At 47.8% G+C, this 57,671-nt stretch carries 48 protein-coding genes (1 of these 48 cut by a window edge); 24 read left to right on the top strand and 24 right to left on the bottom strand.

Annotated features, from left to right (window positions below; translation table 11 throughout):
- The 5 genes from QVP94_RS07580 to QVP94_RS07600 all read right to left on the bottom strand — a co-directional run.
- Positions 1-818: 2-oxoacid:ferredoxin oxidoreductase subunit beta (locus QVP94_RS07580; protein ID WP_288213204.1), on the bottom strand; the 818-nt coding region annotated here is incomplete at its 3' end.
- Between the two features lie 3 nt (positions 819-821).
- The gene (locus tag QVP94_RS07585; protein ID WP_005860728.1) at positions 822-2,675 is read right to left on the bottom strand and encodes a 2-oxoacid:acceptor oxidoreductase subunit alpha; all 1,854 of its coding nucleotides are present in this window, start codon (positions 2,673-2,675) and stop codon (positions 822-824) included.
- 88 nt (positions 2,676-2,763) lie between these two features.
- On the bottom strand, positions 2,764-3,975 hold the full coding sequence (locus tag QVP94_RS07590; RefSeq protein ID WP_005860726.1) for an alanine dehydrogenase: 1,212 nt from the start codon (positions 3,973-3,975) through the stop codon (positions 2,764-2,766).
- A 3-nt stretch (positions 3,976-3,978) separates the two neighbouring features.
- Complete coding sequence (locus QVP94_RS07595) at positions 3,979-4,500, bottom strand: shikimate kinase (RefSeq protein WP_005860724.1); 522 nt, start codon at positions 4,498-4,500, stop codon at positions 3,979-3,981.
- Positions 4,501-4,580: 80 nt separating this feature from the next.
- On the bottom strand, positions 4,581-6,632 hold the full coding sequence (locus tag QVP94_RS07600) for an NHL repeat-containing protein (RefSeq protein WP_288213205.1): 2,052 nt from the start codon (positions 6,630-6,632) through the stop codon (positions 4,581-4,583).
- A gap of 114 nt (positions 6,633-6,746) precedes the next feature.
- Here QVP94_RS07600 and QVP94_RS07605 point away from each other — a divergent pair, with 114 nt between their 5' ends.
- From QVP94_RS07605 to QVP94_RS07630, 6 genes are read left to right on the top strand one after another with little or no spacing between them, the layout of a single operon-like run.
- Positions 6,747-7,928, top strand: coding sequence for a glycosyltransferase family 87 protein (locus QVP94_RS07605; protein ID WP_130882477.1), 1,182 nt, complete (start codon positions 6,747-6,749; stop codon positions 7,926-7,928).
- 5 nt (positions 7,929-7,933) lie between these two features.
- Positions 7,934-8,650, top strand: coding sequence for a glycosyltransferase family 2 protein (locus QVP94_RS07610; protein ID WP_005864051.1), 717 nt, complete (start codon positions 7,934-7,936; stop codon positions 8,648-8,650).
- Between the two features lie 9 nt (positions 8,651-8,659).
- Complete coding sequence (locus QVP94_RS07615) at positions 8,660-9,457, top strand: polysaccharide deacetylase family protein (protein ID WP_009018725.1); 798 nt, start codon at positions 8,660-8,662, stop codon at positions 9,455-9,457.
- On the top strand, positions 9,444-10,079 hold the full coding sequence (locus QVP94_RS07620) for a ribonuclease H1 domain-containing protein (protein ID WP_022192297.1): 636 nt from the start codon (positions 9,444-9,446) through the stop codon (positions 10,077-10,079). Before QVP94_RS07615 ends, QVP94_RS07620 begins: the two co-directional genes overlap by 14 nt.
- A 56-nt stretch (positions 10,080-10,135) precedes the next feature.
- Positions 10,136-11,269: a glycosyltransferase family 4 protein gene (locus tag QVP94_RS07625; protein ID WP_022192298.1), complete on the top strand. Its 1,134-nt coding sequence runs from the start codon at positions 10,136-10,138 to the stop codon at positions 11,267-11,269.
- A 23-nt stretch (positions 11,270-11,292) separates the two neighbouring features.
- Positions 11,293-12,357: a glycosyltransferase gene (locus QVP94_RS07630; protein ID WP_005864043.1), complete on the top strand. Its 1,065-nt coding sequence runs from the start codon at positions 11,293-11,295 to the stop codon at positions 12,355-12,357.
- 13 nt (positions 12,358-12,370) lie between these two features.
- Here the strand turns inward: QVP94_RS07630 and QVP94_RS07635 are convergent, their stop codons facing one another.
- From QVP94_RS07635 to QVP94_RS07660, 6 genes are all read right to left on the bottom strand, one after another.
- Entirely contained in the window at positions 12,371-13,234 is an 864-nt protein-coding gene (locus QVP94_RS07635) for a hypothetical protein (protein ID WP_022192299.1), read from the bottom strand.
- A gap of 6 nt (positions 13,235-13,240) precedes the next feature.
- Entirely contained in the window at positions 13,241-13,975 is a 735-nt protein-coding gene (locus QVP94_RS07640; RefSeq protein ID WP_022192300.1) for a lipopolysaccharide kinase InaA family protein, read from the bottom strand.
- Positions 13,959-15,014: a glycosyltransferase family 9 protein gene (locus QVP94_RS07645; RefSeq protein ID WP_022192301.1), complete on the bottom strand. Its 1,056-nt coding sequence runs from the start codon at positions 15,012-15,014 to the stop codon at positions 13,959-13,961. Before QVP94_RS07645 ends, QVP94_RS07640 begins: the two co-directional genes overlap by 17 nt.
- Complete coding sequence (locus QVP94_RS07650) at positions 15,014-15,619, bottom strand: DUF4254 domain-containing protein (protein WP_005860709.1); 606 nt, start codon at positions 15,617-15,619, stop codon at positions 15,014-15,016. The genes QVP94_RS07645 and QVP94_RS07650 overlap by 1 nt, the downstream gene beginning before the upstream one ends.
- Before the next feature lie 84 nt (positions 15,620-15,703).
- Positions 15,704-16,387 carry a response regulator transcription factor gene (locus QVP94_RS07655; RefSeq protein WP_005860708.1) on the bottom strand — a complete coding sequence of 228 codons (684 nt, stop codon included), beginning with the start codon at positions 16,385-16,387 and terminating at the stop codon, positions 15,704-15,706.
- The gene (locus QVP94_RS07660; RefSeq protein WP_022192302.1) at positions 16,384-17,799 is read right to left on the bottom strand and encodes a sensor histidine kinase; all 1,416 of its coding nucleotides are present in this window, start codon (positions 17,797-17,799) and stop codon (positions 16,384-16,386) included. The genes QVP94_RS07655 and QVP94_RS07660 overlap by 4 nt, the downstream gene beginning before the upstream one ends.
- A 160-nt stretch (positions 17,800-17,959) precedes the next feature.
- Between QVP94_RS07660 and QVP94_RS07665 the strand changes: the two genes are divergently transcribed.
- The gene (locus QVP94_RS07665) at positions 17,960-18,838 is read left to right on the top strand and encodes a GLPGLI family protein (protein ID WP_022192303.1); all 879 of its coding nucleotides are present in this window, start codon (positions 17,960-17,962) and stop codon (positions 18,836-18,838) included.
- Positions 18,835-21,360, top strand: a complete 2,526-nt coding sequence (locus tag QVP94_RS07670; protein WP_022192304.1) for a carboxypeptidase-like regulatory domain-containing protein — start codon at positions 18,835-18,837, stop codon at positions 21,358-21,360. Before QVP94_RS07665 ends, QVP94_RS07670 begins: the two co-directional genes overlap by 4 nt.
- A gap of 20 nt (positions 21,361-21,380) precedes the next feature.
- Here QVP94_RS07670 and QVP94_RS07675 read toward each other — a convergent pair whose 3' ends face one another.
- Complete coding sequence (locus tag QVP94_RS07675) at positions 21,381-22,223, bottom strand: S8 family peptidase (protein WP_288213207.1); 843 nt, start codon at positions 22,221-22,223, stop codon at positions 21,381-21,383.
- Positions 22,136-23,554 carry a S8 family serine peptidase gene (locus QVP94_RS07680; protein ID WP_022192306.1) on the bottom strand — a complete coding sequence of 473 codons (1,419 nt, stop codon included), beginning with the start codon at positions 23,552-23,554 and terminating at the stop codon, positions 22,136-22,138. Before QVP94_RS07680 ends, QVP94_RS07675 begins: the two co-directional genes overlap by 88 nt.
- Positions 23,555-23,843: 289 nt before the next feature.
- Between QVP94_RS07680 and QVP94_RS07685 the strand changes: the two genes are divergently transcribed.
- From QVP94_RS07685 to pdxB, 3 genes are all read left to right on the top strand, one after another.
- Entirely contained in the window at positions 23,844-25,565 is a 1,722-nt protein-coding gene (locus QVP94_RS07685; RefSeq protein ID WP_022192307.1) for a helix-turn-helix domain-containing protein, read from the top strand.
- Between the two features lie 109 nt (positions 25,566-25,674).
- Positions 25,675-26,874 carry an MFS transporter gene (locus QVP94_RS07690; RefSeq protein ID WP_022192308.1) on the top strand — a complete coding sequence of 400 codons (1,200 nt, stop codon included), beginning with the start codon at positions 25,675-25,677 and terminating at the stop codon, positions 26,872-26,874.
- 316 nt (positions 26,875-27,190) lie between these two features.
- Positions 27,191-28,300 (top strand): 4-phosphoerythronate dehydrogenase PdxB, encoded by a 1,110-nt coding sequence (pdxB, locus tag QVP94_RS07695; RefSeq protein WP_008774318.1) that lies wholly within the window; start codon positions 27,191-27,193, stop codon positions 28,298-28,300.
- Between the two features lie 13 nt (positions 28,301-28,313).
- Here the strand turns inward: pdxB and purN are convergent, their stop codons facing one another.
- A complete protein-coding gene (gene purN / locus QVP94_RS07700; protein WP_005860699.1) occupies positions 28,314-28,874 on the bottom strand; it encodes a phosphoribosylglycinamide formyltransferase in 561 nt (186 codons plus the stop codon).
- 154 nt (positions 28,875-29,028) lie between these two features.
- On the opposite strand from purN, the gene QVP94_RS07705 reads away from it, so the two are divergent.
- The 4 genes from QVP94_RS07705 (at position 29,029) to QVP94_RS07720 (ending at position 34,072) form a co-directional block, all read left to right on the top strand.
- Positions 29,029-29,265 carry an acyl carrier protein gene (locus tag QVP94_RS07705; RefSeq protein ID WP_005639879.1) on the top strand — a complete coding sequence of 79 codons (237 nt, stop codon included), beginning with the start codon at positions 29,029-29,031 and terminating at the stop codon, positions 29,263-29,265.
- Positions 29,266-29,286: 21 nt separating this feature from the next.
- Positions 29,287-30,552, top strand: coding sequence for a beta-ketoacyl-ACP synthase II (gene fabF, locus QVP94_RS07710; protein ID WP_005860697.1), 1,266 nt, complete (start codon positions 29,287-29,289; stop codon positions 30,550-30,552).
- Position 30,553: 1 nt separating this feature from the next.
- Entirely contained in the window at positions 30,554-31,396 is an 843-nt protein-coding gene (gene rnc / locus QVP94_RS07715) for a ribonuclease III (protein ID WP_005860695.1), read from the top strand.
- A gap of 81 nt (positions 31,397-31,477) precedes the next feature.
- Positions 31,478-34,072: a T9SS type A sorting domain-containing protein gene (locus QVP94_RS07720; RefSeq protein WP_022192310.1), complete on the top strand. Its 2,595-nt coding sequence runs from the start codon at positions 31,478-31,480 to the stop codon at positions 34,070-34,072.
- A gap of 63 nt (positions 34,073-34,135) precedes the next feature.
- Here the strand turns inward: QVP94_RS07720 and QVP94_RS07725 are convergent, their stop codons facing one another.
- A complete protein-coding gene (locus tag QVP94_RS07725) occupies positions 34,136-35,149 on the bottom strand; it encodes an ATP-dependent 6-phosphofructokinase (protein WP_005864022.1) in 1,014 nt (337 codons plus the stop codon).
- Between the two features lie 80 nt (positions 35,150-35,229).
- On the opposite strand from QVP94_RS07725, the gene QVP94_RS07730 reads away from it, so the two are divergent.
- Entirely contained in the window at positions 35,230-36,747 is a 1,518-nt protein-coding gene (locus QVP94_RS07730) for a GH3 auxin-responsive promoter family protein (protein WP_022192311.1), read from the top strand.
- A gap of 29 nt (positions 36,748-36,776) precedes the next feature.
- On the opposite strand, the gene QVP94_RS07735 is transcribed toward QVP94_RS07730, so the two are convergent.
- The 4 genes from QVP94_RS07735 to QVP94_RS07750 form a co-directional block, all read right to left on the bottom strand.
- Positions 36,777-37,562: a phosphatase PAP2 family protein gene (locus tag QVP94_RS07735; RefSeq protein WP_022192312.1), complete on the bottom strand. Its 786-nt coding sequence runs from the start codon at positions 37,560-37,562 to the stop codon at positions 36,777-36,779.
- Positions 37,552-39,390, bottom strand: a complete 1,839-nt coding sequence (locus QVP94_RS07740) for a right-handed parallel beta-helix repeat-containing protein (protein WP_022192313.1) — start codon at positions 39,388-39,390, stop codon at positions 37,552-37,554. Before QVP94_RS07740 ends, QVP94_RS07735 begins: the two co-directional genes overlap by 11 nt.
- A 251-nt stretch (positions 39,391-39,641) precedes the next feature.
- A complete protein-coding gene (locus tag QVP94_RS07745; RefSeq protein WP_022192314.1) occupies positions 39,642-40,910 on the bottom strand; it encodes a sensor histidine kinase in 1,269 nt (422 codons plus the stop codon).
- Positions 40,907-42,274 carry a sigma-54-dependent transcriptional regulator gene (locus tag QVP94_RS07750; protein WP_057319900.1) on the bottom strand — a complete coding sequence of 456 codons (1,368 nt, stop codon included), beginning with the start codon at positions 42,272-42,274 and terminating at the stop codon, positions 40,907-40,909. The genes QVP94_RS07745 and QVP94_RS07750 overlap by 4 nt, the downstream gene beginning before the upstream one ends.
- Positions 42,275-42,469: 195 nt before the next feature.
- Here QVP94_RS07750 and QVP94_RS07755 point away from each other — a divergent pair, with 195 nt between their 5' ends.
- From QVP94_RS07755 to QVP94_RS07765, 3 genes are all read left to right on the top strand, one after another.
- Positions 42,470-44,836, top strand: a complete 2,367-nt coding sequence (locus QVP94_RS07755; RefSeq protein WP_022192316.1) for an ABC transporter permease — start codon at positions 42,470-42,472, stop codon at positions 44,834-44,836.
- Between the two features lie 90 nt (positions 44,837-44,926).
- The gene (cysS, locus tag QVP94_RS07760) at positions 44,927-46,402 is read left to right on the top strand and encodes a cysteine--tRNA ligase (RefSeq protein ID WP_022192317.1); all 1,476 of its coding nucleotides are present in this window, start codon (positions 44,927-44,929) and stop codon (positions 46,400-46,402) included.
- 25 nt (positions 46,403-46,427) lie between these two features.
- Positions 46,428-46,835 (top strand): PaaI family thioesterase, encoded by a 408-nt coding sequence (locus tag QVP94_RS07765; RefSeq protein WP_005860676.1) that lies wholly within the window; start codon positions 46,428-46,430, stop codon positions 46,833-46,835.
- A gap of 80 nt (positions 46,836-46,915) precedes the next feature.
- Here QVP94_RS07765 and QVP94_RS07770 read toward each other — a convergent pair whose 3' ends face one another.
- Together QVP94_RS07770 and QVP94_RS07775 are read right to left on the bottom strand one after the other, a co-directional pair.
- A complete protein-coding gene (locus QVP94_RS07770; protein ID WP_005860674.1) occupies positions 46,916-47,782 on the bottom strand; it encodes a DUF3108 domain-containing protein in 867 nt (288 codons plus the stop codon).
- Positions 47,724-49,637: an Ig-like domain-containing protein gene (locus QVP94_RS07775; protein ID WP_022192318.1), complete on the bottom strand. Its 1,914-nt coding sequence runs from the start codon at positions 49,635-49,637 to the stop codon at positions 47,724-47,726. Before QVP94_RS07775 ends, QVP94_RS07770 begins: the two co-directional genes overlap by 59 nt.
- Positions 49,638-50,481: 844 nt before the next feature.
- Between QVP94_RS07775 and QVP94_RS07780 the strand changes: the two genes are divergently transcribed.
- Positions 50,482-51,234, top strand: coding sequence for a M15 family metallopeptidase (locus QVP94_RS07780; protein WP_022192319.1), 753 nt, complete (start codon positions 50,482-50,484; stop codon positions 51,232-51,234).
- A gap of 139 nt (positions 51,235-51,373) precedes the next feature.
- Here the strand turns inward: QVP94_RS07780 and QVP94_RS07785 are convergent, their stop codons facing one another.
- Entirely contained in the window at positions 51,374-52,654 is a 1,281-nt protein-coding gene (locus tag QVP94_RS07785; protein WP_022192320.1) for a DUF2851 family protein, read from the bottom strand.
- A gap of 76 nt (positions 52,655-52,730) precedes the next feature.
- Here QVP94_RS07785 and dapB point away from each other — a divergent pair, with 76 nt between their 5' ends.
- From dapB to QVP94_RS07805, 4 genes are read left to right on the top strand one after another with little or no spacing between them, the layout of a single operon-like run.
- Positions 52,731-53,447: a 4-hydroxy-tetrahydrodipicolinate reductase gene (dapB, locus tag QVP94_RS07790; RefSeq protein ID WP_005863996.1), complete on the top strand. Its 717-nt coding sequence runs from the start codon at positions 52,731-52,733 to the stop codon at positions 53,445-53,447.
- A 16-nt stretch (positions 53,448-53,463) separates the two neighbouring features.
- Positions 53,464-54,861, top strand: a complete 1,398-nt coding sequence (locus tag QVP94_RS07795) for a S26 family signal peptidase (protein WP_022192321.1) — start codon at positions 53,464-53,466, stop codon at positions 54,859-54,861.
- Positions 54,862-54,880: 19 nt separating this feature from the next.
- Positions 54,881-55,741 (top strand): signal peptidase I, encoded by an 861-nt coding sequence (lepB, locus tag QVP94_RS07800; protein WP_022192322.1) that lies wholly within the window; start codon positions 54,881-54,883, stop codon positions 55,739-55,741.
- Positions 55,742-55,743: 2 nt separating this feature from the next.
- Complete coding sequence (locus tag QVP94_RS07805; protein ID WP_008774292.1) at positions 55,744-56,373, top strand: WbqC family protein; 630 nt, start codon at positions 55,744-55,746, stop codon at positions 56,371-56,373.
- Here QVP94_RS07805 and phnW read toward each other — a convergent pair.
- Both phnW and phnX read right to left on the bottom strand, forming a co-directional pair.
- Positions 56,357-57,442, bottom strand: a complete 1,086-nt coding sequence (gene phnW, locus QVP94_RS07810) for a 2-aminoethylphosphonate--pyruvate transaminase (protein ID WP_005860653.1) — start codon at positions 57,440-57,442, stop codon at positions 56,357-56,359. The genes QVP94_RS07805 and phnW overlap by 17 nt on opposite strands.
- Positions 57,443-57,473: 31 nt before the next feature.
- Positions 57,474-57,671, bottom strand: partial view of a phosphonoacetaldehyde hydrolase gene (gene phnX, locus QVP94_RS07815; protein WP_022192323.1) — the 3' end only. The gene runs 591 nt beyond the window's last position; 198 of the gene's 789 nt are visible here — the last part of the coding sequence; the start codon falls outside the window, past its right edge — the gene reads right to left on this strand; the stop codon is at positions 57,474-57,476.

A 57,671-nucleotide genomic window follows, 5' to 3' on the forward strand; every position in this document is an offset into this window, starting at 1 on the left:
TGGGCGTCGTGTACCAATACGTCATCCATCGTATAACCATCTTGTCCGATCGTTACGGATTTCAGTTTTAGGCCATCTAGCACAAGACCTTTATCCATGTTAGCGCCATAAACCATTTTCTCGCCATGGCGAAGGAAAATCGTACGATCCGCACGGTATTCCTTGTCTACGATACCTTTATGGATACCGTCATTAAAGATCACACAATTCACTAATACCTCCGTAACGGAAGCGCCTTTATGACGGGCGGAAGCCGTCAATACCTCGGTCGTATTCTTCAAATCCACGTCAATCGTACGGGCGAAGAAATTACCACGGGCACCCAACGCCAACTCGGCCGGGATAAACGGATCTTCCACCGTCCCATAAGGAGAGCTCTTGGATACGAAACCACGGTCAGATGTCGGGGAGTACTGTCCCTTCGTCAAACCATAGATCTTATTGTTGAAAAGAACGATATTCAAATCGATATTACGACGGACAGCGTGGATAAAATGATTACCGCCGATAGCCAAGCAGTCGCCATCACCCGTAATCAACCATACGCTCAAGTCCGGGCGAGCCGTCTTTACGCCGGTAGCGATAGCCGCTCCACGACCATGGATCGTATGGAAGCCATACGTATTCATATAATAAGGTAAGCGGGAAGAACAGCCGATACCTGAGATAACTGCCATATTGTGAGGAGCCACTCCTACCTCGGCCATAGCCTTATGCAGGCAATTCAGTACCGCATGGTCGCCACAACCCGGGCACCAACGTACGTACTGGTCGCTTTTATAATCTTTCGGTTGAAATTTAGTTTCTTCTGTTGTCATCTTTTAAGCCTCCAATATTTTAGTGAATTCCTCAACTAATCTCGCAACGACAAAAGGTTGTCCCTTTACACGATTGAAGCGATACGGGTTAAATCCGGGTACCTTTCCACGTAAATAGTTAGCGAACTGGCCGTTATTTTGCTCAGCCACCACCACTTTCTTATACTTAGAAAGAACCTCAGCCGTATTCTTAGGCAGCGGGTTGATAAACTTGAAGTGAGCGAAAGCCACCTTCTTGCCATTCTCTTGCATCGTCTCCATCGTCTCGTAAAGGTGTCCGTAGGTTCCACCCCAACCAACGATCAATAAATCAGCGTCCTCATCTCCGATCACTTCCAGTTCGGGGATATAGTCGGCGATCTTATCGATCTTAGCCTGACGGGTCGTCACCATCTTCTGGTGGTTAGCCGGATCGGTAGAGATCGCACTCGTCTCGTAGTCTTTCTCCAGACCGCCCAGACGATGAGCGAAACCTTCCGTTCCCGGAATCGCCCAGTAACGAACCAAGCTTTCCTTGTTACGACGATACGCCTTCCAGACTTTCTCGTCTTGATAATTAGCTACGTAATTCGGCTTAATCTCCGGATATTTATCCATTTCCGGAATTCTCCAAGCGGAAGAACCGTTAGCGATAAAGGCATCGGTCAACAAGATAACCGGAGTCATATGCTCCACGGCCAACTTACCCGCCCAAAATGCGGCATCAAAACAATCAGTCGGCGTAGAGGCCGCTATTACCACGGCAGGGCTCTCACCATTACGGCCATACAGAGCCTGCATCAAGTCCGTTTGCTCGCTCTTCGTCGGCAAGCCCGTAGAAGGACCGCCACGCTGAACATCGATAATCACCAAAGGCAACTCGGCGATTACAGCCAAACCGATCGCCTCGCTCTTCAAGGCAAGCCCCGGTCCGGAAGTAGATGTAGCCGCCAAGCAACCGGCGAAACTAGCTCCGATAGAAGTACAGATACCGGCGATCTCATCCTCGGCCTGAACCGTGATAACGCCTAAATCCTTACGTTTAGATAATTCATGTAAAATATCAGTAGCCGGAGTGATCGGGTAACTACCCAAGAACAACTGCAAACCAGCCTTCTCGGCAGCGGCTATCAAACCATAGGAAGTAGCCTTATTACCATTCACGTCCGTATAGAATCCAGGCTCGGCTTTCTTACTCTCGATACGATACGTAGAAACTGAGGCATGGATGTTATTACCATAATTATAACCGTCCGTCAAAGCCTTGATATTAGCTTGGGCGATAACCGGTTTCTTAGCGAACTTATTCTGCAACATGTGCATAGCCTCCTCCAGCGGACGCTCGAACAACCAGCAAACAAGTCCTAAGGCGAACATATTCTTACAGCGAAGAGCCGATTTATTGTCCAAGCCAAACTCAACCAATCCGTCTTTTACCATCGTAGAGATCGGAGCGGCAACAACCTGCACGCCAGTCAATCCCAGCTCAGTAAACGGATCATCGGTCGTAAACAAGGCCTTATCCAAATCACTTTTCTTGAAAGAGTCCGTGTCGATTAAAACAATCGCATTGGGTTTTAGGTGTTTTACGTTCACCTTTAGCGCGGCGGGATTCATGGCCACCAATACGTCGGCCTTATCACCGGGTGTGAAGATCTTGCGCGATCCCAAGTGCACTTGGAATCCAGATACACCACTTAGTGTTCCTTGTGGAGCACGTACTTCTGCCGGATAGTCTGGGAATGTAGAAATCTCGTTCCCGAAAACTGCGGACAGGTTTGAAAAGATTGTACCGGTTAACTGCATACCATCTCCCGAGTCTCCCGAGAAACGAATTACAACCTTCTCCAGCGTCTTAACTTTTGTCTGTTCTGCCATAATATACTTTATTAGCTTTATCGCTTATTGGTATTTAGATCGTCCGCAAAGTAAAGCATAAACTTTGCGAGTTCAAAACTTTTCCGCATCAAAAAGCAGAGAGGTATAGATCAAGATTATTAGATGATAGATTAAAATGATTAGACACATAACTATTCACTGTCTTCCCGTAATACATATATACTCCCGCCCTAAAGCCCTTATCCGATTTGATCATTCCTTGCACGGAACCGGCGTCGCCCAACGACAATAATAAAGGCACGAATATATTACTATAAGCCATCGAGGTAGTACGAGCCACCCGGTTGCTGATATTCAGTTTACAATAATGTAATACCCCATATTGCTCGAACACCGCAGGATCTTCCCTCGACAAGCAGCATGTCGTCTCAAAGCAACCGCCTTGGCTTACCCTCAGATCGATCACCAAAGCTCCCTTTTTCATCGTACGCACCAAGTCCGTAGCGATAATATAGCGATGTCTCGTATTAATATAACGCATCGCCCCGATCACCACGTCAGCGCTACGAAATGCGTTATGCAGCACATTCGGATGGAACGTGGAAGTAAAAAGCCCTTGCCCCAAGACCTGTTGTATTATACGCAATTTATTGATATCATCATCGAATACTTTCACGGATGCTCCCAAGGCCAACGCGGCACGCGCGGCCACGGTCCCGGCGTTTCCGGCCCCGATGATCACCACTTCCGTAGGGGATACGCCCGGGATACCGCCTAATAAGATCCCTTTACCTCCTTGGGTATTGCTCAACAGCTCGGAAGCGATCGTTATGGAAGCCGCCCCCTCGATCTCGGAAGTGACATTCAGCACCGGGAAACGATTATATTCATCCGCCATCAACTCATAAGAGATAGCGGTAATCCGTTTCGCCATCATCAACTCGAAAGCCTCTTGAGCGAATAAATTAAACTGCACCAATGAGAAAACGGTCGTGCGAGGTCTCATAAGCGCGATTTCCACCGGCAACGGAGGCAATATCTTCAAGATCAGATCCGCTTGGAAAACTTCCGCGGGCGTATCGACAATCTCCGCCCCCGCCTCCGAGAAATGATTATCGGAATAGTTGATGCCTAATCCGGCGCCACTTTCCACCAGCACCCGGTGACCGCAATCGGTCAGCATATCCACCGCCTCCGGAGTCAACGGCAAACGTTTTTCCGCCTCGCATCGTTCACGAGGAATACCGATAAGCAAACGATTATTCACCTTGCTGATCTCTTTCAATAATTCCTGCGGGATATAGGCCCCCTGTGCCTGCCGGCCGTCGTTCGCTTCCATATGCTATAGGATTTTCATTAACGCGTTCGATATGTCATGTACATCAGATTCTGTTAACATCTTCTCGGCATCAAACGTTATGGACGCCTTCGTATAAAACGGATTCCTTTTCTCCAGACTCTCGGCGATAAACGCCCTCAGTTCCTCCCCGGAACGTCCTTTCAACACCGGACGGGTATGTTTGCACAACTCCAGACGCTTCGCCAGCTCCTCGACTGACACCTTCAAGTAAACCGTCGTGCCAGAAGCGTTCATAAACTCCATGTTATCGAAAAAGCAAGGAGCGCCTCCTCCCGTGGAGATCAGCACGTCCTCAAACTCAGCGACCTCGTGAAGCATATTCCGTTCTATCTCTCGGAAAGCCTCCTCCCCTCTCTCGGCGAATATCTGCGAAACGGCCTTATGATAACGCCCTTCGATATAGTAATCAAGATCTATGAACGAAAGACCGGCGAGCTTGGCAAGCTCCTTTCCCACCGTTGTCTTGCCCGCTCCCATATATCCGACCAAAAAAACACGTTTCATACGTTATTATAATAGTTTTCGCAAATGTAAACTTTTTCCGGGAACTCTATCTTCTTTATTCCTAAGAATCAATAAAAAAATCATAGGCCAATGGCTTTTACGGTCTGGGTCGCACGATCCACTACCAATAAAGTATGACGAGCACCGGCTATTTTCTCGGGATAGACCATCGAATCTGTAAAGTCCTGCAATAATTTTCCGTTCTTAGGGCTGATCTCCCATAGCTCCGACCGTTTATCATCGACACGAAGCGTAACAAACAAACGATCCCCTACAAACGCTATCGCCTGGGGAGACTTTTCAAATCCCAATGTCACCAGATACGGCGCAAAGCCCGTGTCCCCTGCCCGAATGTCCGCAGGATCGAATAAATAGATCATATTTTTATTCTGGCCCGTCACATACAAAAAGCCATCATTTCGTGCCGCTACCGCATAAGTACCCATTGCCTCTTGTAAATTTACGCTACGGCTATATATAGGTACCCGAGCAGCGGAACCGGGCTGTACATCTTGCTCCAAGACAACTACCAGTTTCCGTTTATCCCGGATAAAGACAGCCCCTTGACTAGCCGTCACATCAAACGCATGAACGGTCTGATAACCACCCTCACCCCAAGTACCCGTACCGATACAAGTAATGAACTCATACGTTTCCGCATCGAACACATCCGTACGGCTTCCCGTATTCGTGACATATATTTTCCCATACGAGCGAGTCACGCCGTTTGGCTCCCCCGCAAAAGTCTCTTTCTTATCTCCATTCATCCACTCAACCATACTTTTCACATGATGTACATTACCGGAAGATACATCAAAAACCTCCAAACTATAATGTCCCGGAGCATCATTTACTACATATAGCGTATTCCCATAAAGATAGACCGCTTTCGGATGAAAAGTTTCCACAGTGGCACCGGGAATATCCAAGACAGAAAGTGTAAATGAGAGAGGAGAACCCTCATCACCAGCCCTATCCGTCTCCATCGGAGCAAGCCCAAGCCCGCCATCTATGGCATCCAATTCCGGATCATCGATAATGTATTTCGAGGAGGTATACACGTTTTTATTCTCTACCAGATTCTTATTCCTCCGGGTATGCAAGAAACGGCGGGAATAAACCGGTAATTTCTTGCTCACGGAAAGCTGTGAGTAAACCTTCATACAAATTGTAGGGAAACCGCCTTCCGCCGGATAGTACGTCATATTCCCACTATGCCCATACCCCAAGCAGTGCGCCAGCTCATGATACGGCGTGTCAGAGCCATTGGCATCGTCGGCATAATGGGTCAGATAGACATATTCACCTAGCCCAAAGGTATTTCCTCCACCCAGACCGACAACATTCACCACGCGTCCATAACACAACCCGCCATGATTTGTGATCTGTTTCTTCAACACATCTATATCCACGATTTGCTCGTTATTTATCAGCTTGCCGCTCCACTTCTCCAATTCCTCATCAAAAAGCGAGGAAGAAAACATCGCAGCCATATTCAAGGAAAGGGCAACCGCCTCACGAGCCAGATGTGGCCTGAAGTTACCCCAGTTTGAACCAGAATACTTACCAAACCAAATATTCCACTTTGGTTTCACGTTAATCATTCCTTGATATACCGGATCTCCACATTCAATCCGCAAACTTATATTCTCGGCCGCCATATCCGGATAGGCTTCTATGGTAACCTCCTCGCCGGAACGCGTATAATAAACCTTCGCCTGTTCCAGAAAAGGCAACTTCATTTTAAACTCCTGAAAAGGTAAAACCGTAGTAAACTCCGCAAACCGTACCTCGTCCTCATAGCCTTCAATCGTCGCCCATACGATCACGTTATGTATAGCCCTGGGTGAATAGAAACGAAGCATCAGCTCATTCTGCTCGGTAACCGACACCTGCAAAGGTTCATTCACCTTGAATTTTCGCTGCGACGAATCGAAAAGAACCTCGTCCGGTTCCTCATCCTGAAGGATATAAGAAGTATTCGACGAATCATAATCCTCCTCTGCCATCCGTATTAAACCATATTTACTCGTTCCTCCACTATTATCCACATCATCTTCATCCGAACATCCGAGAAGAAGAAAGCCTCCCATTACAAACAGAATGACACGAATGATCGTGTATCTCAACATTTCATTCATAAATAATCTCTTACCAGTTTTGGACGCAAAAATAGTATTTTTATTTAACTCGCATAAAAGTCACCGTTTTTATGTAATTTTGCCCCGTAGACAGATGTAGATTCGATGATGAAATTTATAGATAAGTTCAATACAATTATCCATAAGCCATTTTTCAGCAAATATAGTACCTTAATGGGGCTATGGGCATTGCTGGGGGTTATCGCATGGATTACCAAGTATTTCCCCGGGAAATATAATAACTTCTCGATCTTCAGGCAATCCTTTTGGCATACGTTGAATGAGTTACCGCTCTATGCCGCCTATCCGGAAGAATACAACGATATTTTTCACTACGGGCCGGTATTTAGCTTGATCATCGCTCCATTCGCCGTTACACCGTTATGGTTGGGATTGCTTACTTGGTCGGTGGCACAAAGCCTTTTCTTATTCTGGGCGATCAAGATGCTGCCGGGGATCAAGCGGGAACGTATCTTTATCTATTGGTTCTGTGCCCACGAGTTGCTTACCTCGCTTTTCATGTCGCAATTCAATATCAGTATCGCCGCTATCATTGTCCTCGCTTACGTATTGATAGAGAAAGAGAAAGACGTATGGGCCGCTTTCGTGATCATGTTGGGTACCTTTACTAAATTGTATGGGATCACGGGATTGGCGTTCTTCTTTTTCTCTCGCCATAAGATGAAGTTCAGCCTATCTTGCGTAGGATGGGCGGTCGTCATGGTCGTAGCCCCGATGATATTGTCCGGGCCGGATTATATAATGTCCCAATATACCGGTTGGTTCGAGGACTTATCCGGAAAAAATTCGGAGAACTTATTCGCGCTCATGCAGAACATTTCCTTCTTGGGAATGGTTCGTAAGATATCGGGATCGGTCAGTTACTCGGACATTTATCTGATAATAGGGGGATTAATATTATTCGGCCTGCCTTATCTACGCATCAGTCAATATAAATATGAGGCTTTCCGGAAAACGTTATTGGCCTCGGTGTTGATGTTTGTCGTACTGTTCAGCACGGGTAGCGAGTCCAGTACCTATATCATAGCGTTTATCGGAGTCGCTATTTGGTATACGGCTGTACCGTGGAAACGTTCGACATTGGATATTGTCTTGATGGTCTTCGCCTTTATATTGACCAGCATGTCTCCGTCCGATCTTTTCCCGAAATACATACGAGTGCATTATGTATACCCGTATGCGTTAAAAGCGTTGCCTTGTATGCTGATCTGGCTAAAGCTGACATTTGAGATGTGTACGAGGAGTTATAATCCGGTAAAGGTATAAATGGAATGAACGCACGAGCAGACATAGATTTGGTATTACCTTGTTACAACCCGCCTTCGGGCTGGGAGGAACGAGTAGCCACCCATTTCCGCGAAGTGGAGCGATTATTCAGCCCGGTACGTTTCCACCTTTTTATTGTCAGTGATGGTTCGAGACGGGGATACGAGCCGGAAACGATCGACCGCCTCCGGCAATTGATACCGGATGTCTGCGTCGTGGACTATAAGCCCAACCGGGGAAAAGGATATGCCTTGCGAGAGGCGGTAAAGCGATGTACCTCTCCTTACATTATTTATACAGACTACGATTTTCCATATACAAACGACTCATTCGGCAGGATGGTCGAGGCGTTGCTAGGAGGAGCGGACGTAGTCGTGGCTACCCGCGGCAAAAGTTATCAGGATAATCTACCTCCTTTCCGGCAAATGTTATCCAAACTGTCCCACATATGCAATACATGGGTCTTGCGGATCAAGATCAAGGATACGCAAGGGGGCATGAAGGGATTCAGCCAAGCGGGACAGGCGATATTCCTGACGACCCGTATCAATAGCTTCCTATTCGATACGGAATTTATCTATAAGGCAAGTCGCCGGAAAGAGATAAACTTACGGACGATCAACGCGAACATCAAAGAAGGACTGGCGGTATCCGATATGGGATTCAAGGTCCTGCGGCGGGAAGCGTTGAACTTCTTATCCATCTTATTTCATAGAGATTAATTGACATACATGATATTACTTAGTTTTGATATCGAGGAGTTTGACGCTCCATTGGAACACGGCGTGGAATTGCCGTTCGAGGAACAAATGCGTACTTCCGTAGAAGGAACCCGGAAGATACTGGCATGTCTGGCCCGTCACCGGGTAAAAGCGACTTTCTTTTGCACGGCGAACTTCGCCCTTCACGCAAAGGATTTGATCTTGGACATCCAAAAGGGTGGACATGAGATCGCTTCGCATGGTTTTTATCACTCGTCGTTCGAGACCGCCGATCTACGCAAGTCCAAAGAGGCATTGGAGGAACTGACCGGACAACCGGTGAACGGTTTCCGTATGGCCCGCATGATGCCCGTCGAAGAAGAAGAGATACATAAGGCCGGTTACTTATACAACTCGTCCTTGAACCCGACTTGTATTCCCGGCCGTTATAACCATCTGGGACAACCCCGCACCTATTTCATGAAAGATGGCGTATTGCAACTGCCCGCCTCGGTGACCCCGATCGTCCGTTTCCCCTTATTTTGGCTGGCTTACCATAACCTTCCGGCCACCTTGTATCGTAAGTTAGCGCTTTGGACTTGGAAAGAGGACGGTTATTTCCTAACCTATTTCCATCCGTGGGAGTTCACCTCCTTAAGTGATCGGAAAGAGCTAAAGTTACCGTTTATCATGACCAACCATTCCGGTTGCGGCATGGAAAGAAGGCTGGACGCCTTGATCCGTTTCTTCAAGGATAAAAGAGCGCCGTTCGGTACCTATACGCAATTCTCACAAGAAATCTTGAGTAAGAGTCATGGCCAAGAATAAGTTTTATGTCGTATGGAAAGGGTTGAACCCGGGAATCTATGATAACTGGGCGGAATGCAAGGCACAGGTAGACGGACAAGAGGGAGCCAAATATAAATCCTTCGAGAACCGGGAGGAAGCCGCCAAAGCCTTCGAGGCCGGCTATACCCATTACCTAAAGACCGCCTCTTCCCCGAAAGCCGTTGCCCGTCTCGCGCCGGAAGCCCCGATCGGGAACCCCATCAATGAGAGTCTTGCCGTAGACGCCGCCTGTAGCGGTAATCCCGGGGATATGGAGTACAGAGGCGTTTATACCGCTACCGGGCAAGAGATCTTCCATATCGGCCCGCTGAAGGAGGGCACGAACAATGTCGGGGAATTCCTCGCCTTAGTACACGGCCTCGCCTTGCTACAGCAAAAGGGAAGCGACCTGCCGATCTATTCGGATAGCCGCAACGCCATCAGCTGGGTCAAGAAAAAGAAATGCAAAACCCTGTTAGAACGCAAACCGGCCAACGAGCCGATCTTCGACCTCATCGAGCGGGCCGAGAAATGGTTGAACACCCATACCTATACCACCCAGATCCTCAAATGGGAAACATCCGTATGGGGGGAGATCCCGGCGGATTTCGGAAGGAAATGAGGTAAAGGTAATTAAAATTATATCGTATATTTGCCCAATATATCGAATTCAAGCCTATGAAGATCGCTTTCGACGCAAAACGGATTACGCATAACGCTACCGGACTGGGTAATTATAGCCGGTTCGTAGTGAATAGTTTGTCCGCTTCTTTCCCGGAGCATATCTATCAACTCTATACGCCGGGCAAAGGCAAAGAGGCGTTACGGAAACGGATCGAGGAGCGTCCTAGTGTCTCATTCCATTATCCGAAAGGCAGGTTCGATAAACTATTTCCGTCTTTATGGCGTACCTCCGGTCTAACGGCTACGCTTCGAAAAGAGCACGTAGATCTGTTCCATGGCTTGAGTAATGAGATTCCTATGAATCTAAAACAGAACGGAATCCCAGCGGTCGTAACGATACATGACTTGATCTTCTTGCGTTACCCGCAGCTTTATAAACCGATCGATCGTTCCATCTATACCTACAAATTCAAGCAAGCTTGTTTACGGTCGGACAAGATCATAGCGATCAGCAGGCAGACGATGCGAGACATCCGGGACTTCTTCAACATTCCGGAAAGCAAGATCGAGGTGGTTTACCAAGGTTGTGACCCGATATTCGGGCAAGCGGTTCAAGAAGACGTGAAATCGTCCGTACGCAAGAAATATCAGATAAACGGGCCTTATATATTATATGTAGGGAGCATCGAGGAACGGAAGAATTTATTGCTTCTGGTAAAAGCCCTGAAAGAGCTGAAAGAAGATATCTCCGTGATCGCTATCGGTAAGCATACGCCTTATACGGACACGGTAGAGACCTATATCCGGGAAAACAACCTGTCCGGTCGTGTCCGTATCTTGACTCATATACCTTTTAACGAATTAGCCGCTTTCTATCAGATGGCGACCTTATTTGTCTATCCCTCGTTTTTCGAAGGATTCGGTATCCCGATCTTAGAAGCCCAGCTTGCCGGTATTCCAGTGATAGCGGCTACCGGTTCTTGTCTGGAAGAGGCGGGCGGATCGTCCGCTCTATATACCGATCCGAGAAATGAGCAAGAGCTGCGCAGCTTGATAGAGTCCGTATTGAACGAGCCGAAGCTGGCCGAATCCATGCGTTCCGGCGGACGAGAGAATATGCGGCGATTCATGCCCGACGTATTGGCGGCTCATTTCATGCGAGTATACGAGAATATCTCACGATCTTAGCAAATCCATTTTATCCATACACAATGAATATACTTTTAGTCTATAAAGAAGCCGATATAGCGACCTACAAAATGCTGGAAGGATTGTCCAAGCTTGAGGACTTCAACATCTATATCGCTTCTCCCCAATCGTATACCGACAAAAAGATCTATGGGAATTGTACACCTTTGGATCTGCCGGTCATTACCTCGAAGTTCAACTGGAACGTTATTCGTGCCCTGCGCGAAATCATCAAGACTTATCGGATCGACCTGATCTACTCACCGAGTAGTTCCGGTTTATCTAACGCTCTATTCGCCTCCATAGGCACACGGGCGAAGAATATCGCATACCGAGGTACGCAGGCTAAATTGAAGCGGTTCGATCCGACCTATTATCTAGGCATCTTAAATCCCGCCGTGGAGCATGTCGTATGCGAGACCAAAGATATCGAGGAATATCTCTCCCGATTCATCGCACGAAAAAGGCTAACGACCAGCACAAAACCATTTGATATCGATTGGATCAAGGAGGCAGTCCGTACGCCCAAACAAGCAGACGATATTCCGGACGACGCCTTTCGTTGCATCTATATCGGAGCGACGAAGAACAGGCCGTTCAAAGGCTTAACCGATTTGATTCATGCGTTTATCTTATTGGATGATCCACGGGTACATCTTACAATCGTGGGAGAATATGGGGAAAATGATTTCCAATTAGCCCAACAGTCGAAGGTAAGCGCACAAATTCATTTTCTGGGACAGCGTTCCGACGCCATCTCTTTTCTGGTCACGTCCCAGTTGTTTATACTTCCCTCGCACCGGGATGCCTCCCCGAGAGTCGTGCGGGAGGCTATGGCTTGTTCCGTTCCTTGTATCGTAACAGACATACCGGGAGCAAGAGACTTAATCATAGACGGAGTCACCGGATTGTTAGTGCCGCCTTCTTCTCCTCAAAAAATGGCGGCGTCTATCCGCTCGCTTATCGATAACCCGGAACGATTGGAAGCGTTCGCCAAGGCCTCACGTGAGCATATCATCCAAGATTTCAGCGTAAAGGCTTATACAGACGGCTTCGCCACGTTATTCAGGTCGATCAAGAAAGCATAGATTATTTACAGATTCAGAAACAACGGATATAAGCTAATGAATAGCTATCATAAAGATGGTCCTTCATTCCATGTTTATATTGGAAGGACAGGATATTTTTCTTAAGCTCATAATTTAGCTTTGTCCGTAGAATCATCGGCTTATCCCCATTATCCCGATATCCCCGGAAACCGGCATAATTACAATCCAACGAGAACCCCCGATAGGTCCCTGACACACCTGCCCCATAACAGAAAGCGTCGTTCTGACGATTAACGACATCGTTAGTCATCCAACAATAAAAACCCGCTAAAGCTTGCACACGGATCGAAGCGTTTACATCTTTCCGCTTCCACAACGTACGTCCCAGATTGGCGTCGAACCAATAAGAGGCCGCATCCGTATAACGAGCGTCGCACAAGCGTCCGCCACTGGCGGTTTTCAGGTTGGCGCTTACCACGATATCCATCCATTTCTCGCTCCGGAGGGCTTGGAAATAAAAATTAAAGATCACGTCGCCCCGGCAAACAATCGGGGATTTCAGTTCTACCGCATAACGCTCATCCCGCACTTCCGGCGACATCTCATACCATTCTTGGAATACCCAACTGACATTCACCCCTACACGTCCCTTTACGACAGGAATGTATAAACGGGTAAAGATATCTTTCGTCTGATCGCCTCGCGTCTTATGATATTCCCCCCGAAGCTCCACTTCCCAACGGCTGGACAGGCTTCCTCCTACCAACTCGGGAATCGGAAAGGCATTTGGCCCGAAATAACGGGGCGAGTAAGTCAGATACTCTACCTTTTCCCACCATTCTAACGCCTTAACCGGAGATACATAGGTCAAAAGACAACTAACAACTAAGCAGAACCGGAGTATTTGTATTTTCATAAAAGTCTATAATTCAAATTCAATCTCATGCTTCAACGCATATTTCTTCCAGAAATGATTTCGATAATATAATATCCAACGAAGGCATTCCGCTTCATCAAAATGCCGGCTCTCGGCATAGGTCTCCGCCATTAAATGAAAAGCGGCTTCCCGTCCCCACAAGCGGGAGAAATTCTCGCATCCTCGTTTTAGCGAGACAGGTCCGAAGTGCATCCGGTTTATATCGATCAAGGAGAACTTAACCCCTTCCTCCGTACGATCGTACAATACATTTCCGGGAGAGAAATCGGCATGATAAACCTCCGCCTCATGCAACTTTGCCATATAAGTACCTAACGCACGGAAAATATCCTCGTTCTCCTCTACCGGACGCTGTCCGACTTTATACAATGTCTTATAGCTGGATTGCAGACTGATAAAATAACTATATTCCAAAAACCCTTTCTTCCTAAAAAGGATATAAGCGATCGGGGCAGGAGTCTCAAACCCCTTGGCAACCAATCGCAGAGCGTACTCATAGGCTCGCACAGCCTTAGGCTGACGGAAAAAACGATAAATAACACGGTTTATCAAGAGGGGGATTCTATACCGCTTGACATTCAGTTCCACACCATCTACCTCAAAAACCTTGATCTCATTCCTCGCCTTATAAATCGTTTTTCCCTCTTCTGAAAATATACGAGGTACACGCCTTACAAAATCCTCGAATCGCCCGTACGCCGGGTTAATGACCTCCTTCATCCGAAACCGTTTCATTTAAAGAGGTTAATACCTTGTTTATGATTAGATCCGGATTGAGCTGTTTCATACACGCCCAATCCTTCCGCAGGCAGGGCTTTTGGCCGAATACGGAACAAGGACGACAAGGTAAGTCCAACTGGATACAATCTTCCGGATCCTGATGATATCCGTAAAATCCGGCATAGGGATGGGTAGCGCCCCAAACGGAAAGCACCCGTGTACCGACCAAGGAAGCGAAATGCATATTGGCGGAATCCATGCAAATCAACAGATCCAACCGGCTGATCAAGGCCAGTTCCTGATCCAAGGAATACTTGCCCGCCACGCTTTTTACCCGGGGATACTCAAAAGCCCATTGATCCAAGAGCGCCTCCTCGTAGCCACGACCACCGAACAGGAAGATGGTAAAATCCTCTCGATCGGAAAGCTCGGCCATGACCAGCTCCATCTCCCCGGTCGGATAAATCTTTCCCCGGTGCTTGGCGAAGGGGGCGATACCGATCCATTTGCCCGTCTTCGTTCCCACAAGGGGTTCCAAGGCGGATAAATCAGGGGTCGAGGTCTCATAAAGCGAGGTGAACGATTCCGTATAGTTAAGCCCGGCGTTGCGGAACACATCCGCGTAACGTTCGATCACCGGGCGAAGTTGTTTAAATCGTTTATGCTTCGCGTCGGTCAACCGGGCACGATCTTTCCGGGCCTTATCCACGACAAACACCCGTCTGCCGTTCAAGCGGAACAGCGTACGGATGATCATGGTCCGCAATACGTCATGCAAATCCAGAACCACGTCGAAATCATATTTTACCAAGGCAGAGGCAAAACGAAGCAACCCCGCCAACGTTTTCTCCGTGCTCTTCGTATTGATACCGATCACGTTCACGTTCTTCGGGCGGTTGATAAAAACCGGGATCAAGAACGCTTGCGTCAACACGGTAAACGAGTCCGTAGGATTCGCCTTGGCTGCGGAATAGATAACGGGAACGGTCATCGCCACATCCCCGATAGCCGAAAGTCGTATTACTAATATATTTGCCATTATTTCTTACCGTACAACACAGGATTCAAGGCCGGGTCGTTGTACATCTTCATTTGCTTGTAGACCTTCATGTATTTCTTACCGTCACGGATATCGGATAGCAATTGATCCAAAGCCATCGACAAATCCTTCTTCTGCTCCATCAGCACCGCCAGTTTCTGCTCACAACGAGCCTTATGCTCGGCAGTAGCATCCGGACGGTTTGCCTCCTCACGCATATGATAGATCTTTAGCGTAAGGATAGAGAGACGATCGATCGCCCAAGCCGGGCTTTCCGTATTGATCGTAGCGTCCGGCAAGACTTTCACGTTCTTGTATTTATCCAGAAAGAAACTATCGATCAACTCTACCAAATCCGTACGATCTTGATTCGACTTGTCGATGCGGCGTTTGATAGCCAGCGCTTCCACCGGGTCGATCTCCGGATTCCGGATAATGTCCTCCAAATGCCATTGTACGGCATCGATCCAGTTCTTAAGATAAAGATAAAACTCGATGCTCTTTACCGCATAGGGATTATGCACTGTAGCATCTACATTGTCAGTTACATGATAAGCCTCCGTAGCTTGCTCAAAAATGCGGAAACATTGTTCGCTGAAGTTCATATATGATTCATTTTCTTTCTGTGAATACTTTGTGGGACAAAGATAATGCTTACGGATCAGAAACCCAATTCTACCGGATAAATTCTATCCTCTTAGCATATATCCTTTCTTCGGCAAGGATACGATGCCGGTAGACGGATCGTTATGAAGCGCTTTACGGAGATAGGTGACCTGCACATTCAAGGCCAGGGAGTTGGCGTATGAGCTAGTTCCCCAGACGGTTTCCAACAGAAGGTCACGATCCACCGCCAGATTCAGGTTTGTCGCCAGAATTCGCAGAAGATCCGCTTGGCGGGAAGTGATCAATACCTTGTTATTGCCCGTACGGATCTCGTTCGTGGTGTAGTTGAAGGTCGTGTTTCCGAAATGGAAGCTCTCCTCCTGCACGCTTTCATGGACACCGATCTCAAAACGGTCCTTGATACGGGCGATCAGCTCTTCCGGATAGAAGGGTTTCGCCAAGTAATCGTTTCCGCGCAAGCTAAAACCTTTCAAACGGTCGTTCTTATCGGAACGGTCGGAAAGGAAAAAGATCAAGACATGGCGGTCTTGCTCACGGATCTTTTCCGCTACCTCGAAACCGTTTAGGCCGGGCATGTTGATATCCAGCAAGACCAGGTCCGGTTTCACGACCGGGAATTGCTCCAAAGCCATGGTACCATTGCCGGTATAAGTCACCTCATACCCCTCCCGTTCCAAGAATCGCTTCAAGACGAGGGAATACTTAAGGTCATCGTCAGCGAAAAGTATTTTCAATGTCGATTTCATAAGGCTGTAGTCGGTAGATTTATAGTAATTCGAGTGCCTTCACCTAATTCACTTCGCAGGGATACTGAACCATGATGCGCCTCTACTATTTGGCGAACGTAGCTCAATCCCAACCCAATACCGGGAATTTGCTTATCAGGCAGATGAGACGAACGGTAAAACTTCTCGAATACCTTTCGCCGCTCATCCGGAGCGATACCGAAGCCATTATCCGAAACGGTCAATTCCACCCCTTGCTGATTCCAAAGCACTACGATATCGATATCCACTTCCTCTCCCGAATATTTGATCGCATTCTCTATCAAGTTAGACAAGACATTCGCCACATGTACCGGATCGGCCGTCAGATCCGGCATATCCGGGGGAAAGGCCGTCGAGAAAGAGACTTTTTTCCCGGCGGGGATATTGGTTAGGCGTACCACCTTCTCCACCAACTCACGGAGATTAAAAGCGGAAGGTCTCAGAAGCGTCTCCCGCTCGTCCGCACAGACCATATCTTTCAATTTTCCCAGATAGGCGGAAAGATTATCCAACTCGAACATGGAGTCTTGAAGGACCCGTTCCGTCGTGGCCTCATCCATCCGCATCTCCCGGTCATTCAAGAAAGAGACGAATACCTTCAAGGTTTGTACCGGTCGCCTCAGCTCATGGATCATCGTATGCACGAACCCCTCACGCAACTCGTTCAAGCGCATTTGTTCCCAGATCGTACGGATCTGGAAACCCAAACAAGCCAGCAATAACAAGATAAGGAAAATACTTAGGAAAAGCTGCCATCCCATCCGGCCCAATAACGGATTCATGGGAAGATCCACATCCACCCACACCGCCTTTCTCTCGATCGGGGCGAACACATAGCATATCGAGATAGAGGTTGAAAACAGGTTTTTCGATAATGGTAACCATAAGGCCGATGACTGTCCGGACAATGTATCGCTCGCTACGAACGGACGTACCCGATAATCCAGACCGGGCAGACCGGCAGACAAGATGGAGTCCAAACGCTCCGCGGAGAAAGGCACGAAGAACTCCACGACCGAACGATCTACCCCAACTAATAAGCTATCTTCCGGCATATTCGGGTCCAGATGAAGCCGAAAACTATGGATCTTTGTCGTATCCTTGGGATAAAGCTGGAAACCGAACGAGTTTTTCAACCTGTTTAACACGCTATCACCAGACTGGTATTTCGACTGGCGTTCTATAATATAAGTACCTTTCGTCATCTCCGCCTCTTCCTTCCGTATACGAAATTCCTCCTGCCCGGCATGAAATACCTCACCGGCGATCTCATCCGCATAAGTACACATCTCGTACCGGAACTGATTGAACAGCCAATAGCCTTGTACCCCGATCGCCGCCAAAGCCGCCGCCAACGAGATTACCCATATCCATCGAATCCTCTTTCCCATATCTTATTCCTTTCCGGCAAAGATAGATAGCTACTCCATGATTACAACGTACATGTAGCCATTTTTATAAGCGGAGTAATATTTCAGTAATAAAAATCTTCCTTACGGCGAACGTTCCTCTCTTACATTCGCGACAAATAACTTCTAAAACCAACAGATCATGAAACGAATCATAGCGACAATCGGCCTGCTTTGCGTAGGTCTGTCAGGGGCAGGACACGAGACGAACGCCCAAGTGACAATCAACATCTTCAACCTAAACGACGTACTAAGAGCCAAGTCCATCGACGAGACACGTTTCACGGTACAATACCAGACCACGTCCATGCCGGACACGCTCCAACCCGACAAGAAAGAGGAAGAGACCCTCATGCTGAAGGTCGGGGATAAATGCTCCGTTTACTATAGTTACGCCAAATTCCTCACCGATTCCGTACTAGAGGCCGACAAAGCCGCCGGAGCCTCACAAGAAGTCATCAATGAACACCTGCAACAATATTCCTCCAAGACCAATGCACAGGTCTACAAGAACTATCCGGCGGGAAAGACCACGACCTTGGATGCCCTTGCCGCCAGTCGCTTCCGCTGCGAGGAAAAGGAGGAGCGCCCGGAATGGACCTTACTGCCCGATACGATGACCATCCTGTCCTATCCTTGCCGGAAAGCGACCTGTCATTTCAAGGGCAGGCATTATGAGGCTTGGTACACGCCGGAGATACCGAAAAGCGAGGGTCCTTGGAAATTATGCGGATTACCGGGCCTGATCCTAAAAGCCCAAGACAGCCAAGGACATTACACTTTCATCTGCACGGGTATCGAACTGAGCCGGGGTAAGAACCCGATCCTTTTCGGGGGAAACGATTTCGAGCCGATCAGCCGCAAGAACCTGCAAAAGGCTTACGAACGATATGCCGCCGATCCTATCGGATACATCGCCTTGACCTCGCCACAGGTGAAAGTGACCGTCATCGACGATAACGGGAAACCTTACCAACCCAAGAACATGCCGTATAACCCTATAGAAAGGGAAGAAAGATGAAACGGATCATACTGCATATACACACTTTTTGTTTACTTACACTGCTCTGCCCGGCAGGATTGGCCGCCCAATCCGTCATCCGAGGGATCGTGATCGACAGGGAAAGCCAACTGCCGGTAGAAGCGGCCACCGTGCAATTAACCAGAGGCAACGTCTCCTTTCCTATCAACTATACGTTAAGTAATAATGAAGGGACCTTTACCCTCACCCAACCGAAGCGGACGGACTCACTTCTCGTCTCCGTCTCGCTCTTGGGGTACCAAACCCAGCAACAAGCCGTACATGCCGGACAAACGCTTCGTTTTGAGATGGAGCCGCAGGTATTCAGCCTAAAGGAGGTGGAAATCCGTCCGGGACGTGTCTGGGGGCGGCAAGATACGATCAATTATGATGTCACCCGCTTTCTCTCCCCAAAGGATCAATCCATCAAGGACGTATTACGGAAACTTCCAGGTATCGATATCGATGATCTGGGGAAGATCTCTTACAACGGGAAAGAGATCCGTAATTTCTATGTGGAGGGACTGGATCTCACCAACGGGAAATACAAGCAAATCAGCGAGAACCTGCGAGCCGACGCCGTGCAGAACGTACAAGTGATGGAGAACCACCAACCGATCCGTGTGTTACAGAGAAAGATCAAGACCGAAGACGTAGCATTGAACCTCAAGCTGAGACCGGAATTCCGGGATCGCTGGCTGATCAATGCCGAAGGCGGTCTCGGCGCATCCCCGTTCTTATGGAAAGGAGCCGCTGACGCCTTGCAGATCAGCCGCAGCAGCCAATCCGCTTATCTATATAAAGGGAATAATACCGGGCAGGATGTATCGGGCGAGCAAAATACGCTTACCGAATCACCCGAATCCCGTTTATCCAAGCCCAAGGTTCCCCAATTTCTGCTACAGCCATCATTCTCCGCCCCGCTAAAGAAAGAGCGCTGGCTGTTCAACCATATACACAGCCTATCCGCAAATCGCCTATATAAACTGAACGAGAACACCCAACTCCGTATAAACGCCGGTTATATCCACGACCTGCAAACACAAGAAAGGGGGAGTGAGACGACTTATTACCAATCCGAGGACACGATTCATCTAACGGAGCAAAGCGATAGCCGCATTCGCTCGGATCAAGCCAACCTAAATATCGGAGTGGAAAACAACTCGCAGGAAAGGTATCTCAAGAACCAGTTCTCAGCCACCGGAGATTGGCAATCCAGCCTTTCCCATATAACCGGAAACACAATTTCCACCGGCCGTACAACATTGGACCAACGCATCAAAACCCCGAACCTCGACTTGCGTAATAATTTACGGAGCCTGTGGAGCTTGGACAAATACACGTTGGAAGTCCAGTCTTTGCTCCGTTACCACAGCAACGCGGCCGATCTTCGCTTGGATAATTACCCTTATCCAATGAACTTACGCGACTTTTATACCGATAATTCCTTTTCATTCCTGAAAAAGAACGGTTCCCTCACCCAGCGATATACGGTGGGCATAAACGGGGAGATCAGCAATATCGAGAAAAGCCTGCAAACTTATCTCTCACCCGATTACCAATGGAATACCTATAAATGGACCCTATCCCTCAGCGCCCCTCTCAGATGGACCGGATATACAGGGGTCGGTTTCTCCCGCATCTCGGTTAATCCGTCCCTGTCCATTATCTACAAACTGAATTACGCATGGCGTTTCACGGTACACGCCTCCTATAAGGAAAGATACGGAGAGATGACCGACTTATACGACCGGCCTTATCAAACGGATTACCGGAATAGCGTCTGGAATTGCGGAATCCTCCCGGTTTACAGACAACAGCTTTATTCCGTTTATGGGGAGTACAAGAATACGGCACGGGAATTCTTCGCCACGGTAAACCTGACACACAACCGGGAGTGGTACAACCGTATATACGAGCAACGTATAGAGAACGGACAGATACAACGAGTCTCCTTACCACTGTCCAACCACGGTTCCGGATATACCGTCAAAAGCACGCTATCCAAAGGCTTTTACGATCTAGGGCTAAAGACCTCGCTCCTGGCGCTCCTCAATATCAGCAAGGCCGAGCAAATCAGCGGGGGACAAAGGCTTCCCTATCAATATCGTCTCATGCGCCTAGAACCCAAAGTGATCTGGACTCCCAACCGCCATTGGGAGACCAGTTACCAAACCGATATCCGGTACGGAGGAAGTAAAATAGGAGAACGTACCCGTTTGGCGCCCTTATGGAACGTCACCCAACAAGTACAACTCTCCTACATTTTCTCACCCATAGAGGCAAGCCTTTCCGTAGATCATTATCACAATGACGTGAATGAAGACCAATCCGTCAACGCCGTTTTCGCGGACTTCTCGGTCTTATGGAAATCCCGGCGTTTGCAAATCACCGCCACGGCGACAAACCTGTTCGACAAACGTACCTACGGATACACGCGATACGCATCGTTGGAAAGCTATACCTCATGGGTACGTATCCGTCCCCGGGAGTTTCTGGTAGCGATCCGCTACCAGCTATAAACGATCCAGACGAGTCCGGGTTATAGGCGTATCTTCCGCTCCACCGTACCCTCTGCCGTATCTATCCGTATGAAATAAACGCCGGGCTGGACATTTCCCAAGGAAACAGCGTAATCCACCGACGCAGGTAAACCGACCTTCTTTTCATACAGATGACGACCCGAAGCGTCATACACATGGATACTGAACGAACTAGGGACCTCCGCCCAACGGACATGGAAACTTCCTTTCGTACCGCTAGCATATACGGACACGGCCTCTTGCGGAGCCTCCTCGAATACGTTCTCCGTAGAGGTAGGGATTCCCAATATATCCAGCAAACCTTTATACACGTCTATCTTTCCCCATCCCCATTGCATGTTCGGATAAGAGAGGGGCTTATCCTGAACAGACGTACGGGAAAAAACATCCTTGATATCATCCGGGGATAAAGTAGGGTTCGCCTGTAGCCAAAGAGCGATACTGCCTGTCACGAAAGGACAAGCCATTGATGTACCACTCATATAGCCCCACGGATATCTATGTCCATTAAATGTGGAATAACGAGCCTGATATACCTTGTCTCCTTCACCGGTCTCACCCTCCAGATAGAATGAGTTATAAGAGGACGCCACCCAAAGTCCGGGTGCTGTTATATCTGGTTTCATGCGATTATCAACCGTAGGGCCTACGCTTGAAAATGATGTTAACTCACCCAAACTATTACCTGGCCAATAAGAGGTACCCCCATCTACATTTACCGGGCATATACGAGTGGCATAAGCCCCGACAGCTATCACGTTTTTGGCCGATGCCGGAGAGCCGATAGTAAAATCTCCCGTTCCGATCGTATAAGGATCTCCCTTTCCCAAATCCGTAAACAAACTCTCGCCATTGTTGCCCCAAGCCCGGACCGGCGTGTTATTTGTCGCCACATGAAGTAAGAATATCTTTTCATTTTTGGTGCCTTCCGGATAATTGAACTGAATAAAAAGACGGTATCTCCCATTAAACACATATAATTCAGATTCCATCTGCGCCTCATACACCAACGTACCATCACGCTCTCACTAGTAAAAACAGAAGACTTAGGCATTGTATCCAAGGCAAAGAATCCGGTCGTACTTAATATCTCATCGCTTTCACTATCATACAGATCCAGACAAACAGAAAAAGGTTCCCCGGGCTCGTCCGCCCAGATATCCACCATGCCATAAGAAAGACCCGTATTAAACCTGCTAACAAAAGTACGCAAGGTATCTCTAGGCGACATCAGTTCGGTATAGACGGGCAGGTCCCTAGAATTTCCCATAGCCACCGTGATAATTTTACCCGGCCCGACCATTCGGTCCAACATTATATCCATAAAATTAGTACCATCGTGTCCTCCAATACCATCCCCTAAACTAAGATTCACCACGCAAGGTCTACCCTGTTTCTCGCTCTCTCTGAATATATAGTCCACTCCGTCTACGATATCAGAATTCTGCATGGAAGTAGCCACCAAGATCATCTCACTTTCATTTGCCACACCTTGATAGGGCGTATCAAACCCTCCTCCGGCAGCTATGCCCGCAACATGGGTACCATGCGTCTCCACATACGAATCAAACGAGCAAGCCGCATCCAGCAGTTCCTCTTCCGTCCTGTATTCCGCTTTACTATAAGGACTCGTTTGATCCCAAACTTGTTTGATACGATACGCTTTACCCTCCTTGTCATAGAAGTTCGGGTGAGTAAAATCAAATCCAGAGTCAACTATACCCACGATAACCCCCTTACCCGTATAAGGCTGGGGAAGCTTAGTCCCCGCATAGGCGTCCGCCACGTCCGAGTAGTAACGGGCCGAGTCCATACTGGCCCTCATAGGTTGTGAAGCGGATACATATTGGATACAACCCAGCTCAGACACCGACTCCACGGCAGACAGGGGGATCAACACCGTAGCGATATCTCCCGTCCTTGTCCGAATACGGCACCCGGCCGAATCCAAGGAAGCCCATCCCTCATCCGTCGCCACCTTCACGAAAGCCGAGAGATAATCTCCCGAGATAGAACTCCTCAACAACGAGTTCGCCGTATCTTTCTTCGCTAATTTGTCTAAAAGGATACGTGTATAGGGAGACATCTTGGAATGCGTAGGTTCTTGGGCGAACATCCCTCCTACCACAAAAATCGCTAGAAGCAGCGATAACAAAATAGATTTTTTCTTCATATTAACCATCTTTTCCATTATATTTCAATTAAGACGTAAAGCTCATCTCATCACGCCAGCCACGACATTTTAAATGCGCCATTTTATCTGTCTTATTATGATACAAAGTAAGGCTTTTAAATGCGGACTTTCATTAAGAGACCCAGCTACCTTACGACATTTAGTCCAATACAGTATGACATATAATCCGGATTCGAGGCAAACTAGGCCCTTTTCATATCTAATCGTTGCCAAAAATACTTATAAATCAAAGAAAAATTTATATTTTTGTTCATTAAAAAGTAAATGAATGAAACTAACATATATAACTTTATTCTTTTTTTCTATCGTACTCTTGAGAGCGGCAAACCCTTCCGCAGATAACCGCCCCCAAGAAAAATTATCTTACCAATCCATATTCAATCAGATCATCGCAACCCCCGAAAAGGCGATAACCCTTGCCGATAGTGCCGAGAACCTACGGATCATACCGGAATACAAAGCCCATATCATCCGGTCACGGGCATATGCCCGGTTGAAAAACGAGAAGAAAGCGCTGGAATACGCTCTAGCCGCATTCCACACCGATTCCGTACAAAACGACTCCACGGCCTACATGAATGTTTGCCAAATACTAAGTAATTGCTATATCGAGCTATCCCGCCAGAACGAAGCCATAGAATACGCCACGAAAGCGATACGGATCGCACGCTCCCAATGCGATAAGAGCGTCGAGGCTACCTCTATGATCTCCATCTCACGGGCACAAAACGAGCTGGCACAAAAAGACAAGGCTATCGAGACACTTGACCAAGCGATTGAACTGCTACAAGGCACCACCGATCCGGAAGATAAGTGTACGTTGATCTCACTTTATATGGAGAAGCTACGAAACATCATGATCCAGGAGAAAAATGAAGAAGCAATAAATACCGGAAAGGAAGTAGAGGCACTTCTGGAAAAGATGGAACAAACAGGCGATATGCAAGAGACAAGGGTGGATATGCACCTAGGTTATTTATATAGCTTCCTTTGCGAAGCGTATCAACTGATCGGAGAGGAACAAGCAGCGGCCAGTTACTACCAAAAGTTCCTCACCACCAAATTCGCCCAAAAGCCGCAGGGAAGAACGAGAGCGGACCCTTACCTGCTATTAATAAATGATTATAAGCAAGTGATCCATAACACCTTGGAACGGGAGAGACTGACTCCGGCGCAAGATACCATCAATAAAGATTATACGGTGATGCTAGCGAAGCTAAAGAATACCTATTCCTTAATGGGCGACTATAAAACAGCTCTCCAATACAGTGATCGCCTCTCCAACATACGAAAGGAACTGTATGCCCGCGACAAGGAAAACGCGGCCATGGAACTTGCCATCGCCTATGAGACGAACGAAAAGGAAACCAAGATCATCAAGCAGGAAATGGAGCTGAAGCAGCGCAACACATTTCTCGGAGCCTCTCTAGGCATCATAATCCTCCTTATTCTCTTGCTTTGGATCTCGTACCGGAACAGCAAGGTCATCAAGCGAAAGAACAAGATCACAGTGAACCAAGTAAACCAACTCCTAGCCTACAAGAATGAGCTATTGGCGATCAAGGAACGTGACAAAGAGGCAGAACTATCGCACCAACAAGAACTTCCCAAATCAGATAGCAAGACACAAACTGACCCAGATCAACCAATCGACCAAGATTCTTTCATCCTGTTGGAAGAAATAATGCATAAGGAGAAACTCTATCTAAAATCAGATCTTACCCGTGAGGACGTACTAAAACGGCTCCGCATGGACAAAAACCGTTTTGCCCGGATGATACAGAGCAATACGGGAGACTATTACACAAACTATATCAGCAACCTCCGCATGGAACACTCCATACAGCTAATGAAACAATATCCTTATTACAACCTAGAAGCCATCGCCCTCGATTCCGGATTGGGAAACGTACGTGCCTTACACCGCCTCTTCAAGAATAAGATCGGGATGACGCCTACCGAGTATAAAAAAGCCTTACATGTGAATTAAATTAACTATTTGCGGCAATCGGTCCCAATCCCGTACAAAAAACTTACTTTAAGCCCTTTTATTCAATAAATTCATCTAATTTCGCGTCATTTATAAACGACACGTCTCTATGAATAATGATAAGATCGTCACACCCAGCTTTTGCTATATACTAGCGGCGAATTTCCTGCTTTTTTTCGCTTTCTATCTAATCCTGCCGATCTTGCCTTTTTATCTGAAGGAAGAATTCATGATCGGGAAGTCTATGATCGGGGTTATCTTGTCGTGCTATACGCTAGCGGCGCTCTGTATCCGTCCGTTCGCCGGATATTTACTGGATACTTTCGCCCGCCGTCCCTTATATCTGGTGGCTTATTTCATTTTCACCGCCATATTTGGCGGATACATGGTAGCCACGGCGCTTACCCTCTTTATCGCCTTACGCGTCGTACACGGTTTCGCCTTCGGCATGGTGACGGTGGCCGGAAATACGATACTGATCGACATCTTGCCCTCCTCCCGCCGTGGGGAAGGTATTGGCTATTACGGCCTAGCCAATAACATCGCCATGAGTTTCGGGCCGATGATCGGTCTGTTCATGCAAGGGAACTTCACATACGACGTGATCTTTTCCTGCTCGTTGCTATCCGGAAGCCTTGGTTTTATCATGGCCTATATGGTCAAGACTCCTTATAAGCAACCGGTCAAACGAGAACCGATCTCCCTAGACCGCTTTTTCTTGGTGAAGGGAACTTGGGCGGGTATCTCCCTATTATTGCTCTCCATTCCTTATGGTATGACTACCACTTATGTAGCGATGTACGCCGCTGAGATCGGGATCAGCGTAAACTCCGGACTTTATTTCACCTTTATGGCCGTGGGACTCGCTGTCTCCCGCCTGTTCTCCGGACGGCAAGTGGATAAAGGACGGATCACGCTTGTTATCTCCCTCGGGATGTATTTGGCGGCGGCCACATTCTTTCTTCTTGCGGCGCTCAAGGAGTTGATGCATTGGAATCCGGTATTTTCCTCTTATCTCTACATAGGTATAGCCCTCTCGCAAGGCGTGGCGTTCGGAACCATGTTCCCTGCTTTCAACACGCTTTTCGTGAATCTGGCACCCAATAACCAGCGGGGTACGGCCACGTCTACATATCTAACTAGTTGGGATGTAGGTATCGGTATCGGGTTGATGGCCGGGGGCAGTATCGCACAAGAGCTGGGTGGCTTCAACTACGCCTACCTGTCCGGCGCTTGCCTTACGGTATTGTCTACGTTTTTCTTTTTGTTCAAGGCAGGGCCGCATTTCAATCGGCACAAGCTGAGATAAGTACTGCACGGCTCTTCCATTAATCTATCCGTTCTTAGTTAAGCCGAGAAGCTTTAATTCCATACAATAAGCCTACTCATGAACTGCGCACGTAAGAAGCTAAGAATCAGCGTCAAAAAAACACGAGAATCTTTCCGTCAAAACACGTACATGTTTTTTCAAAAAGTCGTACGTGTTTTGGATGAAACTCGTACGTGTTTTCCCGAATCTTTCGGCTGAGAACAAAAGCGCATATAGAAATTGACAAGAAGCCATCATCACTTGTATATCCCCTGTTTTTTACTTAATATCGCGTAACGATAATCAAGCTGATAAGATGAAAATAATAGCAGATAACACGGTTCCTTACCTAAAAGGGATCTTGGAGCCAATAGCGGACGTATCCTACCTTGACTCCAAAGAGTTTACACCCACTAACATAAAAGACGCGGATGCCTTGATCGTACGTAGCATAGATAAATGTACACGCGAGCTATTGGAAGGTAGCCGGGTTCGCCTCATCACGACAGCCACGATCGGGTACGACCATATCGATATCCATTATTGCGAGAAGGCAGGGATCACGTGGAAGAACGCCCCGGGTTGCAACGCCGCTTCCGTGGGGCAATATGTATTATCCTCTTTGGTAGCCATCGCCCTCCGCAAAGGAGAGAGACTAGCAGGGAAGACTATCGGTATCGTTGGCGTAGGCCATGTAGGGAGTATCGTGGAGAGGCTATGCGAGGCCATGGGGATGCGTGTGCTTCGCAATGACCCGCCCCGTGCCGAGCAGGAAGGTGAGGATGGATTCGTATCCTTAGACACGATCGCGAAAGAGGCGGATATCATAACCTTGCATGTGCCGTTGACCAAAGAGGGACGTTTCGCCACCCGCCATCTCGCCGATCATGCTTTTTTCGACAGATTGGAACGAAAACCATGGTTTATCAACAGTTGCCGGGGTGCCGTACATGATACGCAGGCCTTATTGCAGGCCAAACGAACCGGCAAGGTCAGCGAACTGATCATCGATTGCTGGGAGAACGAACCGGATATCGACCGGGAATTACTGTCGGAAGCCACGATCGCCACTCCTCATATAGCCGGTTTCTCCGCCGACGGGAAGGCGAACGGGACACGAATGTGCCTAGAGAATATAGGATGCTTTTTCGGTATCCGTATCGAAAAGATCAAGGAAGTCATTCCACCTGCCCCAACCAACCCGTTCATCGACTTGGGACAATTCAAGGAGCACCGGGTGGAAGAAGCCATCTTGAGAAGTTTCAACCCAGAAGTAATCGACCAAGCACTAAGAGCGAATCCTCATCATTTCGAGCGATTTAGGGCAGCGTATGACCATCCCCGTGAGTTCCATGCTTACCAAGCGATCAAAGCTGACCCGGAAGAATTCGCCGTACTCCAGAAACTAGGTTTTCAAGTAGGCTAATGACAAAAAAGCCTTACAATAAACTTTCGATCACATGAGGATAATGCGCATACTCCAGGGCATGCACTTTCGAGGCTACCTCCTCCGGCGTATCCGAAGGTAATACCGGACAAGAAGCCTGGAAGATGATAGCGCCCTCATCATAATGCTCATTAATATAATGTATAGTAATACCCGACTCCCGCTCACCAGCCTTCACGACCGCCTCATGCACATGCATGCCATACATCCCCTTGCCGCCATATTTAGGGAGTAACGCGGGATGGATGTTCACGATCTTACCGGGAAAAGCCTGAAGAATCACGTCTGAGATCTTATTCATAAAACCGGCCAACACGATAAGGCAGACATCATATTCCGCCAACTTTTCCAAGATCGGCACACCGGCAATAAATTCCTCCCGTGAAAACACGAAAGAAGGTACGCCCAACTTATTTACCCGCCCATGCACGCCAACATTACGATTATTTGATAAAACAACCGCAACATTAACGTTTTCACTGTTAGCAAAATATCGGGCGATGTTCTCGGCATTCGTACCAGATCCGGAAGCAAAAATCGCTATGTTTTTCATATTTTTAGATGTTTAAATGCACAAGAAAAGAAAAAATGTGCAGTTTTCCGCATTTTTAGCTTATTAAATTTGCTTTGTAACATAAAAAATTCTTTTCTTTGCACTGCAAATTTAAAAAGTATATTCGTATTTATTAATCTAAATTGAAAAAGTTATGTCTGAAGTTGCTGAAAGAGTAAAAGCTATCATCGTTGACAAGTTAAGTGTTGAAGAAACAGAAGTTACAAACGAAGCAAGCTTTACTAACGATTTAGGAGCAGACTCTCTTGACACTGTAGAATTGATTATGGAGTTCGAAAAAGAATTCGGTATCTCAATTCCTGACGATCAAGCAGAAAAGATTACAACTGTAGGTGACGCTATCGCTTACATCGAGGCTAACGCGAAGTAATCAATCCTTTTAACTAAAGGTATGGAATTAAAAAGAGTTGTAGTAACAGGTCTTGGAGCTATTACTCCTCTTGGTAATACCCTCCCCGAAACATGGGAAGGTATTATCAATGGAAAAAGTGGCGCTGGACCTATTACTCAGTTTGATGCATCCAAATTCAAGACACAATTTGCATGCGAAGTTAAAGGCTTCGATCCGTTGAAAGTTATGGATCGTAAGGAGGCCCGCAAGTGTGATCGTTATAGCTTATTTGCGATCGATGCGGCGAAACAAGCGATCGAGGACGCGGCAATGGACTTGGATAACGAAGATAAGAACCGTATCGGCGTTATTTTCGCTTCAGGTATCGGTGGTATCAAGACATTTGACGAGGAAGTATTGAGTTATGCGAAGATCAAGGATACGATCGGTCCGAAGTTTAACCCGTTCTTCATCCCGAAAATGATCTCGGATATCGCGGCTGGACATATTTCCATGCTTTATGGATTCCACGGCCCGAACTTTGCGACCGTCTCAGCTTGTGCATCTTCTACAAACGCTATCAGTGACGCATTCAATTATATCCGTTTAGGCAAGGCTAACGTCATCATCACCGGTGGAGCGGAAGCTGCTGTTTCTGAATCGGGTGTAGGTGGATTCAACTCCATGAACGCATTATCGACACGTAATGATTCTCCCGAGACCGCATCTCGCCCGTTCAGCGCTAGCCGTGACGGATTCGTGATGGGTGAAGGTGGAGCTTGCTTGGTATTGGAAGAAATGGAGCACGCATTGGCTCGTGGCGCTAAAATATATTGCGAGATCGCTGGAACCGGAATGTCTGCCGATGCTTATCACTTGACCGCTTCTCATCCGGATGGTTTAGGAGCGAAGCTGGTTATGCGCAACGCATTGGAAGATGCGGGAATGACTCCGGAAGATATTGATTACATCAATGTTCATGGAACATCGACTCCCGTAGGCGATATCTCAGAGGTTAAGGCGATCAAAGATGTGTTCGGAGAACATGCTTATCAACTGAATATCAGTTCTACAAAGTCAATGACCGGTCACTTGCTTGGTGCTGCCGGAGCGGTAGAGGCGATCCTGTGTATTATGGCTATAAACGATGGTATTATCCCGCCGACCATTAACCATGCGGAAGGCGACGATGATCCTGAAATAGATTATAAACTGAATTTCACATTCAATAAGGCTCAAAAGAGAGAAGTGAAAGCCGCTTTATCGAATACGTTTGGTTTCGGTGGACACAACGCTTGCGCCATTGTTAAAAAATTCGTGAAATAACGTGTTTAGAAAGCTATACAAACAGCTACATAAAAGAATAAGGCTCCTGCATAATAAAGGTAGGGAGCCTTATTTGTCTTTATCAAAGATTCTAGGTTTTTATCCGGATAATCTCCAGATTTACGAGCAGGCCTTGTTGCATAAATCATCATCAGTAGAGACGGGTGATGGTAAATGGCTTAACAATGAGCGTCTTGAATTTTTAGGAGATGGCATTTTGGATGCGGCGGTCGCCGATATTGTCTATAAGCGCTACCCGAATAAGCGGGAAGGCTTTTTGACAAACACACGCTCCAAGATCGTACAACGGGAAACGATGAATAAGGTCGCCGTACAACTCGGCCTCGATCAAATGGTAGTCTATTCAACCAAGATAAACTCTCATAACAATCATATGTATGGTAATGCGCTCGAGGCTTTGATCGGCGCTATTTATCTGGATCAAGGTTATGACGTTTGTTATAAGTTTATCCGTGACGTGATGATAGAAAAGTATATCGATGTAGATACACTCGTCCGGAAAGAGATAAATTTCAAGTCAAACTTGATTGAATGGAGCCAAAAGAACAAAATATCGATCTCGTTCGATCTAATAGAGTCTTTTACGGATCATGATGGAAATCCTGTATTCCAAAGCGCGATTAAATTGCTCGGCGAGCAAATTGGCATAGGTATCGGTTACTCCAAAAAAGAATCCCAGCAAGCGGCTTCTAAAATGGCGGTCAAAAGATTGCGGACAGACAAAGAACTCCAGCAACGTATCTCTGCCACAAAGAAAAAGAAGACTGGTGAACTAACCGATGAAAAAGAGTTTTCTGACCTCCCAGAGGAAGAAACTGTATGATAAATAGCAGAACTTGGGTATATCGTTTGATATACCCAAGTTCTTAGTTATATAAGAATAAGCTCATATAAAGTTGTATGTATGAAAAAACAGTACAGTAAATTTCTCCGAATATTAATAACCAGCATATTATATATCGGCTATTTCTCGATTTCAAGTTCGTTGGCGCAGATCAGCGAAGGAGGACTCCCCCCCAGCTTTCAATTCGCAGGTTCACTTCGAAGTGAAAAGCTAGCAGAACAAGTTCCAGTGAATTTCAGTGTGGAAGACCTCAAGGCGGTCGATGCGTGGAGGGTCAGCCAAGGCGCTCCGTTGCGTGTAGCCAAGTCGATTCCAACCAGCTTCGACATCGCCAATAGCGGCGATTGGATTTCACTACCTGACGGTAGCCAAGTATGGCAACTTCACCTTCAAGCGAAAGGAGCGATCGCCTTGATCCTGTATTACTCCGATTTTTATATACCCAAAGGTGCCCGGTTATACCTGTATAACGCAGCGAAAACCCAAGTATTGGGTGCCTATACGCATCGTACGCATCCTAAAAACGGACCGTTCGCAACCCAAGCCGTAGCAGGCGATGAAGTGATCCTCGAATATGTACCTGCACCATCCGGCGAGACACCTCGACTACGCATCCGGGAGGTCGGTTACGGGTATAATCATCTTGAAGCGATCATGCCAGAAGTACAGGAAGCGCCGGGAGCCGACTTTTCAGGAGCTTGCGAAGTGAATATCAATTGCGAGGAGGGAGCCGATTGGCAGGAGCAAAAGAAGGGGGTGATACAAATGATTCAATACATCCGTAATAAAGAGGGAGAAGGAGGAAGCTATATTTGTACGGCTTCTCTGGTAAATAATACGGCCCATGACAAAAAGCCTTATGTATTATCCGCCTTCCATTGTTCGCAAGATATACTGGGCGAACAGACGGTTACTCCCGAGGAATTAGCGGTCTGGTTGTTTTATTTCCACCAAGAACATGTGGGCTGCGATAATGAGTCACCCATTTATCCGATAAAAACCATGGTAGGATGTACACGGAAAGCCTCTACCCCTGTCGAAAACGGTTCCGACGGACTGTTGCTGTTGCTTAACGACGAGATCCCCGACGATTATAATGTATTCTTTAACGGATGGGATCGTTCAAATATGCTTTCACTCTCGGGCGTAGGCATCCATCATCCTTCCGGCGATTATATGAAAATCTCCACCTATGGAAATTATCCGACAGAATCGATTACATGGCGTAATAGTGATGTTGGGAAAACCGGGGCCACGAACGCTCATTGGAACGCGACTTTCGATGCCACGCTAAACGGACACGGGGTGACCGAGGGAGGTTCTTCCGGCTCGCCTTTATTTAATAGCAAAGGCTTGATTATAGGTACGCTGAGCGGTGGAAGCTCCAGTTGCGAACTGCCCGAAGGATTGAATTTATACGGTAAATTGTATTATCACTGGAATAAATACAGTGATAATGATACAGCCCGGATGGATGTCTGGCTAGATCCACTCGGAACGGGCGTCACCTCGTTGCAGGGAATGACGCAGGATGGGAAAACGATCGGAAACGAGTATGAAGGTCCGACTGATTTGAAATACAAACAGATCTCCACGGGTGAGATTCAACTGACATGGAATGCCCCAGTCCTCGAAAAAATAGCTGGTTGGGGATCACAAGATCGTTATCAACAGTTCGGTCTCGGAGGAGATCCATTCTATTTCGCTCAGAAATGGGATACGAAAGATCTACAACCGGTACATAAAAAAACGATCCGGAAGGTTAATTTCTATCCACAGGAAGGGGTCACTTATGGAGTCTATATCAAACAGGGAAACCGGGAGTATGAAGAGAGTTTCACTCAACTGAAATCAGGTAAAATAAATTCGGTCACACTTAAAACACCATTCGTAATCGACGCGAAGCAGGATTTACTGGTAGCCATTCATGTGATAAGCTATGCCAATAACACATATCCGGCATGCTCCGATGAAGGCCCCGCAGTCGACGGAAAAGGGAATTTATATTCTTTGGACGGAAAAAAATGGGAAACATTCTCAGATGATGAGCTAGATGCCAATGTTGTGTTATCGATCGTAATAAGCGCGGAAGAAGGTGAGCTCCCCTCAAGTTCCGTATTCTCCACGAGCACTTTCTCGGAGAAGCCGCAACCCATGAGAACGGGCCGATTATCATTCCGGAAACTGGCTATCGCCTCTGATGCGCAAGAAGCAGAGTTGATCACGGCTTTTCCGGAGCTGACCGGTTATAAGGTATATCAAGATACCCGAGAACTGACGACATTACCTGTTTCTCAACGGAATTATACGGTGAAAAATCTGACAACAAGTACCCCTCTGCTCCAAGTAACGGCACTTTATGGTACCGACGAGAGCGCTCCGGCTACGGTAATTCCGGAAACGAGCGTAGGTAACGAACTGAAGCCAACAGGCGAAGAAGTAGACATTCAACCACGTATCTTCTCGAATGAAGTACAGATCCAGAATTATCAACAACTGAAATCGCTTGAGATCTACAGGGCCGATGGAAAGTTGATACGTAGCATCCCGCAACCGGGAAGCAGTCTCAGCACGGGTGATTTTGCCACTGGAATGTATATCTTCCGCTTGACTACCGAAAAGGGGAGCCAAACCGTTCAAGGTATTAAAAAATAAACGGCCGCCACTAGTATAAAGTAAAAAAGGTTGTGCGTTCTCTGACACACAACCTTTTTTATTTTATTTCCCGAATGTTACCCCCATCCGTTTTCCTTGTACGATCAAATCATGATCCGGTGTCACTAATTTTAGTTTTCCCGCTACTTCTAACAAGGGAATGGATTCTACCCTATCTCCTTTCATACAAACCATACGTCCGAATTCACCATTAGCGATCAGTTCCGTGGCATGGCCTCCCAAGCGAGTCGCAAGGTTACGGTCGAACGGAGAGGGGTTTCCACCCCGTTGGGTGTATCCCAATACGGTATCCCGGGTCTCGATACCCGTTCCCGCCTCGATAGCCCGGGTAATATAATCAGAAGGACGCTTTTTATCCGGAGTCTCGATACCCTCGGCTACTACAACGATGGAATAAGGTTTGCCCCTGCGAGCCCGATCCAAGATCGCCTCGTTCACCTTATCGATATCGTATCCCAATTCCGGAAGTAAGATCACGTCGGCACCTCCAGCCATCCCGGCATACAAGGCGATCCATCCGGCATGATGGCCCATCACCTCCACGACCATCACCCGCTTATGTGAACTAGCCGTAGAATGAAGACGGTCTATAGATTCCGTGGCGATATTCACGGCGGTATTAAAACCGAACGTAATATCCGTACCCCATATGTCATTATCGATTGTCTTGGGAACGCCTATCACGTTCAATCCGATCTGAGATAACAGATTGGCCGTCTTCTGCGTACCGTTTCCTCCGATACAAACCAAGCAGTCCAGCCCCAGCTCCTCATAATTTTTCTTAATGATCTCCGGCTTTTCCGAATCTCCCGAGGCCAAGAGCTTACGGAAAGGCTTCTCTCTGGACGTTCCTAAAATGGTTCCCCCTAAATTTAATATGCCGGATAAGCTCCGTTCATCGAAAACTTGGACGTCTTTATTCAAAAGACCTATAAAACCGCTATGAATACCTATCACTTCCATGCCGTAATGCATGATAGCGGTCTTGCCAACACCACGGATCGTAGCGTTGATACCGGGGCAATCGCCACCCGATGAGAGAATCCCTATTTTCATCGTAACGTTAATTTAGTACCTAGCAAAGATATAAATAAAAAGAGAATGCCTACATTTGCACTCGAACAAATAAAAAGAGCATGGATATTTTAACACAGACGATTTCGCTCCTTTTCCGCCATCGACAAACGGAGATCGGACGATTTGGGCAGGATATAGACCATATCCAGCGCAAACAGCTGCATGCTCTGCTTTCGACGGCACGCAAGACGGAATGGGGACTCAAATATGATTATAAAAGCATTCGCTCTTATTCTGACTTCTGCCAACGTCTTCCCTTACAGACTTATGACAAGATAAAGCCGTATGTCACCCGAATGATAAACGGAGAAAGGAATATTCTCTGGCCTTCGGTGGTGCGGTGGTACGCTAAGAGTAGCGGGACCACGAACGACAAAAGTAAATTCCTGCCCGTCACCCCCGAGATATTAAAGGGTTGCCACTATAAAGGCGGCTTTGATTGCGTAGCCATCTATCTGCGGAACAACCCAGAAAGCCGTTTCTTCTCCAAGAAAGGCTTGATATTGGGCGGTAGCCATAGCCCTTCCCCGCTAAACTCCGAGGCTCATCAAGGCGACTTATCCGCCGTATTACTTCAAAATCTCAATCCGCTCGTCAATTTAATACGCGTCCCCAAGAAACCCATTATCCTAATGGATGAATGGGAAAGCAAGATCAAGGCGATCGTGGAGAACACTTGGAATAAGGATGTAAACAGCCTATCCGGTGTTCCTTCTTGGATGTTGGTATTGATCAAGGCCGTATTGAAAAAAACGGGTAGGGAATATCTTACGGACGTATGGCCTAATCTGGAGGTCTTCTTCCATGGGGGAATCAGTTTCGAGCCTTACCGGGAGCAATATAAAACCTTGATTCCATCGAATAAGATGCATTATATGGAGACCTATAACGCATCCGAGGGCTTCTTCGGGCTGCAAGACGATCCGACAGACCCCAGTTTGCTTATGATGCCGGATTACGGTATTTTCTATGAGTTCATCCCGATGAACGAGGTGGGTAGCGCCCATCCGACCGTGTTGCCGCTGGAATCGGTAGAGACCGGGAAAAACTACGCGATGGTAATCACGACCTCGGGAGGATTATGGCGCTATCAGATCGGGGATACGGTACGTTTCACCTCGTTATTCCCTCATAAATTCGTTATCTCCGGACGTACCAAGCACTTTATCAACGCCTTCGGCGAGGAGCTAATGGTGGATAACGCCGATAAGGCGATCGCCATGACTTGCCTACGAACCGGGGCGAAAGTAAAAGAATATACCGCCGCCCCACTTTTTATGCTGGATAAGGCGAAAGGACGGCACCAATGGTTTATCGAGTTTGACAAGAAACCGGAATCTCTCGATGAATTCGCCACTTTATTAGATCTGAACTTACAAAAGCTGAACTCGGACTATGAGGCGAAGCGGTATAAAGAGATCTCCCTTCAACCGCTGGAAATCGTTATCGCCCACGACGGTGCTTTCTATGAATGGCTCAAGCAGAAAGGCAAATTAGGCGGGCAGCACAAGATCCCACGCCTCAGCAACGACCGCACGCATATAGAGGAGCTTTTGCGCATTAACCAGTCTCTATAAGCCGGTATGCTCTTTATTCATAAGACGCATTAAAATTGATAAGTCAGATAGAATCCCGCCATATTCGAACTGAATACCGGAGCGGCCACGATCGGGCAGTTCTTCACATTTCGATTGATCCGCCGGGCGATAGCGTTACGAATCGGGAAATAGATCAGATACGATAACTCTACCGACAAGATCCCGAAACCCGCACCGGCTACTACATCCGCCACCCAATGCCTGTTATTGTATAAGCGGGAACCCGCCACGAACGCCGCTATCGCATAACCCGAGTAAGCGAGTATAGGCGAGCTATCCTTAAATTCCTTATAAGCCATATGCGCCCCTAAGAAAGCATTCGAGGTATGTCCGGACGGAAACGAATAAGGCGCCCCGTCCGGGCGAGGCTCGTTTACCCAGTTCTTCAGCCCATGCACCATCAATCCGTTCATCCCCTCCGCTAAAGCGACCAAGCAAAGTTGGTCCACCCAGTTATGCTTCTCTGTTCCCATAAGGTCGCAGACAAATACCCAACCGAGCATTCCCCACTCCAAGTAATTGTCGATATGGATTTGCTTCACGGAATCTTTCCGGGAAAACAGGTAAAAGTCATTCATCCCGTCGATCGCCGTGCCTACGGCTCCCACCGTTATCAATGAGGCTGGAAGAATCAAGCTTTTCGGGTTAAACTTATAGGCGACGACAGGCATTCTCTCCTTGACAGGGGCTTGAGAACGTACGTTTAACGTATCGAGATCACCAACGCCCGCGAACGCAATGTTTACGAAGCCTATCAAAAGGCTTGCCAAGACGATTAATTTCCTATATATCATATCCGTTATTTTCCTCTAAGACATCCCTCTCCCGGATAAACCCTTCATCAAAATAGTTGTTCTCTATTTTCGAATGGATCACCCGCTGGAAATAGAAACGATGGTTATTCCAATGGAAGGCTGGGTATTCCTTATTTTGTTTGACAATATTATTCGTGAAGACCAACCCGTCCACGGACTTGGCGTATACCAATGGCCTATCGAACGTAATAAACTCGTTCGCATCGATCACGATATCACTATGGAAATATTTCCTTTGCGACGCTAAATCCGGGATTTCGGGATAAATAGAGATAATAGCGTTCGTAAATTGGAACATATTCGTCAAGGAGTTGATGAACTTATTCTTACGGATCAACACGTTCCGGCAAGCGCCGGTCTCGAACCAGCCGTTGCAATCACCGCACAGCAGGATCGCCGTCCCCGAGGTATGATCGAAAACATTATTCTCTACGACCGTTTGCCGAGGCGTGCTGAACAGGGAACCACGGGCACGGTTATTCCGGATCACGTTATCCGAGAATAGGACCGTCGGCGTCCACTCCAGATTCTCTATGCCGAAACCGCTTCCCTCATGGATCGAAGGATTCACCGTATTCTCAAACCGGATCTCGAACTCCTTCGCCCCTCGGTAATCCGGTTGATCTACCGCCTTGATAGCGGTAATGCGGTTTCTCGCCCCTATCAATTCCATGGTGCTCGAATGGATGAACTGCACGGAATCCCCTACCCTTCCCCATTCGAAACCATACGATTGCGGGTGCATATACCGGCCTACCAAGGTCGAGTCATTCACTCGTCTCACCACTTTCAGGTAAGTTCCATGCACATTGATAGCGTCGTCCATCATCCCTTCGTACAAGCCATTCTTGGAGATGATCGTTCCCTTGCAGGCCGAGAAATGGGTAGCGTCCGCCTGTGTCGTGAAATACCGCGGATCGTCCGCCCCTTTCAAGCAAACGGAGAAACCATCCAGCGTGATATTCTCGCTCACTTGCGCCAAGAGGCCCATTCCCTCGGCATAATGAACCTTGATATTCTCCAGAGTCGTATTCACGTCATGATACAGGAAGACACCGGGAGCCGGACGTTCCCAAGAACGCATGGCGATCACCGTACCGGGCACCAAACGGCTGTCTTTCCAACGGGGAGACTTTATCAGCCTTGGAGAAACCTCGATCAAGCTCCGCACGCCTACCGGGATATCGCTCGTATTATACACCAAATGACGTGTATCTCCCTCGAAGGCGATACCGGAACCGGGAGTCAACTCCCAGCCTTCTCCCTTCGCTACAAACACGCTATCCCGTATCTCATAGCGTACCCATGGAGCCACCTCGAAGGTGATCCCGCCTTTCAGCGTATCGTTCTCCACCACTTTTACCTGTGAAATCTGAGGATGCTTGAAGTCTATACTGAAATTCTTCAAGACACAATTCCTCGAATCCAGCAAAGAGACCGGCAACATCCTGCCGTGGAAGATTAACTCCGAGCCTTGCCCGTCGAACACCATATTCTTCATCCCCTCGAAAGGCAAACCTACTTTCTTCGGATTCATTTGATCATGATTCGAGATGAAATAGACACGCTCCGCCGCGCTATCGGGATAAAACTCATAGCGGCCCTTAGGCAAGGTCACCACAATGGTCTGGTTTTCCTCGCATTTCTCCCGTATCTGCTCCAATGCCCTCGCCATAGCGGGCGCATTATCCACATTCTCGACCGGGGATAAACCATAAGCCGACAAATCATACCTCCGTTCCGTAGAACAAGCGCTTCCAAACAGGGAATAAAGCAGGACAACTGCCCCCCATAGATACCATTTCATAGAAAATCAATTAAATATATCCGCGAAGGTATGTATTTTACAGGGTAAGCGCACTAAAAACAGACAACAACTTTCCGTCTCATGAATCCTATCACGAATCTCCTATAATAGCAGCCTGAGTTTTCTCCTAATAAAACAAAAGTTTCCTCAGTAAGAAACTTTTGTTTCCCTATATAGAAACGAAAGTTTTTCCTTGAAGAAACTAAAGTTTTCCGTATAAGAAATTTAGAAAAACTGCAATAGGCTGATAATCAATTAAAGTACAAAAAGAAACAGCTACCCTTTCCATTCTCGGATTCTACCGAGATATGGCCGCCATGCAAGGTGATTATTTGCTTACAGATGCTTAAACCGATACCCGAGCCGGAGGGTTTGGTGGTGAAGAAAGGTACAAAAACCCGGTCGATAACCTCGGGTAAGACACCGATACCGTTGTCTCGCACGGTAAAGACGAGTTCGTTTCCCTCCCGCTGAGCCGCCACGATAATCTCGGGGTTTGGCTTTTCCGCACAAGCCTCACAAGCATTCTTCAGTAAGTTCAAGAAGACCTGCTCCATCTGCGCCCGATCTGCGAACCATTCCAGAGGCTCGTCCGGCAAGCGGAAACGGATAGAAGGCTCAGGGCACAAACGCCTTAAATCCGAAAAGAAATCTTTCACTAAGATACGGGTCTTTACCGGAGAGGCGATCCGGGTCAATCTCCGGTAATTCTCAACGAAATCCAGCAACCCTTTACTCCGGCGATGGATGACATTCACCCCATGCTGGATATACGAACGATTCCGGACATCATCCGGATCTGCTTTACAACGTTTGCTCAAGGTCTCGGACAACGAGATAACGGGTGTGATGGAGTTCATGATCTCGTGCGTCAAGACACGGATCAATTTCTGCCAAGCCTCCATCTCATTCCGCTCCAAGGTAGAATGGATGTTCTTCAAGCTGACGATCCAACGCTCGCAACCTCGCAAGTCGATACGAGTGGCATCGATCGCCCAATCTTGCGGAACGGATGGTTTTCCGTAACGCACCACCGTCTTCCCCGCCTTGATAGCCTCCAAGAACTCATTGGGTAACCGACACCTCGTATCCAGCAACGCGTCGGCGGCCCGGTTCTTCCATTCAATAGCCCCTTCCCTGTCAGTAACGAGTACGGCAGTGTCCACCTTATTCAACAGACTCTCAAAATACTGCCGCCTCACCTCCTCGTCCATCAATCGGCCACGCAAGGATCGCAGGGCCGCAGACAAATCGTCCGCCAACTCCCGCATCACCTTATCCTCGTAAGGTGAACGAACGATCTGGATCAAGTCTTGCTGCCGCAAGCAATCCACCACATAACGCCAATACTTCACCTGCCGCATCTGTATGAAATAAAGATGAATCGAGAAATACAAGATCGCGATCCCGCAAAAAGTAGGACAAAAGATAATCTCCTCATGCACGCAATAGAACAGGAGTCCCGTAGACAAGACGATGCCTAGGATGTGCGAGATGACCGTGAACGCATACGATCTCATAAGCCGAACTTCTCTATTTTACGATACAAGGAAAAACGGGTGATACCCAATAGCTCGGCGGCATAGCTCATATTACCGTTGCTTTGCCGCAAGGCCCGCTCAATGATTTTCCGCTCGGCTTGTTCCAGATTCAAATCAGGGTCCGGTTCCTTCTTTCGCTCGTACGAGGCCGTATAGAGAGGGAAATCATCCGGTCTCAGCACCGTACCCTCGTTCAAGATCACGGCTCGCTCCAAAACATGCTGCAACTCCCGGACATTACCGGGCCAAGGGTATTTCATCAGCTTACTCCCCGCCTCCCGGCTCAACCCTTTGATCGTTTTCTTGTATTTCCGGCTATACAGCCTCTGGAAATGATCGGCCAGCATCAAGATATCCTCTCCCCGCTCACGCAGCGGTGGTATGGCTATCTCTATGGTATTGATCCGATAGAGCAAGTCTTGCCGGAAACTCCCCTCGCCCACCAGCTGACGCAGATTGGCGTTGGTGGCGCAGATCAAACGGACATCGATCGAGATCGGTTCCACCGCTCCCAAACGGGTGATATGACGTTTCTCTATAGCCGTCAACAATTTAGACTGCATCGGCAAGGACAGGTTACCGATCTCGTCCAGAAAGAGCGTACCACCGGAGGCCATCTCCATCCGTCCCGACTTAGACCGTCGGGCATCCGTGAAGGCTCCTTTCTCATAGCCGAACAACTCACTCTCAAATAATTGTTCCGGGATGCTTCCCAAATCGATCGTCACGAAAGCATCGTCACGCCGGGGCGAGTAATGCCTCAACAAACGAGCCACCAAATCCTTTCCCGTACCGCTCTCGCCGGTAATTAATATATTCGCGTCAGTCTCCACGAGTTTGTAGATCGTATCCTTTACCTTCAGCATCGCTGGCGACTCACCGATCAATTCCGGCAATGTGTCGTCCGCCTTCATGGCTTTCATCTGCTCCCGCAAACGTCCGACCTCCTTACGGGAATGGCTCAATCGAATGCCCGACGAGAGGGTAGCCAGCAACTTCTCCGTTTCCCACGGCTTGGAGATGAAATCGGTAGCACCAACCTTAATGGCCTTGACCGCTTTCTCTATATCCGAATAGGCCGTCATGAAGATCACGACCGCCTGCGGATCGATCTCCAAGATTTGTCCCAAATACTCAAAACCCTCCTGCCCGCTCACGGCATCCCGATGGAAATTCATATCCAGCAAGACCACGTCCGGTTGGAACGTCCGCATGAAATACTCGATGCGTGCCGGTTGTGTCGTTACCTTCACCTTTTGCATGTACGGCTCCAACAGTAAGTTCAATGCGAACAACACATCCTTATTATCGTCGATGATCAATATCTTTCCTTTTTCTTCCATACGGACAAAGATAAAGGGAATAAAGACAGCTTGTATGTGCATTATCGCACAAAAAATGTACGCTATCGCACTACATGAAGAAATACAGATTTTTCTATGATTCTATTTTCTAATACGTTACATTTATGGCATGATATTTGAACCGGATTCAGCGAAATTGAGTCATCAGCGATATCATCAAAAAACGGAATTGCCATGTTAATACATTACTGTGTCATTGCCTTCAAAAACATCTGGAAGTATAAAGTCAGCGCCTCCATCAGTATCCTAGGGCTGGCTTTCGCCCTCGTCTGTTTCGTGCCCATACTCTATTGGATGGATCATGAGACCACTTACGATTCTTTCTACAAGGATTCCGAATCCATCTACCGTGTCTATAGCGCCGAGAAACAATCCGGGAAAGTGAACAAAGGAGCTTCGAAAGGTATCGAAAATAGCTTACGAGAGCAAGTCCCAGCTATCGAAGCCTCCACCACGCTTATGCTTTCAACCGAAAACTGCCGTACCCAAGCGACTCCTTATATCCAAATGAATATGCTTTATACAGACAGTACGTTCCTAGAGGTATTCCCGCAATCTTTCGTTTGTGGAGAAATGAATCATCCGCTACAAATCGTAAACAACATGATCTTGAGCGAACGTACGGCGGTCCGTCTATTTGGCGACGCGGAAAAGGCGATCGGGCAACCGATACACACCTTGATGAGAGCCTCCTTACCTCCCTACATCGTCACGGCTGTGGTGAAAGACCCACCAACCCATACCAATCTACCGTTCGATGCGATCATCAACCATAACATGATACAGCATTTCTCCCAGTTACCTCCAGAGGCACAATGGAGCTTCTTCGTGATGGACTTATACGTGAAACTCCATCCAAGCGCAGACCCAAAAGCCTTTGCCAATCAACTAAAAGAGCTACCTGAACGTATTGGGGTGAACAAGGAGATCGAGTTGCGAACACTCCCCATCCGTGAGATCCGGCATCATCTGAATGAAGATACACCCTTTACCTTAAATTTCATCGGCTTGTTTGTCGTATCTGGTGCCCTATTATTGTTTGCCGCCCTCTTCAATTTCTTGAATTCCTATATGGATCTCTTTCGGCAACGTGTGCGGGAATGGCGTTTACGGACGGTCAACGGCGCAACGAGAAAGCAATTGATCGAACAAATGTCTGTCGAGCTAGGCTGTTCCGTACTTGCATCCTTGTTGGTAGCCTTGATCTTCATAGTCCAAGTCAAGCCGCTTTTCGCCCGATGGCTGGAGATTGATTTGGAGATGGGCCGGTTCCTGTTTCTTTTCGCAGGGGTAGGTATAGGTACATTCCTCATCCTCCAATGTGCAGGATTAGTATTCTTCGGGCAGTTCAGCCATACGGCAACCACCTCGCTCGTTCCCAAAGAGACAGTCAAACCCCTTTTGTTACGCCGCATGGCCGTGACCTTACAATTGATGATCAGTATCCTGTTCATCGTAGCATCGCTGGTTGTCATGGAGCAAATGCGATTCGTAAATCAAAAAGATTTAGGTTTCGATCCAAAAGGCCTTATCCAACTATCCGGCTTCGTAGACGTATCCGGGAAAATAGAATCCACGTTGATGCAAGAGTTAAGTGCCCTGCCGCAGGTCAAAAGTTTCACCGACACGAACTTTAAGCCTCAACATCATGTCGATCCCATGGCGATCTTCACGAATGTGGAATGGGAGGGAAAACCGCTGGACACAAAGGTGGACTTCCACCTCTATGGAACCGATCACCGATTTGGTGAGACCTTCGACCTAAAGATGTTAATGGGCCGGTGGTGGACAGAAGGCAACGAACTTAGTGTCGTGCTCAACGAGTCGGCGGTTCGTGCCATGGGCTTACAAGACCCAGTCGGCAGCATCATCCGTATGCCGTGGTGGTCAGATTTCAGCGTGATCAAAGAATACGAGATCGTCGGTGTCGTCAACGATTTCCATGCGCTATCTTTCCGGGAAAGTATTCATCCGATGCTATTCATTCCTTCGGGTGGACTGGTGAATAATCTGTATATCCGGGTCATACCGGGCGAGGAAGGAAACATCGCCCACCATATCACGGAGCTACTGCCCAAGATAGACCCGACATTAGCGGATACCCGGATCACCCCGATCGGAACGCTTTACGATCAACTGAACCAATCCGAGATAGTCGGGTTGAAAATATTCTCGTTCCTCGCTTTCGCTTGTTTGCTAATCTCCTTGTTCGGCATCTACGCCGTCGCTACAGCCTCCACGAAACGGCGGCGTAAAGAGATCGCTATCCGGAAAGTAGTAGGCTCGAAAGCCTCCGAGATCATTTTCTTGTTCTTCAAGGAATACATGCGATTAATTGTCATCGCCGGAATCATCGCTTTCCCGATCAGCTATCTCGTCATGAACTACTGGTTGCAAGGCTACGCCTATCGCATCCAAATCCAGATCTGGTGGTTGGTGGGAATATTCATCACCATTACCAGCATGGTTCTAGGTACGATACGTGAACAGGTATGTAAGGCAGCCAATGAGAATCCGTCGGAAGTCATCAAGAGTCAATGAATGCCTATGAAAACTACAGACTATTCACGATCAGCTTGATAATACCAAGGATTTTATGTAAGTTCGCGATTCCTAAATATATAATAGAATATGGAACATCCATTGAATATTTACAACACGCTTACGAGAAAGAAGGAGCAATTCATACCCCTGCACGAGCCGCATGTAGGTATGTACGTATGTGGCCCCACGGTTTATGGTGACGCCCACTTGGGACACGCACGTCCGGCGATCACGTTCGACTTGCTATTCCGTTACCTTACCCACCTAGGATATAAAGTGCGTTATGTACGTAATATAACGGATGTAGGGCATCTGGAGCACGACGCCGATGATGGGGAGGATAAGATCGCCAAGAAGGCACGGCTAGAACAGTTGGAGCCGATGGAAGTGGTTCAATATTACCTCAATCGTTATCATCAAGCGATGGATGCGCTGAACGTACTTCCTCCCAGCATCGAGCCGCACGCTTCCGGACATATTATCGAACAAATCGAGTTAGTCAAGAAGATTCTGGATAACGGCTACGCTTACGAGAGTCAAGGCTCCGTCTATTTCGACGTAGAGAAATATAATAAAGATCATAAATACGGCATCCTCTCGGGTCGCAATATCGAGGATATGTTGAATACGACCCGCGCGTTGGACGGGCAGGACGAGAAGCATAACACCATCGACTTCGCCCTTTGGAAATGCGCCCAGCCGGAGCATATCATGCGTTGGCCGTCTCCGTGGAGCGACGGCTTCCCCGGTTGGCACTGCGAATGTACCGCTATGGGCAAGAAATACCTCGGGGAGCATTTCGACATCCACGGGGGTGGCATGGACTTGATCTTCCCGCACCATGAATGCGAGATCGCGCAAGCCGTGGCTTCCCAAGGGGATGACATGGTTCATTATTGGATGCACAACAATATGATCACCATCAACGGGCAGAAGATGGGTAAATCATTAGGTAATTTCATCACACTGGAGCAATTCTTCACGGGTGATCATCCCTCCTTGCAACAAGCGTATTCCGCCATGACCATCCGTTTCTTCATCCTGCAAGCGCATTACCGCAGCACGGTTGATTTCAGCAATGAGGCTTTGCAAGCTGCCGAGAAGGGCTTGTCACGCTTGATGGAGGCATACGGACATTTGATGAAGTTGAAACCGTCCGCTACCTCTACTGTAGACACGAGAGGTCTTCGTGAGAAATGTTTCGAGGCCATGAATGACGATTTGAACTCACCGATCGTGATTTCTCATCTATTCGATGCCGCCCGTGCGATCAATTCGATAAAAGACGGCAAGGCTACCATAACCGAGGAGGACCTGAAAGAATTACAAGAGGTATTCCACTTGTTCTTGTTCGACATCCTAGGTATGAAAGACGAGGCTTCCGCCGGTGGTAACAGCTATGAGACTTTTGGCAAGGCCGTAGACTTATTATTATCCATCCGCCAGCAAGCCAAGGCGAATAAAGACTGGGCTACCTCCGACAAGATCCGTAACGAATTAACCGCGATGGGATTCGAGATAAAGGATACCAAGGATGGTGCGGAATGGAAACTAAGCAAATAATCCACCAAGCGAATAGTAAGAGGTTATGACAATCCATGAATTTCTTCAAGGCGATAAATTCGCCTTGCTTGCGGGCGTTGAATTATTAGAAACGGGCAACGGTTACGCCAAGGCGCGTATGCTCATCAAGCCCGAACATTTAAATGGTGGAGGCGTATGTCAAGGTGGGGCGATCTTCACGTTGGCGGATCTGGCTTTCGCCGCGGCGACTAATAGCCACGCACGCCTGACATTATCCATTACCTCAAACATCAATTTCTTTAAGGCGGAGAGTAAGGGATACTTATATGCGGAAGCGAAAGAAGCGTTCAGCCATAAGAGACTGGCGAATTGCGAAGTCCGTATCACCAATGAAGCCGAAGAATTAATCGCGACTTTTAATGGTACAGGTTACCGCAAAGACACGGAATTACCCTTCACTCCGTTGGTTTAAAAAAGAAATTCTATAAAAAGCTCTCGCCCCAGCTCCGTGATGAGCTGGGTGCGAGAAACACAAGCCTATCTAAAAAGCTTTCATTTCTTCTGCACCACGATACGGCAAGTAAGCGGGGCACGCAGGTTATAGGAGTCTTTATAATAGACCTCCGCCGCCCCGATCTTCAGTTTCGCCCGGATCTTTACCGGGATATGGTTCTCGTCATCACCGATCCAAACCTCCGCCGCTTCCTTGGCTTGGGAAAATGCCTCATCGTAGATATCGATATAGAAATGACGAGTACGGAATTTCGCCTCCTTATGCTCGACGATCTGTTGTCCCGTATAGCGGAAACGAGCGTTCACGAGCTCCCGGCCGATAGCGATCATGAAAGGGAACTCCGCCCCGTAACTCATCGTCCGCCAATCCAGCGAACGGAGATACATCGTAGCTCCCAGCATATCGAATACACGCCCTTTCGCCATTAGCATCGTGTCGATCTTCGTCTCCTTTAATGTATGGCGATGCGAGTGGATATCGATCCTACCGCTTCCTTGATACTCAAACTGGAGATTATCCACCAGATAGTAGTCTCCCTCGTTCGTGCGCTTCGAGCTGAACAAGAGCCGAGGCTCCTTTGAGTAATGGCAATCCATCGTATCACGCATCCTGAAGACTTTCTCGATCACGCCGGCAGAGCGGAACAACAGGTTATAATGCCATGACGGCGCTCCTTGGTATTCCGATTCTTTCACGGAAAGGGTAGCCAATCCGGCCTTCGACATAATCAGCCCCCATTTGAAATAAAGATCGTAATCCACCCGTTCCCCATGGGATAACGGCAACGTTTGTGCCCGCAAAGACGTAAGACTCGCTACACACAAAAAGAAAACGCATATATACAGTTTAGAAGCGCAAGCCGCCCACACCGCTGTTCCTATTGGACGAAGACTGTGTTCCCTCATTTTTGTAATCTCTTTTCTTTTTCGTTAGCTCTTTCGGTTTATTCTTCGTGATATCGATCGGTTTCTGCCGTTTCATCGGTGTAGCCTTGATATTCCAAGTCTCCTCCACTTGCCAATTCTGCATGATATTGAATATCTTCGGGCAATAGAAGACAAGTTCCGGCTGCCGTTTATCGGCGTAATTACCGGTATCCCAGACACCGTTATCATTCACGTCTAATACTAAACGGGCATAATATTTATCCGGTTTCAAGTCCATGAAAAGCACGCCGCCATCTTTTACCTTCACCTTACGGATCGGCTGGTCGCTGCTATTCAATAATTCCACGAAAGCGGTGGTATCCGCTCCCTCAATATTGATATATAAATGCCCGTACTCATCTTCCTTCTTGATCTTGAATTCCCCGCTATACACATCGTTCCATTTACCATAGGCACTGAATATCGTGGCGGAGTCTACTTCCAAACGGTATTCCTCTCCATACTTCCACGGGCGCTTGATGAAGAAGTTCAAAGAGTTCGTCGTATCCGGAAAGAAATCGAAGTCTACGGCTTCCCAAAGCGTATCCACTTTCTGATCCAGATAGAAATGATCTTTCGTTAACCCCGCTACCGGTTCGCTAAACGTAACAGCGACCGTATCATACAGGTTGATCGAACCGGAAGCGTTTACGTTCATTCCCAGAAACTCGATGGGTTCCGGCTCATCGTCTTTTTTCTTTTTCTTCTTCTCCACAGGACGGCGACGCATGGTAAATTGTACCGTATCGGTCTGCGGACGAAGTATATTCATGGAATCGCTTTTCAGGTAATTCACCTCCACTTGTAGCGTATCTTGCTTCCAGATCAAAGAATCGGTCAACCAGTAATGCACGGCTTTTCCTTCCTCCGCTGTCTGCAAGAAATACCAATTGCTATCCGCCGGGGTGAAATTCAAAGGAACCGGTACCGGAATAGTATCCAAGGAGGTATTGAAACGCAAGGTTAGTATTTTCTCATCCGTACGCTCCGGCTTCAACATATATTGACGCTCTACTTTCTCCTTAAACAGGCGCAACTCGATATTGTCCGGCATAAAATGGGTATAACCGACTGTCATCACCGTATCGATCGTCAAGCTATCTTTCCAAATCGTATCCTGACGGGTCGTCAACTCGAACGCGGGGACGATCAAGGAATCGTAAAAAGCGATCTGCTGCCCGGGCTGACTGTACTTATAGGAGCGCATCACATCCTCCAAGGCATAGATCCGATAGGTCCCCGGGGCCATATTACGAATCGTAAACTCTCCCTTGTCGTTCGTACGGGAAGTACGGACAAATGGGATCGTCGTAAAGGCGGAATCCTCCAGATTCGTATGCACACCGATCGTAATACCCGGCATAGGCTCCAGATTCTCGGCGTTCAGCAAGACTCCGGACACCTCCATACTGTCGATGGATTCGCCGGTAGAGAACGCGAAGGAATAATTCTCCAATACATTCTTCTCATTATTATCGGAGATCGAATTGGTAAAGTCTATCGTATAGGTCGTATTCTCCTTCAACGTATCCATCAGCTCGATGACCGCCTTCCGGCCGTTCGCCCGGATAACGGGTTGCTCCATTTGGGGTGGAGTGATGATCACGTTCTCGGTAGGCTTATCGATCTGGATCAACTCATCAAAAATAATCTCCACCTTCTTTCCCTTATAGTTTATCTGGTTAGGCAACGGCGTACTGCTTACGAACTTAGGCGGGGCCTCATCATAAGGCCCCCCGTTCGGCGAGGCTATATTCGCGCACGAGTACAGCACGGCCAACAAAAGTACTCCTATAAAGAACCGTAAACTATTTCTTACGTATTTATCTTCCATTCAATCTTCATATTTCAATTGAGGGACAAAAATAGGGAAAAATCCTGTGAACGATAAGGATATATACGCTAATTAATCTATCTTTACAAAGGACAAGGTTCCGTTTGATTCATCGATTGACATTTTGACAATTTGTCATCTTACCCTCCGGAAAGTCGCATATTTCGGACTAAAGTACGGTTCGCTCTCAAATACGAGAAAATAAATTAGCAATACGCTAGCTCATAGATAGATGCCGAAAAACGACCTTTTATTCTAGCGAAACCATTCACCGTAATTCACCCCAAAAGAGCCAAAATAGAAGTCCGATACCACCCCAACCGGTTCATGAACCTACTTGAATGCCCATTCGCACTTACTTCCGATCCAGTTCACAGCTACTTCCGATGCCCAACGGCAGTACTTGCGCATCCAATCGGCAGTACTTGCGTATCCTTTTTCCATTACTTTCGCATAAAAACAGCCCTATTTCCGGTTCCCTAGCCTTATTTTCACCACTTCACGCTCCTAATTCGTCCTTTTCGTTCACATCACTTGTCACGATAAGCAGCCTCTTTTCGACAAGAAGACAGCCATACCTAACTTATTCCTTACAAAAGCACAACCGGATAAAACAAACGCAAAGCTCCTAACGCACATACTATAAAGGAAAACCATAGCGACCCCCATAAGATCATAAGCATTTGATAACTAAAGGAAAAGGAACAAAAAGGTGATTCCCGCGGACACTAAAAGTGATTTCTATGGACACTTACCTGTCTGAAGTTCTCCTCTTTTCATAAACTTTATACTACATTTGTTTCGCATATATATATTCGAAAAATTCTAATAAAAAGATGTATCAATGAAACGTTTTCTGATAGGCTTTGCGTTTTGCTTCCTACAACTGGCTGCTTTTTCGTTTTGCTCGGGTGATGAACCCATGCCCGCTCATTTTACCGAATGGAAAGCGGAAACGATTGTCGATAAATCTGAAATAGACCGGACCGGCTTGGATGCTTGGTTCAAATCAGAGGAAATCAGCGATGACGTTTTCGACCGCATGTGGCTGAAATCGTGGAAGGAGGATTGTCCCTTGGACAGATCCGACCTCCGTTACCTGAAAATGTTGCATCGCAATGCCGATGGATTGCCACAGCGCGGCGAGATGGTGGTAAACGCCGCTATCGCAGATAAAGTACTGGGGATATTCCGCCGGCTCTATGAAGCGGATTACCGGATTGAGAGGATGGCATTGATTGATAATTATGGTGCCGATGATGAGGCGGCGATGCGCGCCAACAACTCCTCCTCGTTCAATTTCCGCTTCATGACGGGTTCGACTACAAAAATATCCAAACATGGCCTTGGGCTTGCCATCGATATCAACGCGCTTTACAACCCATACGTCAAGCGAAAAGACGACGGCACTTGGCACATCGAGCCTGCCACTGCCGAACCGTATGCTTTCGACCGCGAGAGTAGAACCGACATCCCGTATAAAATAGACCACGATGATTTGGCGTACAAACTCTTCACTGAGGCCGGATTTGAATGGGGCGGTGATTGGACTTCATTGAAGGATTATCAGCATTTTGAGATAAACCTATCATTATGAACACATTTCGATTATTAGTTTTATCTTTGGCTATCATCAGCTTATTTCCTCGAAAACACGTACATGTTTTTTGGAAAACACGTACGACTTTTCCCAAAAACATGTACGTGTTTTTCCTAAGCTGGTTACAGAGCTCCTTTTACCGAGGAGGATTAACACTTCGTTTTAGCAACCTGAACCCAATCCGGCAATACAAACACTTTCGCTTCTCGCAATATTCTCGTTTTAACTGGATGAGTGATTGCGTATCACCAGCGTTATGGACTTCGATACCGGATCGAGCGAAAGCGGTTACGATATGATTGCGTTCCGGCGGGATACTCTCCAAGAGGCGGGTCGCACGCAGGCAATACTCAGGAAGTTTATTTCGACCGCCGTAAGCGAATAACAGAGGGACTACCGTATTTATTAACAGGATATTCAAGGCATTCTCCCCGATCATTTTATCTTTTTCCACCGAGGCGTATTGGAAATGATAATGATTCTTCCAATAATCCGAGGGTTGGATACGGAAATAATCCTTGATCTCTTTAGGAGAAGAAGCGGACAGGATCATCGAGAATAACGTATCGTACCGATGCCAGATAGCGGCCAGTTGCGCCAACTTCACATGCGGGAAGTTGGTCGGACGGATACGGAGGCTTTTGAACAAGGAGTCATCCAAAGGCTTGAGCCCGAACTTATGGCGGAGAAACTCATATTCCCGCCTCAGCAGACGGTAGTAATGGCAGGAGCCCTCTTCCGAGAGCATACCCGCTTGTCCGAAAAGCATCGCCTCTACTTGCGACTCGCTAGCCCTTTGCTTTTGGATATATCGCAGGGGGAGGCTTTTCGCCAACCACTCGAAAGCGTCGCTATTCACGCCAAAGCCGAAACTACGGGTTAATAGGATATAGAACACCTCGTTCCAATCCTCTTGGTACTGATCCAGCAGACGGTATATATCCTCTGTCTTTCGTTCCAGCCGCTCACTGAGCAAGGTATCCATCCATGAGGCCAGATGCACGGAGTCCACATCTTGAATCCGCTCAAGACAGGGGACGGGCACCTCTCTTACCAATAACCAATCGATATTTTTCCGGACAGGTTCCGGAACGGGTAATATCAATTGAGGAATTGGCTCACCGTTCATCCGGCAGATGGATGCGTCATTCACACCTGTTACATGCAAGATAACGGAGTCATATGCCTTATCTGAATCATGATGATGCAGCAACCAATCGGAAGCTTTTTCGTGGATCTCCACGCTTCCGGCCCATACCGTGCCGTCAATCTTTATCTTGGCGTTGAAGAAGTCGGGACCGGCGTCGGTGTTTTGTATTCCGGGATCGATAACAGTGATAGGAAGCCCCTCGGTGGTAGTCAATGGAGTACTTGCGTAGAGTTTGTATTTCCAAACATAGTGTAATAAACGTTCCATATTCTTTCAGAGTTAAGATTTTGGATTCAAATGTAATTCATTTTCTGTATATTTGCGACATTAATTGAATTAAAGTATGAAAATTGCACTTATAGGTTACGGGAAAATGGGCAAAACGATCGAACAGATCGCCATCCAGAGAGGACATCAAATTGTTTCCATCATAGATATCAATAACGCTGAGGATATATATTCAGAAGCGTTCAAGAGCGCCGATGCGGCAATTGAGTTTACTACCCCGGCTACCGCTTTCAATAACTATATGAAATGTTTCGAGGTAGGCGTGCCGGTCGTATCGGGTACTACCGGATGGCTGGACCGTATCGGCGAGATCAAGGAGAAATGCGAGAAAGAGGGCAAAACCTTCTTCTACGCCTCCAACTTCAGCATCGGCGTAAATATCTTCTTCGCCATGAATAAGTATCTGGCGAAAATCATGAACAACTTCCCCTCCTACGACGTTAAAATGACAGAAGTCCACCATATCCACAAGCTGGACGCACCCAGTGGAACGGCTATCACGTTGGCCGAAGGTATCTTGGAAAACATCGATCGTAAAGACCGCTGGACCTTAGAGAACGCCGAGAACGCGACCGACCTGCCGATCCACGCCATCCGTGAGGGTGAGGTTCCGGGTATCCACGAGATCACGTATGAGTCGGACGTAGATACGATCAGTATCAAGCATGATGCCAAGAGCCGTGCCGGATTTGCGCTAGGCGCCGTAATAGCGGCAGAGTTTACCGCCGGAAAGAAAGGTTTCCTAGGCATGAATGACTTATTCAAATTCTAAACGTATTAGCTAAAAGATGAAGAAGTTCACGAAAAAACAATGGATCAAGTTTAGTATAGCGGCCGTATTATACACGTTGTTCGCTATCTGGATGCAAAACTTATGGTTACTGCTGGGATTAATCGTCCTAGTCGATATATTCTTGACGCACTACATCCCTTGGGGAGCTTGGAAACGGTCTAAGAACCCGGCGGTACGCAACGTATTGGAATGGGTGGACGATATCGTATTCGCACTGGTAGCCGTTTATTTCATCAATTTGTTCGTCTTCCAGAACTATCAGATACCGAGTTCTTCCCTAGAAAAATCCTTGCTGGTAGGAGATTACCTGTTCGTCAGCAAATTAAGTTACGGCCCTCGCGTTCCGAACACTCCGATCTCCTTCCCGTTGGTACAAAATACGTTGCCGATCTTAAACAGCAAATCGTATCTGGATTGGCCGGAATGGGGCTACAAACGGGTGAAAGGTTTGGGCCACGTGAAACGTAATGATATCGTAGTGTTCAACTTCCCCGCGGGCGACACGATCGCCGTGAAAGTGCAAAACCCAGATTACTACTCCTTGGTCGAGGAGTACGGACGGGAACGTATCTTATTGGATAAGGCCACGTTCGGCGAGGTAATGTACCGCCCGGTCGACAAACGGGAGAATTACGTGAAGCGTTGTATCGGTATGCCGGGTGATACGCTCCAACTCATAGACAACCAAGTGTACATAGACGGTAAACCCGCCGAGAACCCGAAAGATATGCAGTTCAACTACTTCATCGAAACAGACGGTTCCCCGATCACAGAGGAGCAATTCCGCCTAATGGACGTAAGCAAGGATGACCGTATGCTGGCCTCCAGCGGCGGTTATTACCAGAACCTATTGTCATACCTAGGCTTTACGCCTAACGCGAACGGACAGTACAACCCGGTATATCGCCTGCCACTCACGAAAAAGGCCTTGGCGATAGCGGAGAAGTTACCTACCGTGAAGAAGGTTATCATCGAGCCGGAGACGTTGGGCGGCCCTACCTATCCGGTCGGATACAATACTGGCTGGACCCGTGATAACTTCGGGCCGCTTTGGATCCCGAAGAAAGGGGCTACCATCCCGTTGGACGAACGTAATCTGGCGTTGTACAGCCGTTGTATCAAGAATTACGAGAACAACACCTTGGAAGTGAAGGACGGCAAGGTCTACATCAACGGCAAGCCCGAGACTTCCTATACGTTTAAATACGATTATTACTGGATGATGGGCGATAACCGCCATAATAGCGCAGATAGCCGCTCATGGGGTTTCGTACCCGAGGATCACATTGTCGGCAAGCCGATCTTGGTTTGGCTATCCTTGGACAAGGATCGCAGTCTGTTCGACGGTGGTATCCGTTGGAACCGCCTGTTCCGTTGGGTTCATCCGGATTAAGAGGTGAAAACTTCGTATTATGACAATCCAACGATTCCTGATAGTTCTCATGAAATGGCTGGCAGCTTTCGCACTAGCCTCGGGGATCGTCATGCTCATACGCCTTTTCTGCATAGAGTCCTATCGCATCTCCACGGACTCTATGGAAGAGGCTTTGCATAAAGGGGATTATATCCTAGTCAATAAAATACCGGGGAAGAATAAGCCCGTCCGGGGCAAGGTCGTGCTTTTTACCAGCCCGCTCTCTCGAGATTCAGCGGATGCTCCCTTATTCATCAGCCGCTGCATCGGTATGCCGGGCGATACGATCCGGGTCAGCATGGACGGATATACGATAAACGGGCAGAAAATCCCCCGCTCTCCCCGCTCCCTCTGTTCCTATTTCATAACACTGAGCGCCAAGGAGACGTTCTTGGAGACGTTAGAGAAGTTGGACATCCCACTTAGGGATTTCAGGCAGGAAAGTTTCGGCTGTATGCTCAGCCTCACGGCTTTCGAGGAATATCAATTGAGGGAGGAATTGCCCGACGCCATAAACCGTCATTTTATCGGGGAACAAATGCAAGAATACATGTTGATCGTCCCCCGGAAAGACCGGGCTTACCCGCTGGACGCCGCCTCGCTCACTGCCTGCAAGGAGATCATCCTGCGGGAGACGGATGGCAAGGCTTCCTTCCGTGACGGAAAGTTATATCTGGATGGGCGGGAGACTAATTTCTTCTTTTTCCGACAAGACTACTATTGGGTACTGTCCGATAATACCAACGAGGCGGTAGATTCCCGCCATCTCGGTTTCATACCGGCCGACCATATCGTCGGCAACGCTTGGCTCTGCTGGTACAGCCCCGACAAACAACGAATCTTTAAACCCGTTCATTAATCATGCGACCTGTATATATAGCGACCGCCTATCTAGGCCCCATACAACAATATTGTAAGATGCTCCAATACCCGGAGGTCCGTATCGAGACCGCCGAGAATTACGTGAAGCAAACCTATCGTAACCGTTGTTCCATCGCCGCCGCGAACGGCCCACTCTCCCTATCCATCCCCATCGTCAAGCCGGATACCTTGAAATGCCAGACCAAGGACATCCGTATCTCCGACCACGGAAACTGGCGGCACCTACACTGGAACGCTTTGGTATCGGCCTACAATATGAGTCCGTTTTTCGAGTATTATGCCGATGACTTCGCTCCTTTCTACGAAAAGAAATACGAGTTCCTCCTCGACTTCAACGAGGAACTGCGCCGTCTAGTCTGTGACCTGTTGGATATGCAACCCGCAGTCGTCTACACCGAGCATTATGAACCGGAGGTAGCCAACGATTTCCGGGAAACGATCCGCCCGAAACACGAAGGGGAAGATCCCGCCTTCCGCCCGGAACCTTATTATCAAGTATTCCGGGAGAAATTCGGATTCCTCCCCAATCTGAGTATTGCTGATTTGCTGTTCAATATGGGCCCCGAAGGACTCGTTACGTTACGGGCATCGATTACCGGATCTCTTTAATCGCTTGTATCAAGGCTTCCATATCTTTCGGGAAGATATCTCCGATATTACCGATACGGAATGTATCCGCATCCGAGATCTTACCCGGATAGATCACGAAGCCTTTCTCCTTTAGCCGCACGTAGAACGAGGCGAAATCGAAATCCGCAGAGGGATATAAGAACGAAGTGATAATAGGTCCTTGCGCGTTATCGGACAGTAACGTCTTAAAGCCCAATCCACGCATACCTTCCACCAATACTCGGTGATTCTCTTGATATCTCTTATAACGAGCCGTGATACCGCCTTCCTCGTTCAATTCCTTCATCGCTTGGTAGAAAGCGTGAACCACGTGCGTCGGAGACGTGAAACGCCATTTGCCTCCCCCTTTCTCCATCGCTTCCCACTGGGCATAGATATCTAAGGAAAGCGAGCGGGCATTCCCCTTCGTCGCCATCAATTTATCTTTTTGGGCGAGGATAAAGCCGAAGCCGGGAACTCCTTGAATACATTTGTTCGCACTACTGACCAAGAAGTCGATACCTAAACCTTTCACGTCGATAGGGACACCGCCAAAGCTGCTCATCGCATCCACGATAAAGGTAATCCCCCGGCCCTTGATCACCTCGGCTACCTCCTCAATCGGATTCAACAAACCGGTCGTGGTCTCGCTATGTACCATTGAGAGATGCGTGATACCGGGATGCTCCTCCAAGGCACGTCGGGCTACCTCGCCGGTTACCAGTTCCGTCTCATGCAAAGAGACCAGTACGTAATTGATATGATAATAATCGGCGATCTGCGCCATACGTTTGCCATAAGCGCCATTAGCGAGGATCAACAATTTATCCTCCGGACGCACGGTGGCCCCGATCGTAGCCTCCACACAATACGTTCCGCTACCTTGCAGCAGGACACTGGTGTACGCATCCCCGTCCAGTCCCGCTATCGCCAGCAAGCCTTTACGGATCGGGGTAACGATACCCTCGTTATAATCCTTATCCCACGTACACCAATCCTGAAGCATGGCCTCACGTACCGTCTGCGACGTACTCAACGGACCCGGTGTCAATAATAAATAGTTTCTCATATGATTGTTTTATTCTATTCGGTTATCAAGCTTAATTCCTGTTGTTAATCTTCTCGATGCAAGCGGGCAGCTCGGCGATCGTATCCAAGACGAAATGAGCCCCCGCCGCCAACATACGCTCACGCACCTCTTTCTTCAGAGATTCCCATTCTTCCGCCGGACGGCTGTTATATTCCTCCTCGCTCACGCCCATCTCGTTGCTACCGGTCACGATACCGACGCTCCATAC

The organism is Parabacteroides sp. CAG:2 (assembly GCF_000436315.1).
Taxonomy (GTDB): Bacteria; Bacteroidota; Bacteroidia; order Bacteroidales; family Tannerellaceae; genus Parabacteroides; species Parabacteroides distasonis.

Bases quoted from the DNA above. Each gene is read 5' to 3' on its own strand.
- QVP94_RS07585 (WP_005860728.1), bottom strand. From the start codon at position 2,675: ATGGCAGAACAGACAAAAGTTAAGACGCTGGAGAAGGTTGTAATTCGT.
- QVP94_RS07590 (WP_005860726.1), bottom strand. From the start codon at position 3,975: ATGGAAGCGAACGACGGCCGGCAGGCACAGGGGGCCTATATCCCGCAG.
- QVP94_RS07595 (WP_005860724.1), bottom strand. From the start codon at position 4,500: ATGAAACGTGTTTTTTTGGTCGGATATATGGGAGCGGGCAAGACAACG.
- QVP94_RS07600 (WP_288213205.1), bottom strand. From the start codon at position 6,632: ATGTTGAGATACACGATCATTCGTGTCATTCTGTTTGTAATGGGAGGC.
- QVP94_RS07605 (WP_130882477.1), top strand. From the start codon at position 6,747: ATGATGAAATTTATAGATAAGTTCAATACAATTATCCATAAGCCATTT.
- QVP94_RS07610 (WP_005864051.1), top strand. From the start codon at position 7,934: ATGAACGCACGAGCAGACATAGATTTGGTATTACCTTGTTACAACCCG.
- QVP94_RS07615 (WP_009018725.1), top strand. From the start codon at position 8,660: ATGATATTACTTAGTTTTGATATCGAGGAGTTTGACGCTCCATTGGAA.
- QVP94_RS07620 (WP_022192297.1), top strand. From the start codon at position 9,444: ATGGCCAAGAATAAGTTTTATGTCGTATGGAAAGGGTTGAACCCGGGA.
- QVP94_RS07625 (WP_022192298.1), top strand. From the start codon at position 10,136: ATGAAGATCGCTTTCGACGCAAAACGGATTACGCATAACGCTACCGGA.
- QVP94_RS07630 (WP_005864043.1), top strand. From the start codon at position 11,293: ATGAATATACTTTTAGTCTATAAAGAAGCCGATATAGCGACCTACAAA.
- QVP94_RS07635 (WP_022192299.1), bottom strand. From the start codon at position 13,234: ATGAAAATACAAATACTCCGGTTCTGCTTAGTTGTTAGTTGTCTTTTG.
- QVP94_RS07640 (WP_022192300.1), bottom strand. From the start codon at position 13,975: ATGAAGGAGGTCATTAACCCGGCGTACGGGCGATTCGAGGATTTTGTA.
- QVP94_RS07645 (WP_022192301.1), bottom strand. From the start codon at position 15,014: ATGGCAAATATATTAGTAATACGACTTTCGGCTATCGGGGATGTGGCG.
- QVP94_RS07650 (WP_005860709.1), bottom strand. From the start codon at position 15,619: ATGAACTTCAGCGAACAATGTTTCCGCATTTTTGAGCAAGCTACGGAG.
- QVP94_RS07655 (WP_005860708.1), bottom strand. From the start codon at position 16,387: ATGAAATCGACATTGAAAATACTTTTCGCTGACGATGACCTTAAGTAT.
- QVP94_RS07660 (WP_022192302.1), bottom strand. From the start codon at position 17,799: ATGGGAAAGAGGATTCGATGGATATGGGTAATCTCGTTGGCGGCGGCT.
- QVP94_RS07665 (WP_022192303.1), top strand. From the start codon at position 17,960: ATGAAACGAATCATAGCGACAATCGGCCTGCTTTGCGTAGGTCTGTCA.
- QVP94_RS07670 (WP_022192304.1), top strand. From the start codon at position 18,835: ATGAAACGGATCATACTGCATATACACACTTTTTGTTTACTTACACTG.
- QVP94_RS07680 (WP_022192306.1), bottom strand. From the start codon at position 23,554: ATGAAGAAAAAATCTATTTTGTTATCGCTGCTTCTAGCGATTTTTGTG.
- QVP94_RS07685 (WP_022192307.1), top strand. From the start codon at position 23,844: ATGAAACTAACATATATAACTTTATTCTTTTTTTCTATCGTACTCTTG.
- QVP94_RS07690 (WP_022192308.1), top strand. From the start codon at position 25,675: ATGAATAATGATAAGATCGTCACACCCAGCTTTTGCTATATACTAGCG.
- pdxB (WP_008774318.1), top strand. From the start codon at position 27,191: ATGAAAATAATAGCAGATAACACGGTTCCTTACCTAAAAGGGATCTTG.
- purN (WP_005860699.1), bottom strand. From the start codon at position 28,874: ATGAAAAACATAGCGATTTTTGCTTCCGGATCTGGTACGAATGCCGAG.
- QVP94_RS07705 (WP_005639879.1), top strand. From the start codon at position 29,029: ATGTCTGAAGTTGCTGAAAGAGTAAAAGCTATCATCGTTGACAAGTTA.
- fabF (WP_005860697.1), top strand. From the start codon at position 29,287: ATGGAATTAAAAAGAGTTGTAGTAACAGGTCTTGGAGCTATTACTCCT.
- QVP94_RS07720 (WP_022192310.1), top strand. From the start codon at position 31,478: ATGAAAAAACAGTACAGTAAATTTCTCCGAATATTAATAACCAGCATA.
- QVP94_RS07725 (WP_005864022.1), bottom strand. From the start codon at position 35,149: ATGAAAATAGGGATTCTCTCATCGGGTGGCGATTGCCCCGGTATCAAC.
- QVP94_RS07730 (WP_022192311.1), top strand. From the start codon at position 35,230: ATGGATATTTTAACACAGACGATTTCGCTCCTTTTCCGCCATCGACAA.
- QVP94_RS07735 (WP_022192312.1), bottom strand. From the start codon at position 37,562: ATGATATATAGGAAATTAATCGTCTTGGCAAGCCTTTTGATAGGCTTC.
- QVP94_RS07740 (WP_022192313.1), bottom strand. From the start codon at position 39,390: ATGAAATGGTATCTATGGGGGGCAGTTGTCCTGCTTTATTCCCTGTTT.
- QVP94_RS07745 (WP_022192314.1), bottom strand. From the start codon at position 40,910: ATGAGATCGTATGCGTTCACGGTCATCTCGCACATCCTAGGCATCGTC.
- QVP94_RS07750 (WP_057319900.1), bottom strand. From the start codon at position 42,274: ATGGAAGAAAAAGGAAAGATATTGATCATCGACGATAATAAGGATGTG.
- QVP94_RS07755 (WP_022192316.1), top strand. From the start codon at position 42,470: ATGTTAATACATTACTGTGTCATTGCCTTCAAAAACATCTGGAAGTAT.
- cysS (WP_022192317.1), top strand. From the start codon at position 44,927: ATGGAACATCCATTGAATATTTACAACACGCTTACGAGAAAGAAGGAG.
- QVP94_RS07765 (WP_005860676.1), top strand. From the start codon at position 46,428: ATGACAATCCATGAATTTCTTCAAGGCGATAAATTCGCCTTGCTTGCG.
- QVP94_RS07770 (WP_005860674.1), bottom strand. From the start codon at position 47,782: ATGAGGGAACACAGTCTTCGTCCAATAGGAACAGCGGTGTGGGCGGCT.
- QVP94_RS07775 (WP_022192318.1), bottom strand. From the start codon at position 49,637: ATGGAAGATAAATACGTAAGAAATAGTTTACGGTTCTTTATAGGAGTA.
- QVP94_RS07780 (WP_022192319.1), top strand. From the start codon at position 50,482: ATGAAACGTTTTCTGATAGGCTTTGCGTTTTGCTTCCTACAACTGGCT.
- QVP94_RS07785 (WP_022192320.1), bottom strand. From the start codon at position 52,654: ATGGAACGTTTATTACACTATGTTTGGAAATACAAACTCTACGCAAGT.
- dapB (WP_005863996.1), top strand. From the start codon at position 52,731: ATGAAAATTGCACTTATAGGTTACGGGAAAATGGGCAAAACGATCGAA.
- QVP94_RS07795 (WP_022192321.1), top strand. From the start codon at position 53,464: ATGAAGAAGTTCACGAAAAAACAATGGATCAAGTTTAGTATAGCGGCC.
- lepB (WP_022192322.1), top strand. From the start codon at position 54,881: ATGACAATCCAACGATTCCTGATAGTTCTCATGAAATGGCTGGCAGCT.
- QVP94_RS07805 (WP_008774292.1), top strand. From the start codon at position 55,744: ATGCGACCTGTATATATAGCGACCGCCTATCTAGGCCCCATACAACAA.
- phnW (WP_005860653.1), bottom strand. From the start codon at position 57,442: ATGAGAAACTATTTATTATTGACACCGGGTCCGTTGAGTACGTCGCAG.